We start from the raw sequence: 56,746 nt of genomic DNA on the forward strand, positions 1-56,746 counted from the left end.
CTCAAGAAACACTTATCTATTATTCGACCGAATCGAAAATATCCAAGAAAGATAAAGGCCCAATCGGTAGTTGATTTCATCTATAGAGTAACATAAATCTCAAAAAATAGGGTGAAAAAACCTTTATTTGTCATGCAAAAAAATAGAAGATAGGATAGAGAATCACTTTGATAACCTCAATCACGCCTCCTATTCAAGTAGTTAGATCACTAACTTAATGACATTGGGGATGAAAGTTCCTCTTTTCTTTTGCTTAAAATAAAAACGCTTCCTCTCAACTATTGCTCATAAAAATCACTAATTTATGATAAAATGGAAATAGAAAGTTGAGATTATGAGTTATTTTAAAAAATATAAATTCGATAAATCCCAGTTCAAACTTGGTATGCGAACCTTTAAAACAGGTATTGCTGTTTTTCTAGTTCTCTTTATTTTTGGCTTTTTTGGCTGGAAAGGTCTTCAAATCGGTGCTTTGACAGCCGTTTTTAGCCTGAGGGAGAGTTTTGATAAGAGTGTTCATTTTGGGACGTCGCGTATTCTAGGAAATAGTATCGGTGGCCTTTATGCTCTGGTCTTCTTCCTATTAAATACCGTTTTCCACGAAGCCTTTTGGGTGATCTTGGTTGTGGTTCCAATTTGCACCATGTTAACCATTATGACAAATGTAGCCATGAATAATAAAGCAGGTGTTATCGGTGGTGTAGCAGCTATGTTAATTATTACTCTATCAATTCCGACTGGAGAGACGATTTTGTACGTGTTTGCGCGTGTGTTTGAAACTTTTATGGGGGTTTTTGTCGCAATTCTGGTGAATTACGATATTGACCGCATTCGTCTCTTTTTAGAGAAAAAAGAAAAATAATGTTACATTTTATAACATTATCAATTGACGTTTGTCTTTTTTTAGACTATAATAGACAGAAAGAAGGGAATTGTAAATGAAGGAAAAAGAATTTCGCCGAAATATGGCTGTTTTTCCTATCGGCAGTGTTATGAAGTTGACCGACCTATCAGCACGTCAGATTCGTTATTATGAAGATCAAGAGTTGATTAAACCTGATCGAAACGAAGGAAACCGTCGCATGTATTCCTTGAATGACATGGATCGTCTGCTTGAAATCAAAGATTATATCTCTGAAGGTTATAATATCGCTGCCATTAAGAAAAAATATGCTGAACGTGAAGCGAAATCCAAGAAAGCGGTGAGTCAGACTGAGGTGCGTCGTGCACTTCACAATGAACTCCTCCAGCAGGGGCGCTTTGCTTCAGTACGGTCACCTTTTGGTCGCGGTTAGGCAACCGCAAGTAGTCATACATTAAGGAGAAAACTCATGCCAATCACAGCTGCAGATATTCGTCGTGAAGTCAAGGAAAAAAATGTTACCTTTATTCGTCTCATGTTCTCAGATATTTTGGGGACGATGAAAAACGTCGAAATTCCTGCTACAGATGAACAGTTAGATAAAGTCTTGTCAAATAAGGTTATGTTTGATGGATCTTCTATTGAAGGTTTTGTACGTATCAATGAGTCAGATATGTACTTGCATCCTGACTTGGATACATGGACAGTCTTCCCTTGGGGAGATGAGAATGGAAGTGTTGCAGGTTTGATCTGTGATGTCTATACAACAGAAGGTGAACCATTTGCAGGTGACCCCCGTGGCAATTTGAAACGTGCTCTTCGTCACATGGAAGAAGTGGGATTCAAATCCTTCAACCTTGGTCCAGAGCCAGAATTCTTCCTATTTAAACTGGATGAAAATGGAGACCCAACACTTGAAGTAAATGACAAGGGTGGCTACTTTGATTTGGCGCCTACTGACCTTGCGGACAATACACGTCGTGAGATTGTCAATATCTTGACTAAAATGGGATTTGAAGTAGAAGCCAGTCACCACGAGGTTGCGGTTGGACAACACGAGATTGACTTTAAGTATGATGAAGTTCTCCGTGCTTGTGATAAGATTCAAATCTTTAAACTTGTTGTTAAAACCATTGCTCGCAAACATGGTCTTTACGCAACCTTTATGGCCAAACCAAAATTTGGTATTGCTGGATCAGGTATGCACTGTAATATGTCCTTGTTTGATGCAGAAGGAAATAATGCCTTCTTTGATCCCAATGATCCAAAAGGAATGCAGTTGTCTGAAACTGCCTACTATTTCCTTGGTGGTTTGATCAAGCATGCCTACAACTATACTGCTATCATGAACCCAACGGTTAACTCATACAAACGTTTGGTTCCAGGTTATGAAGCGCCTGTTTACATTGCTTGGGCTGGTCGTAACCGTTCGCCACTTGTGCGCGTGCCTGCTTCACGTGGTATGGGAACCCGTCTTGAGTTACGTTCAGTGGATCCAATGGCGAATCCTTATATCGCTATGGCGGTTCTTTTGGAAGTTGGTTTGCATGGTATTGAAAACAAAATCGAAGCACCAGCTCCTATCGAAGAAAATATCTACATCATGACAGCAGAAGAGCGTAAGGAAGCTGGCATTACAGACCTTCCATCAACTCTTCACAACGCTTTGAAAGCTTTGACTGAAGATGAAGTGGTCAAGGCTGCCCTGGGAGATCACATCTACACTAGCTTCCTTGAAGCGAAACGTATCGAGTGGGCTAGCTATGCGACCTTTGTGTCACAATGGGAAGTTGATAACTATTTAGACCTTTACTAATATAGAGGAAAGATTGCCTGAGGGCGGTCTTTTTTCTTGCTTTTTATATCGAGGTGTGATATATTTTATATAACGAAGTACGATATATCGAACTAGATAGGAGGTGGCTGTAAATGGAATTAACGGATAAGATCCGTCGAGTTTATCTTCCGATGACGGAAACAGGTTTTTATATCTTGTTCTGTCTGCAGAAGGAGAATCATGGATATGGTATTACACAAAAGGTCAAGGAGATGACAGATTCGCAAGTCTTGATTAGTCCTGGAACTATGTATGGAACCTTGTCAAAAATGGAAAAGGATGGTTTGATTTCTTTTGTCCGAGAAGAGGAGAAACGGAAAATCTATTATATCACAGACTTGGGACGAAAAGTCTTAGATATTGAATTGAAGCGTATTGAACGGCTCTATAGAAACAGTCGGGAGGAAGTATGATGGAAAAGAAAATTGTTTATCGAATTTTTACAATTGCGGATTATGAGAGGGAGGCTCTATACTTTAGAGAAATGCATGCTAAGGGCTGGAAACTTAGGAAAGTAAGCTACTCTATCTTATTGTTTGCAGTTAAGTATACCTTTGAAAAGTGTCACCCTGAGCAAGTGTCTTATCGGTTGGATTTTTACCCAATGGAAAAATCAGAAAGAACCTCCTATTTACAACTATTTAAAGATTGTGGCTGGGAGCATATTACAGACTTTAATAGTTTTTCCTATTTTAGAAAAGCGCATTCTGAAATTGAATCGAATGTAGAGTTTGAAATTTATAATGACGCTGCTGGGAAGTTAGCTATGGTTAATCGCATTTTAAGACTGCGACTAGTACCTGTTTTACTTTTGCTAGCCATACATATACCATTCTTACTTAAATTGCTCAATAGAAGTAATGCGTATGGTCTATGGAGTTTACTTGCGGTCGGGCTAGATATTTTCTTGTCTTTAATCCTTTTGTTAATGGTTGTCTATATTAGCTGGAAGTTATGGCATAAAAAGAAGGAATTATCAGATTTATGATAGGGTAGGTATGTTTAAAATTGGAGGGAAAGTCATGATAAATAAAAAGCAATTTAAGATTTTCACAATTCTTGATTTGGATAAGGTAGAAGATTATTTACATGAGATGCACTTGAAAGGTTGGAGGTATAGAACGAGTCGTTTTGGTTTTTTCTATTTTGACCAATGTCAACCAGACGATGTCATATACTGTATCTATGATTCTAGATTTCTTAAAAAATATAAGCATGAACTACAAGACTTTAGAAATAGAGGTTGGGAATTGATAGGAGCAGGTTCTTGTTCGATTCTTCGTAAACCAGCTTCTGATATACTTTCAGAGGATCAAGTCTATATGAGTAATAATCTTATGTGGGAAGTTGTACGATATAGACTTCGTTCCTGTACAGCTACTTTTTTAGGTGGGTTTGTTGTTTGTATGAGTTTATTTAAAGAAGAGCTTTCTATGTCTTTCTTCGTTATTTTTATTTTATATGCCTTTATGATTTCTTATCTAATTTATGGTTATTTCAGACTAAAAAGGAAATACCAAGTAGATGAATAGTAAGGTTCTAGGTCTTCAGACCGATTTTTAGCACTCTTGGCAAAAGAGTGCTAATTTTTTGAGTTTTTGTCTTGACATTCTCTTTTAAGGGTGTATAATAGAATCATAAGTTAGCACTTGAGCGTATCGAGTGCTAATCGATCAGACAGAGAGGAGTGATGAGATGGTTACAGAGCGTCAGCAGGATATTCTAAATCTGATTATTGACATCTTTACCAAAACGCACGAACCTGTCGGATCCAAAGCCTTGCAAGAGTCTATTAACTCTAGCAGTGCAACCATTCGTAATGACATGGCGGCTCTAGAAAAGCAAGGTTTGCTTGAGAAGGCTCATACTTCAAGTGGTCGGATGCCAAGTGTTGCTGGTTTTCAGTACTATGTAAAACACTCACTGGATTTTGACCGACTAGCTGAAAATGAGGTATATGAGATTGTCAAAGCCTTTGACCAGGAATTCTTCAAATTGGAGGATATTCTGCAAGAGGCTGCTAATCTACTGACAGACTTGAGTGGCTGTACGGTAGTAGCACTGGATGTTGAGCCGAGCAGGCAACGTTTGACAGCCTTTGATATCGTTGTTTTGGGGCAACATACAGCCTTGGCAGTATTTACCCTAGACGAGTCTCGAACGGTTACCAGTCAGTTTCTGATTCCAAGGAATTTCTTGCAGGAGGATTTGCTGAAACTGAAGAGCATCATTCAGGAACGTTTCCTCGGCCACACCGTTCTAGATATTCACTACAAGATTCGGACGGAGATTCCGCAGATTATCCAGCGTTACTTCACAACAACGGACAATGTTATCGATCTCTTTGAACATATCTTTAAGGAAATGTTCAACGAAAACATTGTGGTGGCGGGCAAGGTTAATCTCTTGAATTTTGCCAATCTGGCAGCTTATCAGTTCTTTGACCAACCGCAAAAGGTGGCTCTGGAGATTCGTGAGGGGTTGCGTGAAGATCAGATGCAAAACGTTCGTGTTGCAGACAGTCAAGAGTCCTGTCTAGCTGACCTAGCGGTGATTAGTAGCAAGTTCCTCATTCCTTATCGGGGAGTTGGAATTCTAGCCATTATCGGTCCTGTTAATCTGGATTATCAGCAACTAATCAACCAAGTCAACGTAGTCAACCGTGTTTTGACTATGAAGTTGACAGATTTTTACCGCTACCTCAGCAGTAATCATTACGAAGTACATTAAGATTGAAATCATTAAAGGAGGCGAAAATGGCCCAAGATATAAAAAATGAAGAAGTAGAAGAAGTCCAAGAAGAGGAAGTTGTGGAAACGGCAGAAGAAACAACTCCTGAGAAGTCTGAGTTGGACTTGGCAAATGAACGTGCAGATGAGTTCGAAAATAAATACCTTCGCGCTCATGCAGAAATGCAAAATATCCAACGCCGTGCCAATGAAGAGCGTCAAAACTTGCAACGTTATCGTAGCCAGGACTTGGCAAAAGCGATTCTTCCTTCTTTGGATAACCTTGAGCGTGCACTTGCAGTTGAAGGTTTGACAGATGATGTCAAAAAAGGATTAGAGATGGTACAAGAAAGCTTGATTCACGCTTTGAAAGAAGAAGGAATCGAAGAAATCGCAGCTGACGGCGAATTTGACCATAACTACCACATGGCCATCCAAACTCTCCCAGCAGACGATGAACACCCAGCAGATACCATCGCCCAAGTCTTCCAAAAAGGCTACAAACTCCATGACCGTATCCTACGCCCAGCCATGGTAGTGGTGTACAACTAGGCAATTCTGACGGTTGCAGCATACATAATAGAAAACTTGTCCGAAACGACACTAAACTATGAAAGAAAGATAAAAAGCAAGCCGAAGGCTTGCAAGGAAGATATTTCCCGCCGTGGTGAAAGTTTCAGTAGCTTCTGCTACTGAAACAGGGGATTTTTGAGACAATAGGCTCAAAAATAAGTGATGAAATCCCGTAGGGAGTTGCTCACGTCCCCACCACTTAAGGGAAATATCAAAAAATCAAAATTCGAATTAAAATTTAAGGAGAAAAACACATGTCTAAAATTATCGGTATTGACTTAGGTACAACAAACTCAGCAGTTGCAGTTCTTGAAGGAACTGAAAGCAAAATCATCGCAAACCCAGAAGGGAACCGTACAACTCCATCTGTAGTCTCATTCAAAAACGGTGAAATCATCGTTGGTGACGCTGCAAAACGTCAAGCAGTTACAAACCCAGATACGGTTATCTCTATCAAATCTAAGATGGGAACTTCTGAAAAAGTTTCTGCTAACGGAAAAGAATACACTCCACAAGAAATCTCAGCTATGATTCTTCAATACTTGAAAGGTTATGCTGAAGACTACCTTGGTGAAAAAGTAACCAAAGCAGTTATCACAGTTCCAGCTTACTTCAACGATGCTCAACGTCAAGCAACAAAAGACGCTGGTAAAATCGCTGGTCTTGAAGTAGAACGTATCGTTAACGAACCAACAGCAGCAGCTCTTGCTTATGGTTTGGACAAGACTGACAAAGAAGAAAAAATCTTGGTATTTGACCTTGGTGGTGGTACATTCGACGTATCTATCCTTGAATTGGGTGACGGTGTCTTCGATGTATTGTCAACTGCAGGGGACAACAAACTTGGTGGTGACGACTTTGACCAAAAAATCATCGACCACTTGGTAGCAGAATTCAAAAAAGAAAACGGTATTGACTTGTCTACTGACAAGATGGCAATGCAACGTTTGAAAGATGCAGCTGAAAAAGCGAAGAAAGACCTTTCTGGTGTGACTTCAACTCAAATCAGCTTGCCATTTATCACTGCAGGTGAAGCTGGACCTCTTCACTTGGAAATGACTTTGACTCGTGCGAAATTTGACGATTTGACTCGTGACCTTGTAGAACGTACAAAAGTTCCAGTTCGTCAAGCCCTTTCAGATGCAGGTTTGAGCTTGTCAGAAATCGACGAAGTGATCCTTGTTGGTGGTTCAACTCGTATCCCAGCCGTTGTAGAAGCTGTTAAGGCTGAAACTGGTAAAGAACCAAACAAATCAGTAAACCCTGACGAAGTAGTTGCTATGGGTGCTGCGATTCAAGGTGGTGTCATCACTGGTGATGTCAAAGACGTTGTCCTTCTTGACGTAACACCATTGTCACTTGGTATCGAAACAATGGGTGGAGTATTTACAAAACTTATCGATCGCAACACAACAATTCCAACATCTAAATCACAAGTCTTCTCAACTGCGGCAGACAACCAACCAGCCGTTGATATCCATGTTCTTCAAGGGGAACGCCCAATGGCAGCAGATAACAAGACTCTTGGACGCTTCCAATTAACAGATATCCCAGCTGCACCTCGTGGAATTCCTCAAATCGAAGTAACATTTGACATCGACAAGAACGGTATCGTGTCTGTTAAGGCCAAAGACCTTGGAACTCAAAAAGAACAAACAATTGTCATCCAATCAAACTCAGGTTTGACAGATGAAGAAATCGACCGCATGATGAAAGATGCAGAAGCAAACGCTGAAGCAGATAAGAAACGTAAAGAAGAAGTTGACCTTCGTAACGAAGTAGACCAAGCTATCTTTGCGACTGAAAAGACTATCAAGGAAACTGAAGGCAAAGGCTTCGACACAGAACGTGACGCTGCCCAAGCTGCCCTTGATGACCTTAAGAAAGCTCAAGAAGACAACAACTTGGACGAAATGAAAGCAAAACTTGAAGCATTGAACGAAAAAGCTCAAGGACTTGCTGTTAAACTCTACGAACAAGCCGCTGCAGCACAACAAGCTCAAGCAGGAGCAGAAGGTGCACAAGCAACAGGAAACGCAGGCGATGACGTCGTAGACGGAGAGTTTACTGAGAAATAAAATAGTCCAGTGGACTATTTTATCCCGAGCTTGAAAATCAGGAGAGCGAGGTAGGTAAGAATGACTAATCGCTAAAGTGATTGTCATTCTACGGCAATCGCTATGGCGATTTGCCTAAACGCCTTACTAGTTCAAAAACAAAGTATAATCGACTTTATTTTTGAACGTCGTAATGATAGGAAGAAATCCAGAGGTTGCAACCCAGCCTCTGTTTTTCGATAAAATAGAGGGTGTAGCTTATGAAAAAAGTACTTTGTGTCATTTATCCTAATTTTTCTCTTTATGAGATAGCCTCTTTAACAAGTACTTTAGCTCTGTCTTTTGACATCACGATTGATTATGTAGCTTCAGATCATTCGATGGTGGGCTCTGAGGATGGCTTGCCTTGTTTACCTACAAAAACATTGGATCAAGTACGTATAGAAGAGTATTCTTGTGTGATTTTGCCAGGAATGGTAAATATAGGGCCTGCTCTACAGGATGAGAAATTGATTTTGTTTTTGAAAGGTCTCGATGAGCAAGATGTCTTAATTGCAGCTATTTCCTCAGCGCCCCTTTTATTGGCGAAAGCAGGCTTGCTGAACGACACGAAATTTACAGGTGGGATTTGGCAAAACTTCTTTGACTATTTTGAATTTCTCCCACGTGAGAATTTCCAACCCAAAGTGGTTGTGCATGATAAAAATATCATTACGGCTATTGGCTTTGCACATCTAGAGTTTGCAAGAAAAGTGATTCTTGATCTAGGTTTGGCAGAAAATACGGACAACTATTTTAAAGAACAGAGCGAATATTCAGAAGAGGATTTGATTTTTACTCTATCGGACAAAGAGTTTGATGAAGTGAAGCAGAGCATAGAAAATACCCTCTAATGATTTACTTATAAATTATAGAAAGGAATAAGGGTGTTCGTAACTGAACACGGGCTACGGACTGTGCCAAAAAGATAGTTTTTTCTAGGACGCAAGCGTCCGTCGTCAAAACTCCTATTTTGGCTGTGTCCGTTTGACGCCCTTTGTATCTTGAATTATGAACAATACTGAATTTTATGATCGTCTGGGGGTGTCAAAAAACGCTTCGGCAGACGAGATCAAAAAGGCTTATCGTAAGCTTTCGAAAAAATACCACCCAGATATCAACAAGGAGCCTGGTGCTGAGGAAAAGTACAAGGAAGTTCAAGAAGCCTATGAGACTTTGAGTGACGACCAAAAACGTGCGGCCTATGACCAATATGGTGCGGCTGGAGCCAACGGTGGCTTTGGTGGCTTTGGTGGTGCTGGTGGTTTCGGCGGTTTCAACGGAGCAGGTGGCTTCGGTGGTTTTGAGGACATCTTTTCAAGTTTCTTCGGTGGAGGCGGTGCTTCGCGTAATCCAAATGCTCCTCGCCAAGGGGATGACCTCCAGTATCGTGTGAACTTGACCTTTGAAGAAGCTATTTTTGGAGCTGAAAAAGAAGTTAAGTATCATCGAGAAGCTGGCTGTCGTACATGTAATGGCTCAGGTGCTAAGCCAGGAACAAGTCCAGTCACTTGTGGACGCTGTCATGGTGCTGGTGTCATTAATGTCGATACACAGACTCCGCTTGGTATGATGCGTCGCCAAGTAACCTGTGATGTCTGTCATGGTCGCGGAAAAGAAATCAAAGATCCATGTACAACATGTCACGGAACAGGGCATGAAAAACAAGCTCATAGCGTACATGTGAAGATTCCTGCTGGTGTGGAAACCGGTCAACAAATTCGACTAGCAGGCCAAGGTGAAGCAGGCTTTAACGGTGGCCCTTACGGTGATTTGTATGTAGTAGTTTCTGTGGAAGCCAGCGACAAGTTTGAACGTGAAGGAACCACTATCTTCTACAATCTCAATCTCAACTTTGTCCAAGTGGCTCTTGGTGATACAGTTGATATCCCAACTGTTCATGGTGATGTTGAATTGGTTATCCCAGAGGGAACTCAGACTGGTAAGAAATTCCGTCTACGTGGTAAGGGGGCACCAAGCCTTCGTGGTGGTGCAGTTGGGGATCAATATGTTACCGTTAATGTCGTAACACCGACAGGCTTGAACGACCGCCAAAAAGCAGCATTGAAAGAATTTGCAGCCGCAGGTGATTTGAAAGTCAATCCAAAGAAAAAAGGCTTCTTTGACCATATAAAAGATGCCTTTGAAGGAGAATAAAGTAAAAAGAGCCGAGTGGCTCTTTTACTTATCTTCGATTTCCTGTGTTTCTTTTATCACAGCTAGTCTAGTCTGGATATCCTTTTCCAAGACCTTAAACTTGTAAGTCAGGTCTTCTTGGTATTCCTTGATCAGTTCTTTTTGCTGGTCGATGATTTGCAGGCTGTTTTGGATAATATCCACATCGTCCTTGATAGCTTGAACGCGGTCAGTTGTATTTAAGACTTCATCTGTGATGGTTTGGCGATTTTTTGTGAGCAGATAACTTCCAGCTGCAGCTCCTGCAAATAGCAGTAGGTTGGATAATTTCATGGCAACTCCTTAGGCATTTTTGATGGTTTCAGCGACTTGAGCGAGTTTGTCAAAGTCTGGTTCGTGGGCGATAAAATCAATCTTGAGGTCATCGTCAGCACTGTAGCGAGGCACGAGGTGAACGTGTGTATGAAAGACTGTTTGTCCTGCGATTTCTTCACAATTTGCAATGATATTCATGCCAGCAGCCTTGGTAGCTTTCATGACTTTTTGAGCAATTGTTGGCACTTGGGCAAAGAGTTGGCTGGCGCTAGTGGCGTCCATTTCCAAAAGATTGCGATAGTGCTCTTTTGGCACGACCAAGGTGTGTCCAGGTGTTACTTGAGAGATATCAAGAAAGGCAAGGACTTGCTCATCTTCATATACTTTTGAAGCAGGAATTTCCCCTGCAATGATTTTACAAAAAATGCAATCTGACATAAAATCTACCTCTACTGTATTGAATTTTGATATAATATAGCTACATTATACCAGATTTGGAGAAAATATGTTAGAAATTAAAAACCTGACAGGTGGTTATGTTCATGTCCCTGTCTTGAAAGATGTGTCCTTTACTGTTGAAAGTGGGCAGTTGGTCGGTTTGATTGGTCTCAATGGTGCTGGGAAGTCTACGACGATCAATGAAATTATCGGTCTGTTGACACCTTATAGCGGTTCTATCAATATCAATGGCCTGACACTGCAAGAAGATGCGACAAGTTACCGCAAGCAAATTGGCTACATTCCAGAAACGCCTAGCTTGTATGAGGAATTGACCCTCAGAGAGCATATCGAAACGGTTGCTATGGCTTATGGTATTGAGCAGAAAGTGGCTTTTGATCGAGTAGAACCTTTGTTAAAAATGTTCCGTCTGGACCAGAAATTAGACTGGTTCCCTGTTCATTTTTCAAAAGGGATGAAGCAGAAGGTCATGATTATCTGTGCTTTTGTGGTAGATCCGAGTCTTTTCATCGTGGATGAGCCTTTCCTTGGTCTCGATCCGCTGGCTATTGCAGACTTGATTCAGCTTTTGGAAGTGGAAAAGCAAAAGGGCAAGTCTATTCTCATGAGTACCCACGTGCTGGATTCGGCGGAGAAGATGTGTGATGCCTTTGTCATTCTTCACAAAGGGGAAGTGCGTGCTAAGGGAAATCTCCTGCAACTGCGCGAAGCCTTTGATATGCCTGAGGCTAGTTTGAATGATATTTACTTGGCTCTGACCAAAGAGGAGGAGCTATGAAAGACTTGTTTTTAAAGAGAAAGCAGGCTTTTCGTAAGGAGTGTCTTGGTTATTTGCGCTATGTTCTCAATGACCACTTTGTCTTGTTCCTGCTTGTCTTGCTGGGCTTTCTAGCCTACCAGTACAGTCAACTCTTACAAGATTTTCCTGAAAATCATTGGCCTATCCTTTTGTTTGTAGGAATTACGTCTGTTTTACTTTTGCTTTGGGGAGGAATTGCCACCTATATGGAGTCTCCAGACAAGCTCTTTCTCTTAGTTGGAGAAGAGGAAGTCAAGTTCCATCTCAAGCGTCAAACTGGCATTTCCCTAGTCTTTTGGCTCTTTGTCCAGACCCTTTTCTTGCTGTTATTTGCTCCCTTATTTTTAGCAATGGGCTATGGTTTGCCTGTCTTCCTAATCTATGTGCTTTTGTTTGGGTTAGGTAAATATTTCCTCTTTCGTCAAAAGGCTAGTAAATTTTTCACTGAAACTGGACTGGACTGGGACTATGTCATTTCTCAAGAAAGCAAGCGTAAGCAAGTCTTGCTTCGTTTCTTTGCCCTCTTTACGCAGGTCAAGGGAATTTCAAACAGCGTCAAGCGTCGTGCCTATCTGGACTTTATCCTAAAGGCTGTTCAGAAGGTGCCTGGAAAGATTTGGCAAAATCTCTATCTGCGTTCTTATCTGCGAAATGGAGACCTCTTTGCCCTCAGTCTCCGTCTGCTCTTACTTTCCTTACTGGCGCAGGTCTTTATTGAGCAAGCTTGGATTGCGACAGCAGTGGTGGTTCTCTTTAACTACCTCTTGCTCTTCCAGTTACTGGCCCTCTATCACGCCTTTGACTACCAGTATTTGACCCAACTCTTTCCACTGGACAAGGGGCAAAAGGAAAAAGGCATACAGGCTGTAGTCCGAGGATTGACCAGTTTTGTTTTACTTGTGGAATTAGTCGTCGGACTTGTGACCTTCCAAGAAAAACTAGCCCTTCTAGCCTTGCTGGGAGCTGGTTTGGTTTTACTAGTCTTGTACTTACCTTATCAGGTAAAACGTCAGATGCAGGACTAACATTGCCTATATGACACTAAAAAAGAAGTTGAGTTCAGTTTGTATCAACTTCTTTTATTTTCTACAAGATAATGGTTGGCCCGTAGAGACTCAACTTGGTCTTGACTTGGTCAAAGTGGAAGCGGTCATAGGCCCGCCAAGCGGCGCGAGTTGTAGCATCTGGATCAAGAGCGCTGAGTCCCATGAGAAGACTGGAAGTCTGGTAAAATTTTTCCAGTTCAATCAAGACTCGATTATCCACTGTCTCAGCCTTTGCTAGAAAGCCAAGAATAGAGTTTAGCTGCTCCTGAAAGCGGACGTCGTCAGAGGTTGCCTGTTTGCATGCTTGGTAGGCTTTGTTTAAGTCAGTAATCAAAGTCTGAGCTCTTTTGATAGGGTCTGTATCTGTCATGAGAATTCCTCCTTTAATCTGGGTGCTAGTCTTGTTTCTAGCAACTGTGTTTCGATACTGTCAGTCTATCACTTTTATCTCCTTTTTCACCATCAAATCTTTAATTGTCCTTGAAATTTCCTGAATGGTACTGTTAAGATTTTATGATAAAATAGTGGTAAGATTATCATGCTTATTTGAGGAACAAGCTACCCTTCAGGAGCGTTAAAAGCCTGTTTAGGATTTGGTGGGCTTGTATCAAAGTATTTTTGCTATTCTCTTTTTAGGAAGAAATTGAAATATGGAGAGTAAAAAGATGAGAATATTTGTTTTAGAAGATGATTTTTCCCAACAGACTAGGATTGAAACGACGATTGAGAAACTCTTGAAAGAACATCATATCACTCCTAGCTCTTTTGAAGTCTTTGGGAAAGCAGACCAACTGCTGGCAGAGGTGCATGAGAAGGGTGCACATCAGCTATTCTTTTTGGACATTGAGATTCGAAATGAAGAGATGAAGGGGCTGGAAGTGGCTAGAAAAATTCGGTATCGGGATCCTTATGCTCTCATCGTCTTTGTGACGACTCACTCGGAGTTTATGCCCCTGTCCTTTCGTTACCAAGTGTCTGCTTTGGACTACATTGATAAGGCCCTTTCGACAGAGGAGTTTGAATCTCGGATCGAGACAGCCCTTCTCTATGCCAATAGTCAAGACAGTAAAAGTCTGGCGGAAGATTGCTTTTACTTTAAATCAAAATTTGCCCAATTTCAGTATCCTTTTAAAGAGGTTTACTATCTCGAAACTTCGCCCAGAGCTCATCGTGTCATTCTCTATACCAAGACGGACAGGCTGGAATTTACAGCGAGTTTGGAGGAGGTTCTCAAGCAGGAGCCCCGTCTCTTGCAGTGCCATCGCTCTTTTCTCATCAATCCTGCCAATGTAGTTCGTTTGGATAAGAAAGAAAAACTGCTTTACTTTCCCAATGGTGGAAGCTGTCTGATCGCGCGTTATAAGGTCAGGGAAGTGTCTGAAGCCATCAATAAATTACACTGAGCTAGGAGAGTTTATGAACATTGCTTGGATATTGTTGTATTTTCTTGTTATTAATGGACTAGAAATTGTCATTTTCTTTAAGGTAGATGGAATTGGTCTCACTTTTGAGAGGATTTTTAAAGCTTTTCTTTTGAAATTTCTTCTAGGGGCCATTTTTGCGACTTTTCAATTTTTGGATGTAAGTGAATATTTGTCCTATTTTATAGAACCTTTGTTCGGTATATGTCTATCTTTCTTACTGTTAAGAGGGCTTCCTAAAAAACTCCTTTTCTTTTATGGTCTCTTTCCAATTGTATTGATGGATCTCTTTTACAGAAGTGTTTCCTATTTTGTGTTTCCGTTTTTGGGGCAAGGGATTGTAGATGGAGATGGAAATCCTCTCTTTTTGTTGATTATGCTATTCGTTTGCTTCATAGTATTAGTCTTTTTGAAGTGGTTGGACTATGATTTTACTAGATTGAGAAAGGAGTTTCTCGATAAAGGTTTTCAACAGTCCCTGACTAAGATTAACTGGATAATGGGGGCTTACTTTCTAATCATGGAAAATCTGTCTTACTTTGAATATGCATACGATATCCAATCAAAGACTGTTCGTCATCTCATCCTAGTGTTTTACCTACTCTTTTTTATGGGGATTATCAAGAAATTGGATTCCTATTTGAAGGAAAAACTCCATGAGAGATTGGACCAAGAGCAGGCCTTGCGCTACAGAGATATGGAACGCTATAGTCGGCATATAGAGGAACTTTACAAGGAAGTACGGAGTTTTCGCCATGACTACACCAACCTCTTGACCAGCTTACGTCTGGGCATTGAAGAGGAGGATATGGAGCAGATAAAAGAGGTCTACGACTCAGTCTTAAAGGATTCTAGTGAGAAATTACAGGACAACAAATATGACCTGGGCAGATTGGTGAATATTCGGGACCGTGCCCTCAAAAGTCTTCTAGCAGGGAAATTTCTAAAAGCCAGAGATAAGAAGATTATCTTTAATGTCGAAGTTCCTGAGGAGATTCAGGTAGAGGGGATGAGCCTGCTTGATTTTCTGACTATTGTGTCTATCCTTTGTGACAATGCTATTGAAGCCAGTGCAGAGGCCAGTCAACCTCATGTTTCAATCGCCTTTTTAAAAAATGGAGAACAAGAGACCTTTATCATTGAAAACTCTATCAAAGAAGAGAGCCTCGATATTTCTGAAATCTTCTCCTTTGGAGCAAGTTCTAAAGGGGAGGAGAGAGGAGTTGGTCTCTATACCGTTATGAAGATTGTCGAAAGTCATCCCAATACCAGTCTCAATACCACCTGTCAAAATCAAGTCTTTCGTCAGGTTTTAACGGTTCACTTGTTGCCGGTTGCTCATTAGAAAATTTGTGAAAAAATTGGCAGAAGTTAACAGATAAAGTTTGTCTTTATCGAGCCAGACTTTTGCTATAGTATGTGAGGTATATTAAATGAATAAGAAATCCTTTTTTATCATCTGCTCTACGTTGATCATAGCATCAAATCTTCTCATGATTTCCGTGGTGAACAAGGGAGAAGAAACAGGGAGCAATCTGTTTGTGATTGCTATAGCCTGTGTTTTACTACCAGCATTTTTATATGCGGTTGAAAATCAACTGACTTCATTGGTAAGAGTAGAATCAATACTCCTGATTCAGTTGACAGTTATATCCCTACTCCGTCTTATCAACAGAATAGGGAGTACGCCTGAAATCCTAAACATTATCATTACCCTTATCGCTTTGGCAAGTGGGACAGCTGCTATTCTTGTTGCGATCATGAGAATATATGAGAACATACGGAAGTGAGGGTGAGTAGTTCTCTATTTTGTATTTTCACATTGTCAAGTTCCCCCAGTGCAAGCATGTTTTTCATGCTTGCTTTTTTAAATTTTTTACAATTCAAGATGTTTTGATGACCATTTATGATTTGAGTGATCCAAGGTCAAAACGAGTGCTATACTGGCAGTGTAAAGGTTTTTGCTCAACAAAGATTCAGGAGGAAATCTTATGAATAAAAAAATACTTGTCATTTTCATCTTGTATCTAATCATGTCTCCGCTTGGGGAGAGTAATTGGTATCATTTATTTTATACCATAGCCTATATGATTGCGGTTATAATCTATTTTGCTTTAACTAAAAAGAAAGGAGAAAAGAAATGAAAACTTTTCTTGCTAAAAAACGGAACATCTTTCTTGCAAGATTGTTCCTAGGTCAGTTGCCCTTACTTGTCTCTACTTATCTATTTCTATCTCGTCAGTTTTTAAATTTTTCCTTGGTTTTCCAATTTCTTTTAGTGGTTATTAACTTGGCTTCGATTTTGGTTACGGTTTACCTCACTAGGGAGATGAGGATAAGAGAATTTGAAGATGATGATTTGGTTAGTCCTAGAACCAATCAACTCATGTATATAGGCTTGACAGGTTTTATGTCCATTATCTGTTTGTATAGAGGTATCACAGCAGGAGAATTCTACCAACAACTTATTGCTTATATAGGCGCGGTTCTCTGCTTGCTTATTATGCTTCTGCTCATTTGGGGTTTGAAGTATTATAAAAAGTAAGGGCTAATGAAGTTTTTGCAATTTAAGATTAGGATGAAAAAAATTAATAAACAGTAATACTAAACTTGTCAAAGTTGCAACAAAACAAAAATAAAAAACAAAAAAGTAGTATTTGTCATGAATATAAAAATGATGGAACAATTTGAGATTATGGATACTGATATGCTTGCTTGCGCTGAAGGTGGTTTTGGAGGTTGGGGATATATGCTTTCTGCTTTATTGGGAGGGCTAGCACTTTCTCCAACTTTGAATCAATTAAATGGTAAGTGGCCTATTATACATCTTTCAAAACCATGTAGTCCTTATGGTATAGGAGGAACTCCAAGCTCATGTAATGGTATTTAAAAAGGATTGAAGCTATGAAGGCAAAATATGGGAATCAAATTGTTGATGTTTGGGAAATTGGTCAAGCAACTCCTAAACCAAGTTGGGTAGAGGAAGCTTTTCAAAAAAATTATATGGTTTGGTTGGATAATCATGTGCGCATTCTAATGGCAGGTCTTAACACTTCTCTTGCAGCTAATATCAAGTTTGGTCTAGTTGGAACAGTTGGAGGAGGATTCGCTGGTTATGGGATGTATGTTCTTGGTTATCCAGGTGATTATATAGATATCACCAATCATAGAGTTGTTTCTGCTAAAACATTTCATAAAAGTTATCAAATTTTAGAAAATGATTAGATGTCATTTAATTGTAATGGAGAAAGCAATGAAAAAAATATTTTTTAAAAAACAGACCATCTTCCTTGCGAGATTGTTCCTAGGTCAGTTGCCCTTACTTGTCTCTACTTATCTATTTCTATCTCGTCAGTTTTTAAATTTTTCCTTAGTCCTCCAATTTCTTTTAGTGGTTATTAACTTGGCTTCTATTTTGGTTACGGTTTACCTCACTAGGGAAATGAGGATAAGAGAGTTTGAAGATGATGATTTGGTTAGTCCTAGAACCAATCAACTGATGTATATTGGCTTGACAGGTTTTATGTCTATTATCTGTTTGTATAGAGGTATCACAGCAGGAGAATTCTACCAACAATTAATTGCTTATATTGGCTCTATTCTCTGCTTGCTTATCATGCTTCTACTCATTTGGGGCTTGAAGTATTATAAAAAGTAGGAGAAGAGCTTTCTTTTTAATATTGGACTAGTCTATAGTCTGACAAGAGGAGGTCATCATGTATAAACACTTATTTTTCCTAGATTCAAAAACCTTAGACTGGTTGACACCCTATATTCTAGATTTGGCTTCTGACACCATTGCCTTTAACGTTTTTGTGTTAACCTTTGTATCTGTGGTGGTCTTTTATTTCCTAAATCCCATGCTATCTTTAATGGCTATCTTCTTAGGGGCTGGTTATGTGGTCGGATTTTGGTTACTCAAATGGTTTGTTTTGGAAAGACTAGAGTTAAAGGATGACTTGTAGGGAAGTTTGTTGAGGAGGATAATTTGATGGAGTTTTTTGATAAATTTCATGCCTTTTGTTTTGGATTTTTAGTACTAATAATCGTCATTACAGTTCCTTATACGATTAACCATGGGGATTTTTTTCAAAATGAATCTGCATTGATTATTGTAAGTCTTCTAGTAACCTCGCTGAGTGTTGCTTATGCTAGAAAGTTTGAAATGATTTCTTTTGGGATGTTAAGCAAGAAAGACCTTTTGCTTTTCATTGCAATCTTTCTTCTAAGTGTACTTGAGACGCTGGTTTATATTCATTTCTTCGCTATTTCTTCTGGCGCAGGAGTTCAACACTTGACGGAAGTCAGCAGAGGAATTTCCCTGTCTTTGATTTTGACTTCCTCAGTTTTTGGCCCCATCCAGGAGGAACTCATTTTCAGAGGACTTCTTCAAGGTGCAGTTTTTGACAATTCTTGGTTAGGGCTTGTGCTAACTTCCTCTCTCTTTTCTTTTATGCATGGACCTTCTAATGTCCCTTCGTTTATTTTTTATCTACTTGGGGGCTTGTTGCTGGGCTTTGCCTATAAAAAGAGCCAAAACCTATGGGTTTCTACTCTAGTTCACATGTTTTACAATGCTTGGCCACTCCTATATTATTTATAAAAATCATGAAAAGGTAGGCAGAAGACGGTGCTTGCCTTTTTCTTTCTATAATGATATCCAAGCCAATTTAGAGGCTTTTCTTTGAGAATCGGGTATGGAGCGGTTGACGAATAGGCCAAAAACTAGTAGAATAGTAAGGAAACTTTATACGGAGGAAAGAAATGGATTTGGGTGATAATGAGCTAACACTGACTCCCATACCTGGGAAAAGTGGCAAGGCTTATATGGGTAGCTATCCTGATGGGAAGCGTATCTTTGTAAAAATGAACACCTCTCCAATCCTACCTGGTCTAGCTAGAGAACAAATTGCTCCACAATTATTATGGAGTCGCCGTTTGGCAGATGGGCGTGATATGTGTGCTCAAGAATGGTTGACAGGCAAGATATTGACCCCCTATGATATGAATCGTAAACAAATCGTCAATATTTTGACTCGTCTGCATCGCTCACGTCCGTTGATGACACAGTTGAGTCGTTTGGGCTATGCCATGGAAACACCTGTAGATTTACTACAGTCTTGGCAAGAAACGGCTCCAGATGCTTTGCGTAAAAATCATTTTATCAGTGAAGTGATGGCTGATTTACGTCAGACTATTCCAGGATTTAGAGAGGACTATGCGACCATTGTCCATGGAGATGTACGACATAGTAATTGGATTGAGACAGATAGTGGCTTGATTTATTTGGTAGATTGGGATTCGGTTCGCTTGACCGATCGCATGTTTGATGTGGCCCATATGCTCTGCCATTATATTCCAGAACATCAGTGGAAGGAATGGTTGACCTACTACGGTTACAAGTACAATCAGACGGTATTAACTAAATTGTATTGGTATGGTCAATTGTCTTACTTGAGCCAGATTTCCAAGTATTATATGAACCAAGATTTAGAAAATGTCAATCGGGAGATTCATGGCTTGCGTCACTTCCGAGACAAGTATGGAAAGAGAAGATGAGAGTTAGAAATCGTAAAGGGGCGACAGAATTACTAGAGGCAAATCCCCAGTATGTGGTCCTCAATCCCTTAGAAGCCAAGGGGAAATGGCGGGATTTGTTCGGCAACGACAATCCCATTCATGTGGAAGTTGGAAGTGGAAAGGGTGCCTTTGTTTCAGGTATGGCCAAGCAAAATCCTGATATCAATTATATAGGGATTGACATTCAAAAGTCTGTTTTGAGTTACGCTTTAGACAAGGTTCTTGAAGTTGGAGTGCCTAACATCAAGCTCTTGTGGGTGGATGGTTCTGATTTGACAGACTACTTTGAAGATGGTGAGATCGATCGTTTGTATCTGAACTTTTCAGATCCATGGCCTAAAAAGCGCCATGAAAAGCGTCGTTTGACCTACAAGACCTTCTTGGATACCTTCAAGCGCATCTTGCCTGAAAATGGGGAAATTCATTTCAAGACGGATAACCGTGGCTTGTTTGAGTACAGTCTAGTGAGTTTTTCTCAGTATGGCATGAAACTCAATGGTGTCTGGCTTGATTTACATGCCAGTGATTTTGAAGGCAATGTCATGACAGAATATGAACAAAAATTCTCAAACAAGGGTCAAGTTATCTACCGAGTTGAGGCAGAATTTTAAGAAATAGCCTTAAATCAGGCTATATAAGTGCTTTTGCTTTACATAAGTTGGCAAACGTGCTATACTAAGAGTAAGAATATGAGAAAGTGAGGCGGGGAAATATCTTCGCCTCTTGCTTATGAGGAGGTGGACGCAATCGCAACAATCGTAGAATTAGTCAGAGAAGTTGTAGAACCTGTCATCCAAGCACCTTTCGAACTCGTGGATATCGAGTATGGAAAGATTGGCAGTGACATGATTCTCAGTATTTTTGTAGATAAACCTGAAGGAATTACCTTGAACGACACGGCAGACTTGACAGAAATTATCAGTCCTGTCCTAGACACCATCAAGCCAGATCCCTTCCCAGAACAATATTTCCTAGAAATAACCAGTCCAGGCTTGGAACGTCCTTTGAAAACTAAGGATGCCGTTGCTGGAGCGGTTGGGAAATACATCCATGTCGGGCTCTACCAAGCCATCGATAAGCAAAAGGTCTTTGAAGGAACCTTGTTGGCCTTTGAAGAGGATGAGTTGACTATGGAATATATGGACAAGACGCGTAAGAAAACTGTTCAAATTCCATACAGTTTAGTATCAAAAGCACGTTTAGCAGTTAAATTATAGAAAAAGAAAGGATAGCTTTTGAGGATTCAAAAGTGAAGAAAACATGAGTAAAGAAATGCTAGAGGCCTTCCGCATTTTGGAAGAAGACAAGGGAATCAAAAAAGAAGACATCATCGACGCAGTAGTAGAGTCGCTTCGTTCCGCTTATCGCAGACGCTATGGTCAATCAGACAGCGTAGCTATTGACTTTAACGAAAAAACAGGTGATTTTACAGTTTATACTGTCCGTGAAGTTGTTGATGAAGTATTTGATAGCCGTTTGGAAATCAGCTTGAAAGATGCTCTTGCCATTAATTCAGCCTATGAACTTGGAGACAAAATCAAGTTTGAAGAAGCACCTGCTGAGTTTGGTCGTGTAGCAGCTCAATCTGCCAAACAAACCATCATGGAAAAAATGCGTAAGCAAACACGTGCCATCACTTACAACACTTACAAAGAGCATGAACAAGAAATCATGTCAGGTACGGTAGAACGATTTGATAATCGCTTCATCTATGTCAATCTTGGCAGCATCGAAGCCCAATTGTCAAAACAAGACCAAATCCCTGGAGAAGTCTTTTCTTCTCATGATCGTATCGAAGTATATGTCTACAAGGTTGAAGACAACCCTCGTGGTGTGAATGTCTTTGTTAGCCGTAGCCATCCAGAAATGATCAAACGCTTGATGGAGCAAGAAATTCCAGAAGTTTATGACGGAACGGTTGAAATCATGAGCGTGGCTCGTGAAGCTGGTGACCGTACGAAGGTTGCCGTTCGTAGCCACAATCCAAACGTGGATGCTATCGGTACAATCGTTGGACGCGGTGGTGCTAATATCAAGAAGATTACTAGTAAATTCCACCCAGCTCGCTACGATGCTAAGAATGACCGCATGGTACCAATCGAGGAAAATATCGACGTTATCGAGTGGGTAGCAGATCCAGCTGAATTTATCTACAATGCCATCGCTCCTGCTGAAGTTGACCAAGTTATCTTTGATGAAAACGACAGCAAACGTGCCTTGGTGGTTGTTCCTGATAACAAGCTTTCTCTTGCAATCGGTCGTCGTGGGCAAAACGTTCGTTTGGCAGCTCATTTGACTGGTTACCGTATCGATATCAAGTCTGCTAGTGAATTTGAAGCCATGGAAGAAGCTGCTTCAGTAGAGTTGGAAGCAGAAAACGATACTGTAGAAGAATAAAAGCTGCTAGAGGAGGGAAAGATGAAAACAAGAAAAATCCCTTTGCGCAAGTCTGTCGTGTCTAACGAAGTGATTGATAAGCGTGATTTGCTCCGTATTGTCAAGAACAAGGAAGGACAAGTCTTTATCGATCCGACAGGCAAGGCCAATGGCCGTGGCGCTTATATCAAGCTAGATAATGCAGAAGCCCTAGAGGCGAAAAAGAAGAAGGTCTTTAACCGCAGCTTTAATATGGAAGTTGAAGAAAGCTTTTATGACGAGTTGATCGCTTATGTGGATCACAAAGTGAAAAGAAGAGAGTTAGGACTTGAATAAGCAAAAGATAAGTAATCTCTTGGGACTGGCTCAGCGAGCAGGGCGCATCATATCGGGTGAAGAATTGGTGGTCAAGGCCATTCAAGATGGCAAGACCAAGATGGTCTTTCTAGCCCATGATGCTGGACCCAATCTAACCAAGAAGATTCAAGATAAAAGTCATTATTATCAAGTAGAAATTGTAACCGTGTTTTCAACACTGGAATTAAGCATAGCAGTCGGGAAATCGAGAAAGGTTTTGGCTGTAACAGATGCTGGATTTACAAAGAAAATGAGGTCTCTTATGGAATAGAAGAGGAGGACATGATTTGTCTAAGAAAAGATTGTACGAAATCGCAAAAGAACTTGGAAAAGAAAGTAAAGAAGTTGTAGCGCGTGCAAAAGAGTTGGGCTTGGATGTGAAAAGCCACTCATCAAGTGTGGAAGAAGCTGTCGCTGCAAAAATCGCTGCCAGCTTTAAGCCTGCAGCTGCTCCGAAAGCAGAAGCAAAACCTGCTGCACCAAAAGCAAGTGCAGAAAAGAAAGCCGAAAAATCTGAGCCAGCTAAACCAGCTGTAGCCAAGGAAGAGGCAAAACCAGCTGAGCCAGTCGCTCCTAAAACAGAAAAAGTAGCGGCTAAACCGCAAAGCCGTAATTTCAAGGCTGAGCGTGAAGCTCGTGCCAAAGAGCAGGCAGAACGACGCAAGCAAAATAAGGGCAATAACCGTGACCAACAACAAAACGGCAACCGTCAGAAAAACGACGGCCGTACTGGTGGAAAACAAGGTCAAGGCAACCGCGACAATCGTCGCTTTAATGACCAAGCTAAGAAACAGCAAGGTCAGCAAAATCGTGGAAATGAACGCCGTCAACAAGAGGACAAACGTCCACATCAAGCGGCTCCACGTATTGACTTTAAAGCCCGTGCAGCAGCCCTAAAAGCAGAGCAAAATGCAGAATATGCCCGTTCAAGTGAGGAACGCTTCAAGCAGTATCAGGCTGCTAAAGAAGCCTTAGCTCAAGCAAACAAACGCAAGGAGCCTGAGGAAATCTTTGAAGAAGTTGCTAAACTAGCTGAACAAGCCCAACAAGAGCAGCAAGTTCAAGCAGTGGTTGAAGTTATCCCTGACAAAAAAGAAGCTGCAGTGGATACACGTCGTAAAAAACAAGCTCGACCAGACAAAAATCGTGACGATTATGATCATGAAGAAGATGGTCCTAGAAAACAACAAAAGAATCGAAGTAGTCAAAATCAAGTGAGAAATCAAAAGAATAGTAACTGGAATAGCAATAAAAAGAACAAAAAAGGCAATAACAAGAACAATCGTAATCAGACTCCAAAACCTGTTACAGAGCGTAAATTCCATGAATTGCCAACAGAATTTGAATATACAGATGGTATGACCGTTGCGGAAATCGCAAAACGTATCAAACGTGAACCAGCTGAAATCGTTAAGAAACTCTTTATGATGGGTGTCATGGCCACACAAAACCAATCTTTGGATGGGGAAACGATTGAACTCCTCATGGTAGATTATGGTATCGAAGCCAAACAAAAAGTTGAAGTGGATAATGCCGACATCGAACGTTTCTTTGTCGAAGATGGTTATCTCAATGAAGATAAATTGGTTGAGCGTCCACCAGTTGTAACTATCATGGGACACGTTGACCACGGAAAAACAACCCTCTTGGATACCCTTCGTAACTCTCGTGTTGCGACAGGTGAAGCAGGTGGGATTACTCAGCATATCGGTGCCTACCAAATCGTGGAAAATGGCAAGAAGATTACCTTCCTTGACACACCAGGACACGCGGCCTTTACATCTATGCGTGCACGTGGTGCTTCTGTTACCGATATTACGATCTTGGTCGTAGCGGCAGATGATGGTGTTATGCCTCAGACAATTGAAGCCATCAACCACTCAAAAGCGGCTAACGTTCCAATCATCGTAGCCATCAACAAGATTGATAAACCAGGTGCCAACCCAGAACGTGTTATCGGTGAATTGGCAGAGCATGGTGTCATGTCAACAGCTTGGGGTGGAGATTCTGAATTTGTTGAAATTTCAGCTAAGTTCAATCAAAATATCGAAGAATTGTTGGAAACAGTCCTTCTTGTGGCTGAAATCCAAGAACTCAAGGCAGACCCAACAGTGCGTGCGATCGGTACAGTTATCGAAGCGCGCTTGGATAAAGGAAAAGGTGCGGTCGCAACCCTTCTTGTTCAACAAGGTACCTTGAATGTCCAAGACCCAATCGTTGTCGGAAATACCTTCGGTCGTGTCCGTGCTATGACCAACGACCTTGGTCGTCGTGTTAAGGTTGCTGGACCATCAACACCAGTTTCAATCACAGGTTTGAACGAAGCGCCAATGGCGGGTGACCACTTTGCTGTTTACGAGGATGAAAAATCTGCGCGTGCAGCTGGTGAAGAACGTGCCAAACGTGCCCTTATGAAACAACGTCAAGCTACCCAACGTGTCAGCCTTGAAAACCTCTTTGATACCCTTAAAGCTGGTGAACTCAAATCAGTTAACGTTATTATCAAAGCCGATGTACAAGGTTCTGTTGAAGCCCTTTCTGCCTCACTTCAAAAGATTGATGTGGAAGGTGTCAAAGTGACCATCGTCCACTCAGCGGTCGGTGCGATCAACGAATCAGACGTGACCCTTGCTGAAGCTTCAAATGCCTTTATCGTTGGTTTCAACGTACGCCCTACACCACAAGCTCGTCAACAAGCTGAAGCTGACGATGTGGAAATCCGTCTCCACAGCATTATCTACAAGGTTATCGAAGAGATGGAAGAAGCCATGAAAGGGATGCTTGATCCAGAATTTGAAGAAAAAGTTATCGGTGAAGCAGTTATTCGTGAAACCTTCAAGGTGTCTAAAGTGGGAACTATCGGTGGATTCATGGTTATCAACGGTAAGGTTACCCGTGACTCTAAAGTCCGTGTTATCCGTGATGGTGTCGTTATCTATGATGGCGAACTCGCAAGCTTGAAACACTACAAAGACGACGTGAAAGAAGTTACAAACGGCCGTGAAGGTGGATTGATGATCGATGGCTACAATGATATCAAGATGGATGATGTGATTGAGGCGTATGTCATGGAAGAAATCAAGAGATAATAGAGAAACGATAGCTCATTTGACTCGTCGTCAACATCGCCTTGATGAACTTCAGTTCTATCTAAGGCTTGTTTCCTAGATTCAAATGGCTCTAGTTCCTCTATCTAATAGAAATAGCTAGGTCTGCTGGCCTAGCTTTTGGTTCAAAGTAGAGAAAGGAATATCATGGCAAATCATTTCCGTACGGATCGTGTGGGCATGGAAATCAAGCGTGAAGTCAATGAGATTTTGCAAAAGAAGGTCCGTGATCCCCGTGTCCAAGGTGTGACCATCACAGATGTTCAGATGCTAGGTGACTTGTCTGTTGCCAAGGTTTACTACACCATTTTGAGTAACCTTGCTTCGGATAATCAAAAAGCCCAAATCGGGCTTGAAAAAGCAACTGGTACCATCAAACGTGAACTTGGTCGCAATTTGAAATTGTACAAAATCCCAGATTTAACCTTCGTCAAAGACGAATCCATCGAATATGGAAACAAGATTGACGAAATGCTACGCAATCTGGATAAAAACTAATACTCTTCGAAAATCAAATTCAAACCATGTCAGCGTCGCCTTGCCGTACTCAAGTACTGCCTGCGGCTAGCTTCCTAGTTTGTTCTTTGATTTTCATTGAGTATAAGAAAGAGGGGGTGACCCTCTTTTTTGGTGTGTGGCAGTCATCCTTATGGTATAATAAAATAAATAATATCATTTATAAACGATAATGGAGGTCGTCATGGACAATATCATCGATGTGTCAATTCCTGTTGCAGAAGTGGTGGACAAGCATCCAGAAGTTTTGGAAATCTTAGTGGAGCTGGGTTTTAAACCTCTAGCCAATCCCTTGATGCGCAATACCGTCGGGCGCAAAGTATCGCTTAAGCAGGGTTCTAAGCTTGAAGGAACTCCTATGGATAAGATTGTTCGTACGCTGGAAGCAAATGGCTACGAAGTGATTGGATTAGACTAATGGCAGATGAACGGATTCATGTCCTACGGGACATTTTGTTAGAATTGCATAATGGCGCCTCTCCTGAGTCGGTTCAGGAGCGCTTTGATGCGACCTTTACAGGTGTTTCAGCTATCGAGATTTCCCTTATGGAGCACGAGCTGATGAACTCAGACTCAGGTGTCACCTTTGAAGATGTTATGGAGCTCTGTGATGTCCATGCCAACCTTTTTAAAAATGCTGTTAAGGATGTCGAAGTTGCAGATACCGAACACCCAGGTCACCCAGTTCGGATTTTCAAAGAAGAAAATCTAGCCCTCCGTGCGGCCTTGATTCGCATTCGTAGATTGTTAGATACCTATGAGTCTATGGAAGATGAAGAAATGATTGCGGAGATGCGTAAGGGTTTGGTGCGTCAGATGGGACTTGTAGGTCAATTTGATATTCATTACCAACGTAAAGAAGAACTTTTCTTTCCTATCATGGAGCGTTATGGGCACGATTCGCCTCCCAAAGTTATGTGGGGAGTGGATGACCAGATTAGGGAACTCTTTCAAACAGCTTTAGCGACAGCCAAGTCACTACCAGAAGTGTCGATTAGCACTGTAAAAGAAGATTTTGAAGCCTTTGCGACAGAGTTTGAAAGTATGATTTTCAAGGAAGAGTCTATTCTTCTCATGATTCTCCTTGAGTCCTTTACTCAGGATGACTGGCTTCAGATTGCGGAGGAGAGCGATGCCTATGGTTATGCCATCATCCGTCCGTCAGAAAAATGGGTGCCAGAACGTCAGAGTTTTGTTGAGGAAAAGAGTGCAGAGGAGCCAGTACAACTAGACACGGCAGAGGGTCAAGTTCAGCAAGTTATCGATACACCAGAAGGCCAGTTCACCATTACCTTTACCCCTAAGGAAAAGGAAGCAGTGCTGGATCGCCATAGTCAGCAGACTTTTGGCAATGGCTATCTCTCAGTCGAGCAGGCCAACCTCATCCTCAATCACCTCCCTATGGAGATTACCTTTGTCAATAAAGACGATATTTTCCAGTATTACAATGACAATACGCCGGCTGATGAGATGATTTTCAAACGGACCCCGTCCCAAGTTGGGCGCAATGTCGAACTCTGCCATCCACCTAAGTACTTGGACAAGGTAAAGACCATCATGAAGGGACTTCGTGAGGGTACTAAAGACAAGTATGAAATGTGGTTTAAGTCCGAGTCGCGAGGCAAGTTTGTCCACATCACCTATGCCGCAGTACACGATGAAGATGGAGAATTCCAAGGAGTGCTGGAGTATGTTCAGGATATCCAGCCCTACCGAGAGATTGACACGGACTATTTCCGTGGATTAGAATAAGGAGAAAAAATGAGTTACGAACAAGAATTTATGAAGGAATTTGAAGCCTGGGTCAATACCCAGATTATGATTAACGACATGGCGCACAAGGAAAGCCAAAAAGTCTACGAAGAAGACCAAGACGAGCGTGCCAAAGATGCCATGATTCGCTACGAAAGCCGCTTGGATGCTTATCAGTTCTTGCTTGGAAAATTTGAAAACTTCAAGGCAGGTAAGGGATTCCATGATTTACCAGAAGGCTTGTTTGGTGAGCGGAATTATTAAACGAGATAGATTCTTGATTTTTTACTAAAATCTTGATAGAATATTTATATTAAATCCTTGTCAGAACAGGGATTTTTTATTGAAAGGATTTTATCATGTCAAAGAAACTCAATCGTAAAAAACAATTACGAAATAGCCTCCGTCGTGCAGGTGCTTTTTCAAGTACTGTGACTAAGGTTGTAGAAGAGACAAAAAAAGTCGTAAAACGTGCAGAACAGTCAGCAAGCCAAGCTAGTAAGGCTGTTTCTAAAAAAGTTGAACAAGCAGTAGAAGCTACCAAAGAGCAAGCTCAAAAAGTAGCCAATTCTGTAGAAGATTTTGCAGCAAACTTGGGTGGACTTCCACTTGACCGTGCTAAAACTTTCTACGATGAAGGAATCAAGTCTGCTTCAGATTTCAAAAACTGGACTGAAAAAGAACTTCTTGCCTTGAAAGGAATCGGCCCAGCTACCATCAAGAAATTGAAGGAAAATGGCATCAAGTTCAAGTAATCTTTCTTGTGCCTTGCATTTCCGAAAAAATCTTGCTACAATAGAGCCATTAGAGGTGTTTTGAATCCCACGTTTTACAGAAAGTGGCGGTGCTGAGAAGTCCACAAATGTGTCAAAACTAGTTGCTAATGGATGAAAAATTGAAATAAAAGTGTCTTTTTGTTTTAAAGACGAGAGTTGCGGGCAACTGCCCGAAATTGGGTGGTACCGCGGATAAATACATTCGTCCCTGTCATGTAGATGGCAGGGCTTTTCTTTTGTGTCTTAGGCAAAGGAGGTTGTTATGAAACAATCATTTAAAACAAGTAAACTCTACTATGGCTTTCCTATCTTTATTTTGGGGTATCAGGATCAAAATTTTGGACACAATATTACGACCTGTAGCTCCTCCTATAGTTTGGGAAATTGGCTAGTCATCGGTGTTGGTGCTGAGGAAAATGCGGCTGAGCAAATCAAGCATTACCAGAAGTTTACTGTGAATATTCCTGATGAAAATCTCATGCTCGAGATGGAGCAGGCTGGTTTTATCAGTCATCGAGAGAAATTGAAACATCTGGGGCTAGACTACGAGATTTCTGAACAGACTCAGGCACCGATTTTAAAGGACTGTCCAGTCGTTTTGGATTGTCAGGTAGATAGGATTGTTGAGGAAGAGGGAATTTGTCATATTTTCGCTAAGATTGTTGAGCGACTTGTTGACCCAGAACTTTTGGATGAAAAGGGACATTTTAGAAATGAACTGTTTGCCCCAACATATTTCATTGGAGATGGATATCAGCGCGTCTATCGTTATCTGGACAAGCGTGTAGATATTAAGGGGAGCTTCATCAAAAAAGCGAGGAAGAAGGATGACAAGAGCTGAGTTACCAGAACGGTTGGAAACAGAGCGACTTATCCTACGAGTCCGCACAGTGGCTGACGCCGAGGATATCCATGCCTACGCTAGTCTCCCAGAGGTCTCCTATCCAGCAGGCTTTCCTCCAGTCAAGACCTTGGAAGATGAGATTTATTATCTGGATCATATCCTTCCTAAACGTAATCAAAAGGAGAATCTCCCAGCTGGCTATGGAATTGTCGTTAAAGGGACTGATAAAATCATTGGCTCTGTTGACTTCAACCACCGCCATGCGGATGATGTGCTAGAGCTTGGCTATACCTTGCACCCAGACTACTGGGGCCGTGGCTATGTTCCAGAAGCAGCGCGGGCCTTGATCGACTTAGGCTTTAAAGATTTGGGTCTTCACAAGATTGAACTAACTTGTTTTGGCTCCAATGTCCAAAGTCAACGAGTCGCGGAAAAACTTGGATTTACCCTCGAAGCTCGAATCCGAGACAGCAAAGATGCCCAAGGCAACCGCTATGACAGTCTGATATATGGCTTGCTGAGGAGTGAGTGGGAGGTGATTTGATGCATCTTTTCATCATTGGTGCTCCAGCATCAGGAAAAATGACGATTGGTCAAGAACTGTCTCGACTGACAGATGCTACCCTCTTTTATAACCATCAAGCCATCGATTTTGCACTAGAAATCTATCAGGATTACACAGAGGAAATGTGGGAATTTGTTCGTGGAATCACCTTTTCTTTCCTTGGAGCAAGTGCAAGAAATCAGCGATCAGTAATTTTAACTGACGTAATTGATTTTTCAAATCAGTACCAGCTGATGTATTTGAAGCAAATTCAGGATTTGTTGAATGACTATCATCAAGAGATTCTTTTTGTTGAATTGGAAACAAGCCTTGAAGAGCGTTTACGTCGAAATCGAACAGAGAATCGGTTGAAGCACAAGCCCTTGAAACGACATATTGAGGTGTCTGAAAGAGAAATTTTAGAGACCATTGAAACCCTTCAATTAAATTCTAAAATCCAACCGAATGAGCTACACCACTACTTTAAAATAAATAATACGAATTTGTCTGCAGAAGAAGCTGCTAAACAAATTCAAAATAAAATGAACAAAATAGAGAAAGGACAAACACATGTCTAAACAACTTCATGAAGACGTTCTCAAGACTCAAGAAGTTCAAAAGTCTCAATCTTTTTCGTTTGTGATTCCCACCACCAAATGTAACTGGAAAACTCTACCTTAATCGCTCTTGGAGTACAACATTCAAAGTAAACGAATCACAAAGAAACTGGGATTTCCCATTCAAGCCTGTATCCGAGGCTATAAGAATATCCAATACAGCAGAGGTAGAGTTTGAACTATTGAAGAATGAGTTAGAGGAGAGAATAGATGGCTAAAAAACCAACTTTTGTAGAACGTCGGACCATTCAAAATTTCGATGAATTACATACAGCAGTGATGCAATATGCTGATAAACACGGAGAGTATCCAGATGTTCAGCTAATCAATTACCAACTGAAAAATAGGATTTTTGATTAGAATCAGGACCATGCTTTATTTAGAGAAGCTATGCATACTCCAAATACACAGAAGCGAAATGAACTGTTAAAACAAGTTTTAAAGATCAATCCAGATTATTTTGCTACTGATTTTCACCCATTCTTATCAGAGGTTGAAGATTTTGATTTACCAACCTTTAGATTAGATTTAGGAGGCAAAGATTGAAATTAATGTATTATTTTAATACTGACAATAGATTGAGGAATCTTTTTGCTCAAACTTGGAAAATACTTATGTATGCGCTAACGTATTTTCCAATAATATCTCTAATTATATTCTGTCTTACCGATTTTAAATTAGTTATAATTTTACAATTTGCCTTGATACTAATATATGTGTTTAACTATAAAAATCGATTTAATAAGTTTAGAGTTTTTCTTACTAAAAGTACTAAATCTTTAGCTTTTATGAACGCATGGGATGGAATATTTTGCGGAATCTTGACTTACATTCTTTATAACCTAAATCTAGTTGAATCAACTTTAATCAACGTATCTCAATATTTTTTTACTAATTATGGCATAAGTAAAAATCACATAAATAACTGGCTTATCATTGTAATACTTTTAATATTACCATTGGTATTATCTGTTATAAAAACTATAATATCAATCAAGATATTTAAAAAAGTTAATAAAATAGATATCTCCAAGGGAAAGACACTATGGAATGTATATGCCACGATGCTTATTAATTCGTTTTTATGGTATTATATCTATATTTATTACTTTATTTCTAAAGCTATTGATTTTCATTCCGATTTAATAACTGACATTTTTATATTTAATTCATTTATTGCGCTTTATTTAATATTCTGGTGGATAATTCATAATCTAATTAGACATGGTGCAAAAGATACCAAAGAAGTAATAGCATCATGGCTAACTGGAACAATCTGTATATTGTTGTTAGCAATATTTAATCAGGTTGAAAATGAATTAATAAATGCTTTAACCTGGTTTTTGCCAATATTAATTCCTAGTCTAATTGGAGAAATAAATTCTCAATTTGATACAAAAAAATATAAGAAAAAACCAATAAGAACTGAGAAAATGGATAGACACCTCTATCGAACTCAACTATATAGTTTTCTTACTCTATTAATGTTGAGTATTATTCCAAAGTTAACCGAAATTATTTGGGGTTTAAAGATTAAGATGAAATTGGTCGAATTTATAACTCCCGCAGCTGATTGGATGTCTGAATTATTTGCCTCAACTATAATTATTTTCGTTTGTTTCATATTATCATTAGTTATTGGGAAGGCTATAATTTGGTTATTACAGTATTTCTATTTAAACACCCATAATGGATATTACGTGTATCGTGACAACATGCACAGTGTATTAATAAATCGTAGATATAAAAGAAATATTCATAAAAGGAGAAAAAATAATGTCTAATCAACTTTAACCTAAACACACTCCATCCTATGTTTAGGCTGGTCGTTATCAAAAATAGCTTGATGAAGATATTTTCAAGCCTTCAGGAGATCAAAAGGCTAAGTCTTATTCAATAGTGATTCCCACCACCAAATGTAACTGGAAAAAACTCTACCTTGGTCACGCTTGGGGGATAACCTTCAAAGTAAACGAATCACAAAGAAACTGGGATTTCCTATTCAAGCTTGTATTCGAGTCCGTAAGAATATCCAATACAGTTGAGATAGGACTTATTAAAGAATGAGTTAGAGGAGAAAATAGATGGCTAAAAAGAAAAATAGAAAAAAAGAATTAAAACGCCAGCAAAAGTTGGATATTAAAGTTATTTCTGAAGAGGAGGCTACTTGGACAGAAATCATGGCCCAAAATCCAACTTTTGTAGAACGTCGGACCATTCAAAATTTCGATGAACTACATACAGCAGTGATGCAATATGCTGATGAATACGGAGAGTATCCAGATGTTCAGCTAATCAATTACCAACTAAAAAATGGAAGTTTTGACTGGCATGAGGATCATGCTTTATTTAGAGAAGCTATGCATACTCCGAATACACAGAAGCGAAATAAACTGTTAAAGCAAGTTTTAAAAATTAATCCAGATTATTTTGCTGCTGATTTTCATTTATTCTTATCAGAAGTTGAAGATTTTGATTTGTCAACTTTTAAAAAAGTATTGGATTTTGAAATTCTAGTTTTAGAAAAATGGAAAATGAATGGATACAATAGTTGGAATTATTTTGAAGCACGCCCTATCCTGTCTGCTCTGATGTTTCTGATTGAGTATTATATGATGGAGAACTTCAATTCTAAGGCTATAGAATTGATTGACCTATATTTGAGTAAGCGACCAGAACGGTTTCCTCCTAATTTTGTCTTCTGTATGCTTTCCTTGTATCATATTACTGGTCAGGAACTAAAGGTTGAACGTTTCTATCGTGAAGAATTAAATAAAGGGAAACGGGACGATACCATTCTTATTCATGCCATCATCTCTGCTTTTTCTCAAGGAAAAATTGAGGAAGCCAGTCAGCTATTTGCAAAATTAGTGGAAATCAATGATGAAGCTGTTGAATTCTTTATAGAGGAAGATTGGCAATTCAAAGTTATAGATATCGAAGACCAAGAATGCTATTGTCCAAATTCAGTTGAATCGCTACAAGCTAGTTTGTATCCTCTATTTGATTATTTATTAGAAAATATTATTTTAACGAAATTTTTAACAAACGAAGCCAAAAAGTTCCGCCGTAAACCAGTATTTTCGAATCATTCTAGTATAATAAGAAATTTATCCGAGGTCACTGACTGGCATTCCTTTATGAACGAGGAAACAATGAAGGGAATTCGGATGGATCTTGTTCACATCTTTGTTGAAAATGGGATTCGTAGGTCTTCAGATTTCAAAAAATGGACTGAAAAAGAAGTTCTCGCTTTGAAGGGAATTGGTCCCGTAACCGTTAAAAAGCTGAAAGAAAACGGCATAAAGTTTAAGAACGAGAAGTAATTGTTTATGGAAGGGGGGAGGTGAATTGTCTTGAATGAAATTTCTAATTTCATCCTGTATACTACACCAAATGGCGACGTTCAGCTAGATATCCTTTTACAAGATGAAAATCTTTGGTTGACTCAAAAAGGTCTTGCAGAGCTCTTTGGAGTTGAACGAAGTGTCATTACAAAGCACTTAAAAAACATTTATGATAGTGGTGAGTTGGATAAGGTGTCAACTTGTGCAAAATTTGCACAGGTTCAACAAGAGGGGAATAGAACTGTCAGGCGTGAACTTGAATATTACAATCTGGATGCTATCATTTCAGTTGGTTATCGTGTAAATTCCAGCAAGGCTACTCAATTTAGAATTTGGGCAACCAAGACCTTGAAAGAGTTTATCATCAAAGGTTTTGTTTTAGATGATGAACGCTTGAAACAAGGACAGACAGTTTTTGGACAAGATTATTTCCGTGAACTTTTAGAACGGATTCGTTCTATTCGCTCTAGCGAACGCCGAATCTATCAACAAATTACGGATATCTTTGCCGAATGTGCCATAGATTATGATCGAAACTCAGATATTACTAAAAATTTCTATGCTATGGTGCAAAATAAATTTCATTATGCAATTACTGGAAATACTGCTGCAGAAATTATCTATCAGCAAGCCGATGCTAGTAAAGAAAAAATGGGATTAACTACTTGGAAACATGCACCTGATGGACGAGTGCTCAAATCAGATGTAACGGTAGCCAAAAATTATTTGCAAGAAAAAGAAATTCGACAACTAGAGCGAACGGTTACAGCCTATTTTGATTATATCGAGGGTTTGGTTGAGCGCCGTAATACTTTTACAATGCGAGGATTGGCAGATAGTATTGATCGCTTTCTATCTTTTAATGAATATGAAATCTTAGAAGGAAAAGGAAGTATTTCCAAGAAACAAGCAGACTTAAAAGCCATCCAGGAGTATGAAAAATTTAACCGAACTCAAAAAATTATATCAGACTTTGATAAACATATTATGAAGATAATGAGAGAAAATTAATGTAAAATTTTCACCGTTTCTTTGCTAATAGAAGATAATGAGAAAAACAAGATGAGTTGAATCAAAGCCTATCTTCTACCTACTAATTTTATTTAAAGGTATTAACTAGAAAGGACAAACACATGTCTAAAGAACTTTCACCTAAATACAATCCAGCCGAGGTTGAGGCTGGACGTTACCAAAAATGGCTTGATGCGGATGTTTTCAAGCCTTCAGGCGATAAAAAGGCTAAGCCTTATTCAATCGTAATTCCACCACCAAATGTAACTGGTAAGCTTCACCTTGGTCACGCTTGGGATACAACGTTGCAGGATATCATCATCCGTCAAAAACGCATGCAAGGTTTTGATACGCTTTGGCTTCCAGGGATGGACCATGCGGGGATTGCGACTCAAGCTAAGGTTGAGGAGCGCTTGCGTGGTGAGGGCATCAGCCGTTATGACTTGGGGCGTGAAAAATTCCTAGAGAAAGTCTGGGAATGGAAGGACGAGTATGCCACTACTATCAAGGAACAATGGGGCAAGATGGGGCTCTCTGTAGACTATTCTCGTGAGCGTTTCACTCTTGACGAAGGTTTGTCAAAAGCCGTTCGCAAGGTCTTTGTGGACCTTTACAAGAAAGGCTGGATCTACCGTGGTGAGTTTATCATCAACTGGGACCCAGCAGCTCGCACAGCTCTTTCTGATATCGAGGTCATCCACAAGGATGTCGAAGGTGCCTTCTACCACATGAACTACATGTTAGAAGACGGCTCATGCGCCCTTGAAGTTGCGACAACTCGTCCTGAGACCATGTTTGGGGACGTTGCGGTTGCGGTCAATCCAGAAGACCCACGCTACAAGGACTTGATTGGTAAAAACGTCATCCTTCCAATCGCTAATAAATTGATTCCAATCGTTGGAGACGAACACGCGGATCCTGAGTTTGGTACTGGTGTCGTGAAAATCACGCCTGCCCACGATCCAAACGACTTCTTGGTTGGTCAACGCCATAACTTGCCACAAGTCAACGTCATGAACGACGACGGAACTATGAATGATTTGGCCTTCGAATTTGCAGGTATGGATCGTTTTGAAGCTCGTAAGGCAGTTGTTGCCAAGTTGGAAGAAATCGGTGCCCTCGTCAAAATCGAAAAACGTATCCACAGTGTTGGTCACTCAGAGCGTACAGGTGTTGTAGTTGAGCCACGCTTGTCTACTCAATGGTTCGTCAAGATGGACCAATTGGCCAAAAATGCTATTGCCAACCAAGACACAGAGGACAAGGTTGAATTCTACCCACCTCGTTTCAATGATACTTTCCTTCAATGGATGGAAAATGTTCACGATTGGGTTATCTCTCGTCAGCTCTGGTGGGGTCACCAAATCCCTGCTTGGTACAATGCTGAGGGTGAAATGTACGTCGGTGAAGAAGCTCCAGAAGGTGACGGATGGACCCAGGACGAAGACGTATTGGATACATGGTTCAGTTCTGCCCTTTGGCCATTCTCAACCATGGGCTGGCCTGATGTCGACTCAGAAGACTTCAAACGTTACTTCCCAACTTCAACCTTAGTAACAGGTTACGACATCATCTTCTTCTGGGTGTCTCGTATGATCTTCCAATCTTTGGAATTCACAGGTCGTCAGCCATTCCAAAACGTCCTTATCCACGGTCTTATCCGTGACGAGCAAGGACGCAAGATGTCTAAGTCACTCGGTAACGGGATTGACCCGATGGATGTCATCGAGAAATACGGTGCCGATGCTCTTCGTTGGTTCCTTTCAAACGGTTCTGCACCAGGGCAAGACGTGCGCTTCTCTTACGAGAAAATGGATGCTTCATGGAACTTCATTAACAAGATCTGGAACATCTCTCGCTACATCCTCATGAACAATGAAGGTTTGACCCTTGAGCAAGCAACTGCCAATGTGGAAAAAGTGGTTAACAAGGAAGCTGGAAATGTCACAGATCGCTGGATTCTCCACAACCTCAATGAAACTATCGGAAAAGCGACGGCTAACTTTGATAAGTTTGAGTTTGGTGTGGCTGGGCACATCCTCTACAACTTCATCTGGGATGAGTTTGCGGACTGGTACGTTGAGTTGACCAAGGAAGTCCTTTATAGCGATAACGAAGAAGAGAAGGTCATCACACGTTCTGTTCTCCTTTATACTTTGGACAAGATCCTTCGTCTTCTCCACCCAATCATGCCATTCGTGACAGAGGAAATCTTTGGACAAATCTCAGAAGGCTCTATCGTTACAGCAGAATACCCAACTGTCAACCCAGCCTTTGAAGACCTTGTTGCCCACACTGGTGTCGAAAGTCTCAAAGACTTGATCCGTGCCGTTCGTAATGCGCGTGCGGAAGTAAACGTAGCACCAAGCAAGCCAATCACCATCCTTGTTAAGACAAGCGATAGCGACTTGGAAGCCTTCTTTAACAGCAATGTCAACTACATCAAACGCTTCACAAATCCAGAACACTTGGAAATCGCATCAACTATTCCTGCACCTGAACTGGCTATGTCAAGCGTCATCACAGGAGCAGAAATCTATCTGCCACTGGCTGACCTCCTCAATGTCGAAGAAGAACTGGCTCGTCTCGACAAGGAACTTGCTAAATGGCAAAAAGAACTGGATATGGTCGGTAAGAAGCTCTCTAACGAACGCTTCGTAGCCAACGCCAAACCAGAAGTCGTCCAAAAAGAACGCGACAAACAAGCTGATTACCAAGCTAAATACGACGCGACCGTCGCACGTATTGATGAGATGAAGAAGTTGGTTAAATAAGGCTGATAATATGTGTTTTTTGGTATTTTTTAGAAAGAGAAGAAAAATTTAAATGAATTTTAAAAATATAGTAGAAATATTGACCGGTTTTATTACATACGGGATACCTGTTTTATCTTTTTTATGGCAAATAAAAAGTGATTCTTCTGCTAAAAAACAAATAGAGTCTATTGTGACTAATTATAATAACCAAAACCATTCAAATTTTGACTTTAAGGATATAAATATTCAAAATGGTTACATTCAAGTTAATAATCCACAGAACATAAATATAGAACTAAAGAATGAACTCAATAAACTTGAGAAGGATAGATTAGAAGACAAAAAATTTTTATCGAACAATTTATACCTAGTATCTTTTTTGATTATTTTCTTAGTTTTTATTTTCAATTTAATTATTAAGGATTGGAGTGTTCTCAAAAAAATATCTTCGATTTGGGAAACAAATATAATCAAAGATAATCTAGTTTTATCGTTTGATTCAACTTTGAAGCAAGTGTTATTAATGGTCTTAATCTATATTATTTTAGTCGTTATTAAGTACTTGCTAGATAAGCAAAGTCTCATCAAAACGTTAGGTTTTATATTAGCTTTCGTTTTATACTTATTTACTTATTTAGAGATTAAGGACGGCTTTATACTGCTTTTAAAATATCCTGTTATTTCATCTGATTTCTCAATGTTTATTTCATTGCTTGTAGCATTAATTGTTCTGTCCTTCTTATTCTTTAGTCTGAAAACTCTAATTGAAAGATTGTGCAGTTTGATTTTAGTATACAAGTCCAAAATAAAAACAACACTTATTAACACTATTTCTTCTATAAGTGTAGTTATTGCTCCAATATTTATTCTTGTTATAAAATTTATATTTAAATAATAGCTACCAATTATTTTGGTGTAATATATATTGATGTATACAATAGTGATAAACAAAAGATTGAGAAATGTAATATCAACCTTAATTGATAAAAAGAATAGTTTTTCTATTATACTACCTTTCGTATTTTTATAGAAAAATCAATGTTTTAGAAAGCAACTCACTACACAACAAACCCTCTAAGTTCGAACCGCTCTTAGAAGTACAAGTTTGCAGCATTCTCCTCAGGTGTTGGGGAAATCGAGTTGGGATTTGAACAGACCAACGAGTTCAGAGTGGTGTATGCCAATGAATTTGATAAGTATGCGCGTCAGACTTATTAGTTCATTTATCCAGATATATCTCGATAATCATATTATTCAATCAAAGAACATTCCAGATGAGGGCACTTTATAGTTTATCCAGTTTCCAACCAATTTCGTGATTTAATGGTAATGAAGAAAATTGAAAGGACCTTTCTATGCAAGCAACTTACAACATTGACGATCCAAACTTGTCTTATGAAGATAAACGTGACTTATGGCAGATCGGTTTTGGCCTACAGAAGGTTGATAATCTAGTACCATCAGCTTATATGGAATCTTTGGCTGAGAAACAATCTCGAGGTGAACTGACTTACGAGCAGGTTTATGAAGATGCAACGGCTTATCATCATACCATTGATGCAAGTACGGAGGAGGCAGACTTAGTTTCTCTACGTATTGTAGAACTACTGTCTCGAAGAGGCTTTAGCTTCAGCCCTGCGACCCTACTTGCTATTCATAAGGAGTTGTTTCAAGATATATTTGAAGCTTCTATTCCGGTGGGGCAATTTCGTCAAACCAATATCACAAAGAATGAACCTGTTTTGAATAGTGAAAGTGTTGTGTACTCTGATTTCTCTATGATTCAAATGACCTTGGATTATGATTTTAATCAGGAAAGACAAGTTGAATATGCGACACTAACCCAGGCGGATATGGTTAAACAAATCCAGCGTTTTATTTCAGGAATCTGGCAGATTCATCCATTTCGTGAAGGGAACACTCGGACAGTAACGGTCTTTTTGATTCAGTATCTTCGTGAGTTTGGTTTTGATATTGATAATACACCATTTCAGCAACATTCCAAGTATTTTCGTGATGCCTTAGTATTAGATAATGCAAAGATTTTACAGCGACGTCCTGAGTTTTTAACAGCTTTTTTTGAAAATCTCTTGCTCGGTGGTCAAAATGATTTGTCTTCAGAAAAAATGTATCTAGATTTAGACCTCGATTTTTCATAATCCTAATACTGAGTAAACATTGAATTTTATGCAAAAATGAAGTAAATATTCTAATAAGAAAACGTATATCATCAAAGTGTTAGTGTCGCTTGATAATATGCGTTTTTTTAATTTTATAGATTGCTCGTTTAAACTCTATTTATCTCGTACTTTCAGTGCTATTCGGATTTTATTTTCGTGTACAATTTCAGACATTCTTGTTATAATCAGCCTATAGGAATCAAGGAGGTGATTGTTATGGCTGTTTTTGTGTCTTTGGATGGAATTGTGGTAGAAGTACTTGATGTCTTTTCTTCTTTTAATGGGGATAGTGAGTTTTTCTTGTGTAAACGTCTTAAAGACAAGAGTCAGTTTGTTATGGAACGCTCTCGGTTCGAGGAGATGTTCCAACTTCAAAGTAGTCACTTGACGACGCAAGAAAAATTACAATTGTTTACCTCCGTGTTTGCTGGCCGTTTTGATGTTTATGCTAAGAGTTTTATCAATGATCAAGGGAAAATTCAGTATTTTCCTTCCTATGATTATGGTTGGAAGCAGTTGCCGCCTGAAAAACGGAGTTTCCAGACATTGACGAACTCTGTTTTAAAATCTCATTTTCGTGGGGAGATAGCCATCGGTATCTTTCCTATGCACTTAGATGATAGCTGTTATTTTTTGGTACTGGATTTGGATGAAAGAGATTGGAAAGAAGCCGGTTTAGTCATTCGAAGAATAGCCAGGGAACGCCAGATGGAAGCCCATCTAGAGATTTCTCGTTCGGGTCACGGACTCCATATTTGGTTCTTCTTTGAGGAAGCGATTCCGAGTCGAGAGGCTCGCTTGTTTGGAAAGAAACTGTTAGAACTGGCAATGCAGGAAAGTATGCAACTGTCCTTTGATTCTTTTGATCGCATGTTTCCAAATCAGGATGTTCTTCCTAAAGGTGGATTTGGTAATTTGATTGCCCTTCCTTTTCAAGGAGAAGCTTATCATCAAGGGCGAACGGTCTTTGTGGATGAACATTTTCAGCCTTATGAAGACCAATGGAGGTATCTACAAGAAATTCAGAGGGTTTCAACTGCTAAAGTGGCACTGTTAATCCAAGAGGAGTTAGGCAAGCAAGAATTGGATAAGGAGTTGAAGGTCGTCTTATCCAATATGATCCAACTTGAAAAATCGTCTGTGACACCCAAGACACTGTTTTTCTTGAAAAATATGGCTTCATTTTCTAATCCCGAATTTTATTTAAAGCAGGCTATGCGACAGCCAACCTATCAAATCCCTGAGCGAATGTATTTATTTGGAGAATCCGATCATTATTTATGGCTGCCAAGAGGCTTGCTGTATCCATTGCAAGATAAATTTAAGCAGGTATCTGTGGAAGATAGGAGAAAGGTACAAAGGTCTATTAGAGTGGAATTTAAGGGAGAGCTCACTTTTGAGCAAGAGTTAGCCCTGTCAGATATGATTTCCAAAGAAAATGGTTTACTCTATGCAGAGACTGGTTTTGGGAAGACCGTTTTAGGTACTGCTCTCATCTCTGAACGGAAGACCAAAACAATTATCCTAGTTCATAATAGGCAACTCTTAGACCAATGGCTGGATCGTTTAAACCATTTTTTAACTTTCGAAGAGGAAAAAGCTACCCGTTATACGGCATCAGGTCGTGAAAAGGTAATAGGCTATGTTGGGCAGTACGGTGGGACTAAGAAATGGCTGAGTAAACTGGTTGATGTTGTTATGATTCAATCTCTATTTAAGTTGGAAAATAGTCAAAGTCTTTTGGATGAGTATGAGATGATGATTGTGGATGAGTGTCATCATGTCTCTGCCTTGATGTTTGAAAAAGTTGTTTCTCAGTTTAGAGGGAAGTATCTTTACGGTTTGACGGCTACGCCTGAGCGTAAGAATGGTCATGAGCCTATTGTTTTTCAGAGAATTGGTGAGATACTCCATACTGCTGATAAGAGGGAAACGGATTTTAAACGGCAATTGCAATTAAGATTCACTTCTTTTGGTCATTTGGAGATTGAAAAGACCAAAGCAAGTAATTTTATACAGCTTAGTGATTGGATTGCTACTGACTCAGTGAGGAATCAGATGATTCTCAAGGATATTCTAGACCAAGTGGCAGAAGGGCGGAATATCTTGGTTCTAGTCAATCGAATTCAACAGATAGATTTCTTTGAAAAATTATTGAAAGAGAAAGAGGTTGATGATTTTTATATTATTAGTGGCAAAACCAAAGCCCGAGAGAGAACAAGTTTACTGGAGGTATTAGAACAGCTAGATAAAGGGTTTGTATTGTTGTCAACTGGAAAATACATTGGCGAAGGTTTTGACTTGCCTCAGCTAGACACGCTTATCTTGGCAGCGCCCTTTTCTTGGAAAAATAATTTGATTCAGTATGCAGGTCGGATTCATAGAAACTACAAGGATAAGTCTTTGGTGCGGATTTTCGATTATGTGGATATTCATGTTCCTTATTTAGAAAAGATGTTTCAGAAACGACAAGTAGCTTATCGAAAGATGGATTATCGTGCCATTGAGGGTGAGGAGAAACAATTCGTTTATGTTGATAGTAGATATGAGAATGTGCTGAGAGAGGACTTGGCAGGGGAAAGACAGCAGTGTATGCTTATTTTACCTTATGTGCACCAGACAAAACTGATGAATTTTCTAAAAGAATTTAGGATTAGTCAAATTGAGATATGTATACCAGAGACGGTTGCAAATAAAGCATGGCTAGACCAGTTGAAGAGCAAGAAAATTAAAGTATCTTTTACTCAATCAAAAATAGTCACGCCTATTCTTTTGGTAAACAAGACCATTGTTTGGTATGGTGCAATGCCATTATTAGGGAAGGTAGATGAAATGACCATATTACGTTTGGAATCAGCTAATATAGTTTCTGAACTAGTGGCAGGTTTACGATAGAGAAAATTTTTAAAAATTTCTATGTATGATTTTCATTTTGAAAGAACGAGAAGTCTTGACAGGTCAACGACTCAATGAACTGGAAATCAACGGTATTCGTTTGACTAAGTTTAAAAATGGAGAAATCGGGATTGAATTCATCTGGATTGATATTGAAAATCCACCTAGCGATACCATCGGATGGGTAGCAAAGAAATAAAAAGTTCGTTTTAGACTAATTTCCACTTCGGCAAGGCAAGTGGAAGTTACTTTGAGAAGTTAGCCAATAAAAAGTCCTATCACTTTCTCCCCCTTAACCTTTGACTATTCCACAAAATTATCGTAAAATAAAGAGTAAATGATAAAATGAGGTCAGAGTCTGTTCGCTCTGGCGATAGTAGTATAAATGAGGAGAAACGCTTTGGAATTAGAAGTATTTGCTGGGCAAGAAAAAAGTGAACTATCTATGATTGAGGTAGCGCGTGCTATCTTGGAACTTCGTGGTCGCGATCATGAGATGCATTTTAGCGATCTTGTAAACGAAATTCAAAATTACCTTGGAACATCAAACAGCGATATCCGTGAAGCCTTGCCTTTGTTCTACACAGAGTTGAACTTTGACGGTAGCTTCATCTCACTTGGAGACAACAAATGGGGGCTTCGTTCATGGTATGGTGTGGACGAAATCGACGAAGAAATTATCGCTCTTGAAGAAAATGATGACGATGAAGTAGCACCAAAAGCTAAGAAAAAACGCGTCAATGCCTTCATGGATGGTGATTCAGATGCTATTGACTACAATACAGATGATCCAGAAGACGAAGACGCATACGAAGCAGATCCAGCTCTTTCATATGATGATGAAAATCCAGATGATGAGAAAAACGAAGTGGAAGCTTACGATGCAGAAATCAACGAAATCGCTCCTGATGACTTGGGTGAAGACGTGGATCTCAACGAAGAAGACGACGAGTTTTCAGATGATGATACTGAAAACATCGAGGAATAAAAGTTAGCTATTGACAATTATCCTATTTTTAGGTATCATATTGTTTGGGCACCTCTTTTAGAGGTCGGGGCTCCCTAGTTCTTAGGGAGCTATTTTTGTTTTTTCAAGAAGTTATCTTCTTGTGTTTTATACTCAATGAAAATCAAAGAGCAAACTAGGAAACTAGCCGCAGGTTGCTCAAAACACTGTTTTGAGGTTGTAGATAAGACTGACAAAGTCAGGAACACATATCTACGGCAAGGCGACGTTGACGCGGTTTGAAGAGATTTTCGAAGAGTATTGGTTGTGAATCTGGTGCAGTCGTTCCAGATTATTCTTATTAGTAGGGTCTTGTTTTCTATGTCCCCTCGTAGTTAACAAGGACTGGAGCATTTTAGAAAGAGGAATCTATGTCTACGAAATATATTTTTGTAACTGGTGGTGTGGTATCGTCTATTGGGAAAGGGATTGTGGCAGCGAGTCTGGGCCGTCTCTTGAAAAATCGTGGTCTCAAAGTAACCATTCAAAAGTTTGACCCTTATATCAATATCGATCCGGGAACTATGAGCCCTTACCAGCATGGGGAAGTTTTTGTGACAGATGACGGAGCTGAGACAGATTTGGACTTGGGTCACTATGAACGTTTCATCGATATCAATCTCAACAAATATTCCAACGTGACAACTGGTAAAATTTATAGTGAAGTGCTTCGTAAGGAACGCCGTGGAGAATACCTTGGGGCAACTGTTCAGGTTATTCCTCATATCACAGATGCTTTGAAAGAAAAAATCAAGCGTGCCGCTCTAACGACCGACTCTGATGTCATTATCACAGAAGTTGGTGGAACAGTAGGAGATATCGAGTCCTTGCCATTCCTAGAGGCCCTTCGTCAGATGAAGGCAGATGTGGGTGCGGATAATGTTATGTACATCCATACAACCTTGCTTCCATACCTCAAGGCCGCTGGTGAAATGAAGACCAAACCAACTCAGCATTCTGTCAAAGAATTGCGTGGATTGGGAATCCAGCCAAATATGTTAGTTATTCGTACAGAGCAACCAGCTGGTCAAGGAATTAAAAATAAACTAGCTCAGTTCTGTGATGTGGCACCAGAAGCCGTTATCGAATCGTTGGACGTTGAGCACCTTTACCAAATTCCGTTGAATTTGCAGGCACAAGGTATGGACCAAATTGTCTGTGACCATTTGAAATTAGACGCACCAGTAGCAGATATGACTGAATGGTCAGCCATGGTGGATAAGGTCATGAACTTGAAAAAACAAGTTAAAATTTCCCTTGTCGGTAAGTATGTTGAGTTGCAAGATGCCTACATCTCAGTGGTTGAAGCCTTGAAACACTCTGGTTATGCCAACGATGCAGAAGTGAAAATTAATTGGATCAATGCCAATGATGTGACAGCAGAGAATGTGGCAGAGCTCTTGTCTGATGCGGACGGAATCATCGTACCAGGAGGTTTTGGCCAACGTGGTACGGAAGGGAAAATCCAAGCCATCCGCTATGCGCGTGAAAATGATGTTCCAATGTTGGGAGTCTGCTTGGGAATGCAGTTGACATGTATCGAGTTTGCTCGTCACGTTTTAGGACTCGAAGGTGCCAATTCAGCTGAACTTGCACCAGAAACAAAATACCCTATCATTGATATCATGCGTGATCAGATTGATGTTGAGGATATGGGGGGAACCCTTCGTTTGGGACTTTACCCATCTAAGTTGAAACGTGGCTCTAAGGCAGCAGCTGCTTATCACAATCAAGAAGTGGTGCAACGCCGTCATCGTCACCGTTATGAGTTTAACAACGCCTTCCGTGAGCAGTTTGAGGCAGCAGGTTTTGTCTTCTCAGGAGTTTCTCCAGATAATCGTCTGGTAGAAATTGTGGAAATTCCTGAAAATAAATTCTTTGTGGCTTGTCAGTATCATCCTGAACTTTCAAGTCGTCCAAACCGCCCAGAAGAACTCTATACTGCTTTTGTCACTGCAGCAGTTGAGAACAGTAATTAGCCAAATCAGAACCTTTGAGAAGAATCTCAGAGGTTTTTTGCTAGCATATTTAGGATAAGATTTGCAAAATAAAAACATAGTGATATAATTAACATAACAAAAGTTAAGGAGGATTTACAATGAAAAAAATCACACTATTTGGTTTGTCTCTAGCAGGTTTAGCTTTACTGGTTTTTCCTCATTCAGGAAAAGCATTCGAATTGGAAGAAGAATGGGTTGTTAAATGTGGAGTTCAGTATCAAGATGGCAAGATTCTTCGATTTAATAATGGCCATGAAGTGGATATTAAAGTATTGGATTTGCCAAAAAATGAGAAAATCGAGTGGACGGTTAGTCTCAATGGTCAGGATCAGACTGTCAATTTCCTAGGTCAAGAAAGGGACAAGTCTATGATGGGCGTAGAAGGTCGTTATCTGAATTTCTATGTTCCATATGGCTATAGAGGAGATATCAAGGTCGAGGCTAAGAGTGGAAATGAAGTCAAGACCTGGTCAACGAAAGTTGTGGATGATATTCATAATGATAGTGGAAAGAGAGGTTACTATCGTATTGAAGAATCAAATAATCAATACACTTACCTCGATGCTAAATGGGATTATCAAACCAAGACTTACACTGCTAACTTACCAGATACTGTCAATGGTCAAAAAGTCTATGCTTGGGCAGACTATGACAATAGTGAGTTGAAACTTGAAAAACTAAAGTCTATCAGTCATAAATATGATGGAGGATCTTTCAAAGAACTTTCTCCGATTGTGAAAGCAGAAAGCTGGCTACAATCAAACCAAAACTGGTACTATCAAAAACAAGGTCAATTAGTGCAGAACGATTGGGTTAAGGACAAGGGAACTTGGTACTTTATGAACGATAAAGGAGTCATGTTCAATCAAACTTGGCTCTATCAAGGTAACAACTGGTATGCCTTTAAATCATCAGGAGGTATGATTGCTGGTGATTGGCTTTACGACCAAGGCAAGTGGTACTATTTATCAGCTTCAGGAGCCATGAAAGCAAGCACTTGGGTTTATGATAAGGGAGAATGGTATTATGTAAGTTCTTCTGGTGCCATGATTGCAAATGATTGGGTCAAAGATGATGGCAAGTGGTATTATCTAGCTTCATCAGGTAAGATGCTTCGCAATACCTACACACCTGATGGTTACTATGTTGGCAACTCAGGTGCCTGGCAATAAGTATAAGAAGTCCTTTTCCTTAAAGGAAGAGGCTTTTTACTTGCTTTTCTGCTGCTTCCTCATTTGTCCTGAGGCGTTTTTTGTGTTAAAATGAATGGTATGAAAGCTAAAAAAATGTGGATGGCAGGTCTGGCTCTGCTTGGTATTGGGAGCCTTGCCCTTGCTACGAAAAAAGTTGCAGATGACCGTAAGCTCATGAAGACTCAGGAAGAGTTGACAGCGATTGTACGAGACCATTTTTCAGACATGGGGGGAATTGCGACCCTCTATGTTCAAGTTTATGAAAGCAGTCTAGAGAGCTTGGTTGGCGGTGTCATTTTTGAGGATGGCCGTCATTATACCTTTGTCTATGAAAATGAAGATCTAGTCTATGAGGAGGAAGTCTTATGATACAACCAGCAAGTTTAGAAGAATTGGCATCTTTAGTAGAAAAAGATGGCAAGAAGGTTTTCCTTTTTGTAGCAGACTGGTGTGGCGATTGTCGTTATATTTATCCTGCCTTACCAGAGATTGAGGAGACCAATCCAGAGTTCACCTTTATTCGAGTGGATCGAGACCAGTACATGGATTTGGCCAAACTCTGGGATGTTTACGGGATTCCTAGCCTTGTTGTTCTAGAAAAGGACAAGGAAATCGGCCGTTTTGTTAATCGCGACCGTAAAAGTAAGCAACAAATTAATGACTTTTTAGCAGGATTGAAATAGGAGAAAAAGGAAACAATGATTTTTACATATAACAAAGAACATGTCGGTGATGTCCTTATGGTCATCGTGAAAAATAGCGGAGATGCCAAACTGGATGTGGAACGCAAAGGCAAGATAGCCCGTGTTTTTCTCAAAGAGAATGGGGAAACAGTGGCTTGGAATATTTTCGAAGTTTCAAGTTTGTTTGAAATTGCTGAGCGTGGTCAAGTCTTTTTGACAGATGAGCAAGTCGCTCGTTTGAACCAAGAGTTGCAGGCGGAAGGTTTTACAGAAGAAATCATCAATGACAAGGAATCTAAGTTTGTTGTGGGTGAAATTGTTGAGATGGTAGCCCATCCTGATAGTGATCACCTCAACATCTGCCAAGTTGCAGTCGCAAGTGACAAGACAGTGCAAATCGTTGCAGGGGCTCCCAATGCGCGTGTTGGGTTGAAAACCATTGTGGCTCTTCCGGGAGCTATGATGCCAAAAGGCAATCTCATTTTCCCAGGCGAGCTTCGTGGTGAAAAGAGTTTTGGGATGATGTGCAGTCCTCGTGAATTGCATCTGCCAAATGCTCCGCAAAAACGTGGAGTTATTGAATTATCAGAAGACCAAGTTGTTGGAACACCATTTGACCCAGCCAAACACTGGACTGTCTAAGAAGTTGTTAATATCTGATAGACCAGATAGAAGGAAATAAGATGGCAAAAAATGTAGTGATTACAGGAGCGACATCAGGAATTGGTGAAGCGATTGCGCGTGCTTATCTGGAGCAGGGTGAGAATGTCGTTCTAACTGGACGACGGATAGACAGACTAGAAGCCCTCAAGTCAGAGTTTGCAGAAGTCTTTCCAAATCAAACCGTCTGGACCTTTTCATTAGATGTGACGGATATGGACATGGTAAAGATGGTCTGCTCCGATATTCTAGAAATGATAGGGCAGATTGACATCTTGGTCAATAACGCCGGACTAGCTCTAGGCTTAGCACCTTATCAGGACTATGAAGAGTTGGATATGTTGACCATGTTGGATACCAATGTCAAAGGTTTGATGGCAGTCACTCGCTGTTTCTTGCCAACAATGGTAAAAGCCAATCAAGGTCATATTATCAATATGGGGTCGACCGCAGGAATCTATGCCTATGCGGGTGCAGCTGTTTACTCAGCCACCAAGGCAGCGGTTAAGACTTTTTCAGATGGACTGCGAATTGATACCATCGCAACGGATATCAAGGTGACTACCATTCAGCCAGGGATTGTCGAAACAGATTTCTCTACAGTTCGTTTTCATGGTGACAAAGAGCGTGCTGAGGCGGTCTATCAGGGAATCGAAGCCTTGCAAGCTCAGGATATTGCAGACACAGTGGTCTATGTGACCAGTCAACCTCGCCGTGTGCAGATTACAGATATGACCATTATGGCCAATCAACAGGCGACAGGTTTCATGGTTCATAAAAAATAAAAAATTTTCTCGAAAAGTTACAAATTTCTGTAACTTTTTTTGATTTCCTGCGAATAGATAAGTAGGAGGAAGAAAATATGTATAATAAAGTTATCATGATTGGGCGTTTAACGTCTACACCAGAATTGCACAAAACCAACAATGACAAGTCGGTAGCGCGAGCAACTATTGCTGTGAACCGTCGTTACAAAGATCAAAACGGTGAACGTGAAGCCGATTTTGTAAATATGGTCCTATGGGGTAGACTAGCAGAAACCTTGGCAAGCTACGCAACCAAAGGTAGTCTCATTTCCGTTGATGGGGAATTGCGTACTCGTCGTTTTGAGAAAAATGGTCAAATGAATTATGTGACCGAAGTACTTGTCACAGGATTCCAACTCTTGGAAAGCCGCGCCCAACGTGCTATGCGAGAAAATAACGCAGGGCAAGACTTGGCAGATCTAGTCTTGGAAGAGGAAGAATTGCCATTTTAAGCATTGAAAAGTCTGAGTTGGTCTCAGGCTTTTTATCTTGCCAAAGTCAGACTTTTTTCTTGACTATTTCTGACCAAGTGATACAATAGAACTATGAATTAGCACTCAAGTGTAAAGAGTGCTAATGATATCTATCTCATTATGGAGGAAATCAGATGTTGAAACCATTAGGAGACCGTGTGGTCTTAAAAATCGAAGAAAAAGAACAAACTGTTGGAGGTTTTGTCCTTGCAGGCTCAGCCCAAGAAAAAACCAAAACAGCCCAAGTTGTAGCTACTGGACAAGGGGTTCGTACCTTGAACGGTGACTTGGTTGCCCCAAGTGTCAAGGTTGGAGATCGTGTCTTAGTTGAAGCTCACGTAGGTCTTGATGTCAAAGATGGCGATGAAAAGTACATCATCGTAGGCGAAGCGAACATCTTGGCTATCATTGAAGAATAGAAGGAGAAAGTAAGTATGTCAAAAGAAATTAAATTTTCATCGGATGCTCGTTCAGCCATGGTTCGTGGTGTCGATATCCTTGCAGATACTGTTAAAGTAACCTTGGGGCCAAAAGGTCGTAACGTTGTGTTGGAAAAATCATTTGGCTCACCCTTGATTACCAATGATGGTGTGACCATTGCCAAAGAAATTGAATTAGAAGATCATTTTGAAAATATGGGGGCCAAATTGGTATCAGAAGTAGCTTCAAAAACCAACGATATCGCAGGTGACGGGACTACAACTGCAACTGTTTTGACCCAAGCTATCGTCCGCGAAGGAATCAAAAATGTCACAGCAGGCGCAAATCCAATCGGTATTCGTCGTGGAATTGAAGCAGCAGTTGCCGCAGCAGTAGAAGCCTTGAAAAATAATGCCATCCCTGTTGCCAACAAAGAAGCTATTGCTCAGGTTGCTGCCGTGTCTTCTCGTTCTGAAAAAGTAGGCGAATATATCTCTGAAGCCATGGAAAAAGTTGGTAAAGACGGTGTCATCACTATCGAAGAGTCACGTGGTATGGAAACAGAACTTGAAGTTGTGGAAGGAATGCAGTTTGACCGCGGTTACCTTTCACAGTACATGGTGACAGATAGCGAAAAAATGGTGGCTGACCTTGAAAATCCATATATCTTGATTACTGATAAGAAGATTTCAAATATCCAAGAAATCTTGCCACTCCTCGAAAGCATTCTCCAGAGCAATCGTCCCCTCTTGATTATTGCGGATGATGTGGATGGCGAAGCTCTTCCGACTCTTGTATTGAACAAGATTCGTGGAACCTTCAACGTAGTAGCAGTCAAGGCACCCGGCTTTGGTGACCGACGCAAAGCCATGCTCGAAGATATCGCCATCTTGACAGGCGGAACAGTTATCACAGAAGACCTTGGTCTTGAGTTGAAAGATGCTACAATTGAAGCACTTGGTCAAGCAGCGAGAGTAACTGTGGACAAAGACAGCACTGTTATCGTAGAAGGTGCTGGAAATCCTGAAGCGATTTCTCACCGTGTTGCGGTTATCAAGTCTCAAATCGAAACTACAACATCTGAATTTGACCGCGAAAAATTGCAAGAACGCTTGGCAAAATTGTCAGGTGGTGTAGCGGTTATTAAGGTCGGAGCCGCAACTGAAACTGAGTTAAAAGAAATGAAACTCCGCATCGAAGATGCCCTCAACGCTACTCGTGCAGCTGTTGAAGAAGGAATCGTTGCAGGTGGTGGAACAGCCCTTGTAAATGTTATCCCAGCCGTGGCTGATTTGGAATTGACAGGAGACGAAGCGACAGGACGCAATATTGTGCTCCGTGCCTTGGAAGAACCTGTTCGTCAAATCGCCCACAATGCAGGATTTGAAGGATCTATCGTTATCGATCGTTTGAAGAATGCTGAGCTTGGTATAGGTTTCAACGCAGCAACTGGCGAGTGGGTCAACATGATTGATCAAGGTATCATTGACCCAGTTAAAGTGAGTCGTTCAGCCCTACAAAATGCAGCATCTGTAGCCAGCTTGATTTTGACTACAGAAGCAGTCGTAGCCAATAAACCAGAACCAGCAGCCCCAGCTCCAGCAATGGATCCAAGCATGATGGGCGGCATGATGTAAGATTCCCATAGAAAACAACTTATAAAAAACACAAAAGGAGGGAATGGGTATTCCTCCTTTTTATGCTATTCACTTCTAAATTGATTTGAGCTCTCCTAACTTATATGATAAAATAAGACTAGAAAAAGGAGAAGAACATGATTGATGTAGAAGAAATTCTGAGCAAGATGAACCCCAATCAGAAGATTAATTATGACCGTGTCATGCAGAAAATGGTACAAGTATGGGAGAAAAATGAGCAGCGCCCAACTATTCTCATGCATGTTTGCTGTGCCCCTTGCAGTACCTATACTCTAGAATATTTGACTAAGTATGCAGACGTGACCATCTATTTTGCCAATTCTAATATCCATCCCAAAGCAGAATACCATAAGCGGGCTTACGTCACCAAGAAATTTGTCAGTGATTTTAATGAGCGGACAGGAAATACGGTTCAGTACCTAGAAGCTCCCTACGAACCCAATGAATACCGAAAACTAGTTAGAGGATTAGAGGAGGAGCCAGAAGGTGGCGACCGTTGCAAGGTTTGCTTTGACTACCGACTGGATAAGACAGCTCAAGTGGCTATGGACTTGGGATTTGACTACTTTGGCTCAGCCTTGACCATCAGTCCTCATAAGAATTCTCAAACCATTAATAGCATCGGAATCGATGTGCAAAAAATTTATACAACCCACTATCTTCCAAGTGATTTCAAGAAAAATCAAGGCTACAAACGTTCAGTGGAGATGTGTGAAGAGTATGATATCTATCGTCAATGTTATTGTGGATGCGTCTATGCAGCCCAAGCTCAGAATATTGATCTGGTTCAGGTTAAGAAGGATGCTACAACTTTCTTGCTGGATAAGGATGTTGAAAAAGACTATTCCCACATCAAATTTACTGTCACTAAATTAGATACATAAACGAAAACTTGTCTCACGGCAGTTTTTTTGCTAGTAGAAAAGCGGTAGATAGAAATCGTTGGACTAATTTTTGAATTTCTAGTCCAAGGCTTGTGAGTCTTCAACAAGCCTTGGACTCTTAAAAAATGAAGTTTTGCTCAAACGAGCTTTTTAAATTAAAACGAGCAATTATCAGTTCAAATTTGTTTCAAAAGAAGAACGGATAAATTAATCGCTGCTTTGTTTTTGAGTTAGGAAGTTAAGCATGCCAAACTGAGTCGTAGGAATAAATTTCTTTATAGAAATGTGTTACAACTCTGCTATAACGGAATATTCCTTTTTTGCATTTATACAACTTATTTAACGCTGTGTTTATTCTTGTGATATAATGTCAAATTATAGAGTGGAGGTCATTTAAAATGATTGATAAAGTAATTGAACAATATAAAAGTCATGATAATCTTGATATTCGAGTAGAATTGCATAAGAAGTATTCAAAAAATAAATTGGGATTTAATAATTGGATATTTTCTAACTACCAAATCACTGATGAAGTAAAGATTCTAGAATTGGGATGTGGTACAGGAGAACTATGGAAAAGTAATAGTGATTCTATAGATAAAATGAAACAGTTGATTGTTACAGATTTTTCTAAAGATATGGTAAAATCAACGAAGTCAGTTATTGGAAATAGAGACAATGTCAACTATGAGATAATGGATATTCAAAAGATTTCTTTTGAGAATGAAACTTTTGATATTGTTATTGCTAATATGCTTCTACATCATGTGAATGATATTCCTAAAGCTCTCTCTGAGGTGAATAGGGTCTTAAAAACCGAAGGCATTTTTTACTGTGCTACATTTGGTGAAAATGGAGTTGTAAATTATTTAGCAAATTTATTTAAAGATGAGGTTAATCAAGATTTAGAAAATAAAAGGTTTACTTTACAAAATGGTAAAAGGTACCTGAGTAGGTATTTTAACTCTGTCGATACATTACTCTATGATGATGAGTTACAGGTAACTAGTATAGATGACCTAGTTAAATACATCCAATCGTTTAAAGGAATTTCAGAAATAGGTTCACTAGAAGAGGAAATAATACGTAAAAGATTGGAAAGTGAGTTTAATAATGGTATGTTAATCATTCCTAAAGAATATGGTATGTTTATCGCTCGAAAAGAAAGTTAAGGGAATGAAAGTGTGAAAAATTACGGAGAAGCTTTTCGATATTTTAGAAAATTAAACGGATATTCTTTAGAGTATGCTGCAGCTTATTCTATATCAAAATCTCAACTTTCTAGATTTGAAAGGGGAGAAAATGAAATTTCTCTTTCAACATTTTTTGAATTATTATCAAATATCAATGTTTCGATAGAGAATTTTTGTAATCATCTAGAACATTATAAAAGATCGGAGCGTGATGATTTTTTGGTTAATTTATCTCCAAATTTTTATAGTTTGAATACTAAAGGATTGGAGGTAATAAAAAATGAGCAACAAAAGCTTTTTGAGAAGAGTGGGGAAAAAACTCATAAAATAAATACAATTATGGTTCAGGGATTATTAAATCAGATAGATTGTAATCATGTAGTTAGTAAAGATGATCTAAATTTAGTATATGACTATTTATTCCAGAAGGAACGATGGGAGTCCTATGAGATAACACTGATTGGTAATTTATATCATCTTTTTGAAATAGATTATATTTACAGAGTTGGAAAAGAAATACTAGAGCGTACACATTATTACGAAAAAATCGGTAAGAATAGAAATTTAGTTGTGTCAGCTTGTTTAAATTTTTGGTTCTGTTGCCTTGAAAATTCACATCTAATATATGCAGACTACTTTGAAATGAAATTAAAAAAATTATTAAAAGATGACACAAAAGTTTTTGAAAAATCTACATTCAAATTTGTAGAAGGATATAAAATATATCTGACTGAATCTAAAGAATCTGGAATTAAGCAAATGCAAAATGTTATTAAATATTTTGAGTTTATTGAGTCTAAAAATATTGCTTTATATTTTCAAAAACGATTAAATGAGCTGGTAGATTAAACACCATTTTCTCTGTCGAGATATTGTTTTTAAAATGTTGTGCTAAATGATTGATGCTATGTGGAAATACAAAAAAATTTTTTTGATACGAAGTTGACCTGTATTTTTGATACTAATCATCTTCGTATTTTTTGTATTAAACGATATAAGTTTGTTGTAAACTTACAAGGAACAGAGACATTAAAAAATAACAGTATATCTATTTGTTTTATATATTTTACAAATTCTGCATAAATCTCTTTCTAGTAAGGTGTTGTAACTCTGCTATAATGGATTTATTCCTTTTTTGTTTTTACACAATTTATTTTACACTACCAAAAAACAAGGTCAGGATTTTGCTCCTGACCTTTGACAACTTTACCGATTCTTTAGTTCTACATAGCGCTTGTACCAAATGTTTACATAGGCTTCTGAGAAAGGACCACGTCCATTGTTAATCCAATCAACAAGAATTTTGACATGTTCTTTTAAAATATAGTCCAAGTCATCAGAATAATTCATTTTGCGTTTGTGGCGCTCATACTCCTCAACGTCCAAGAGACGTTTTTCCCCATCTGTAAAAATTTTAACATCCAAATCGTAATCAATATACTTCAGTGCTTCTTCATCCAGATAGTAGGGGCTAGCCATATTGCAATAGTAGGAAGTTCCATTATCACGAATCATGGCAATGATATTAAACCAATATTTCTTGTGAAAGTAAACAATAGCCGGTTCTCGAGTGACCCAACGACGACCATCACTTTCGGTAACAAGTGTATGATCGTTGACACCAATAATGGCGTTTTCTGTTGTTTTTAGTACCATGGTGTCCCGCCAAGTTCGGTGGAGACTCCCATCATGCTTATAACTTTGAATTGTAATAAAGTCGCCTTCTTTTGGAAGCTTCATAACTAACCAACTTTCTACAATTTATAAGTTTATCGTTTACTATTGTACCATAAAATTACCTAAAATCTGTGAATTTTACATGAAAATATTAAAGATATTCTCTGAGAGCGCTTGCTATATCCGAAAAATCGTAGCCTTTTCGTGCTAAAACTTGAGTTAAACGCTGTTTAAGTTCGTATCCTTCATATTTGCGGGCATACTTAGCATATTGCTTGTCAAGTTCCTTGAAGATGAGTTCCTGAGTCGTTTCTCCATCAACTTGACTATCCAATTCGTCAAAGGCACTTTTAGCATCAGAGTAAGAGAATCCCTTGTTGGTCAGATTTTGGATTATCTTATCTTGCAAGGCGCGAGATGGAAGTTTTCCTTCATATTTTTTCAATAGTTTATTAGCTATACGTTGAGCGACTTCCAAAAAATCAAATTCTTTCAAGATCTCTTCTATAGTAGCTTTTGAAATTCCTTTTTGTGCTAATTTCTGAGTCAGTACATAAGGTCCCTTGTCTCCTGAAAGTTGATTGGCATTGATGATAGCATAAGCGTACTGACCATCATTAATCCACTTATCTTCTTTAAGATTAATAATGACTTGAGAAACAATGTTTTCATCAATATCATATTTTTTCAGATATTCTCTGACTTCTTTTTCAGTGCGAGCTTTAAAGGATAGGTGGTAGAGGGCTAGATTCTTACCGTAAGAAAATTTGGCAAAGTCCTGAATCTCTTTCAATTCTTCTTGGCTTATCACCTTATCTCTCGATAACATAAAACGAACAATAGTATCTTCAGTAATGTAGCATTTGTCGCCATTATCAAGCTCCATCAGATAGAGTCTTTTTTTCTTTTCAAGTTTTGTGATTTTCATAGTTCTATTATAACTCAAAATGTGATAAAAAGCTGAAACCCCTTGATATAGCCGTTTTTTGTCTCTTAATGATGAATTTTAAGAACTTTTTAGGAACTTTGTAGATTCTCAATGGCTTTTTCATAAAAGGAAGTCGCCTTTTTCTTATTGTCTTTGGATAGGTGACTATAGATGTCCATAGTCATTGAAATTTTAGAATGGCCTAGCCGTGTTTGGATTTCTTTATAAGGCAGG

General features: G+C 39.6%; 67 protein-coding genes and 2 pseudogenes (1 of these 69 cut by a window edge). 63 read left to right on the plus strand and 6 right to left on the minus strand.

Annotated features, from left to right (window positions below):
- Positions 1-334 precede the first annotated feature (334 nt).
- The 11 genes from SK629_RS01930 to dnaJ all read left to right on the plus strand — a co-directional run bounded on the left by SK629_RS01930 (position 335) and on the right by dnaJ (position 10,254).
- Complete coding sequence (locus SK629_RS01930; protein ID WP_042900349.1) at positions 335-862, plus strand: FUSC family protein; 528 nt, start codon at positions 335-337, stop codon at positions 860-862.
- Between the two features lie 76 nt (positions 863-938).
- A complete protein-coding gene (glnR, locus tag SK629_RS01935) occupies positions 939-1,295 on the plus strand; it encodes a transcriptional repressor GlnR (RefSeq protein WP_000659548.1) in 357 nt (118 codons plus the stop codon).
- Between the two features lie 36 nt (positions 1,296-1,331).
- Positions 1,332-2,678: a type I glutamate--ammonia ligase gene (gene glnA, locus SK629_RS01940; protein WP_042900350.1), complete on the plus strand. Its 1,347-nt coding sequence runs from the start codon at positions 1,332-1,334 to the stop codon at positions 2,676-2,678.
- A gap of 113 nt (positions 2,679-2,791) precedes the next feature.
- A complete protein-coding gene (locus SK629_RS01945) occupies positions 2,792-3,112 on the plus strand; it encodes a PadR family transcriptional regulator (RefSeq protein ID WP_042900351.1) in 321 nt (106 codons plus the stop codon).
- Positions 3,112-3,687: a DUF2812 domain-containing protein gene (locus SK629_RS01950; RefSeq protein ID WP_042900352.1), complete on the plus strand. Its 576-nt coding sequence runs from the start codon at positions 3,112-3,114 to the stop codon at positions 3,685-3,687. Before SK629_RS01945 ends, SK629_RS01950 begins: the two co-directional genes overlap by 1 nt.
- Before the next feature lie 34 nt (positions 3,688-3,721).
- Entirely contained in the window at positions 3,722-4,231 is a 510-nt protein-coding gene (locus SK629_RS01955; RefSeq protein ID WP_042900413.1) for a DUF2812 domain-containing protein, read from the plus strand.
- Positions 4,232-4,394: 163 nt separating this feature from the next.
- Positions 4,395-5,429 (plus strand): heat-inducible transcriptional repressor HrcA, encoded by a 1,035-nt coding sequence (gene hrcA / locus SK629_RS01960; protein ID WP_000255759.1) that lies wholly within the window; start codon positions 4,395-4,397, stop codon positions 5,427-5,429.
- A 26-nt stretch (positions 5,430-5,455) separates the two neighbouring features.
- Positions 5,456-5,980, plus strand: coding sequence for a nucleotide exchange factor GrpE (gene grpE, locus SK629_RS01965; protein WP_000046029.1), 525 nt, complete (start codon positions 5,456-5,458; stop codon positions 5,978-5,980).
- Positions 5,981-6,255: 275 nt separating this feature from the next.
- The gene (gene dnaK, locus SK629_RS01970) at positions 6,256-8,079 is read left to right on the plus strand and encodes a molecular chaperone DnaK (RefSeq protein ID WP_042900353.1); all 1,824 of its coding nucleotides are present in this window, start codon (positions 6,256-6,258) and stop codon (positions 8,077-8,079) included.
- Between the two features lie 239 nt (positions 8,080-8,318).
- Positions 8,319-8,951, plus strand: coding sequence for a DJ-1/PfpI family protein (locus SK629_RS01975; RefSeq protein ID WP_042900354.1), 633 nt, complete (start codon positions 8,319-8,321; stop codon positions 8,949-8,951).
- 157 nt (positions 8,952-9,108) lie between these two features.
- Positions 9,109-10,254 (plus strand): molecular chaperone DnaJ, encoded by a 1,146-nt coding sequence (gene dnaJ / locus SK629_RS01980; RefSeq protein WP_042900355.1) that lies wholly within the window; start codon positions 9,109-9,111, stop codon positions 10,252-10,254.
- Positions 10,255-10,278: 24 nt separating this feature from the next.
- Here dnaJ and SK629_RS01985 read toward each other — a convergent pair whose 3' ends face one another.
- Positions 10,279-10,566, minus strand: coding sequence for a hypothetical protein (locus SK629_RS01985; protein WP_000777749.1), 288 nt, complete (start codon positions 10,564-10,566; stop codon positions 10,279-10,281).
- Positions 10,567-10,575: 9 nt separating this feature from the next.
- Positions 10,576-10,986, minus strand: a complete 411-nt coding sequence (locus SK629_RS01990) for an HIT family protein (protein ID WP_042900356.1) — start codon at positions 10,984-10,986, stop codon at positions 10,576-10,578.
- 67 nt (positions 10,987-11,053) lie between these two features.
- On the opposite strand from SK629_RS01990, the gene SK629_RS01995 reads away from it, so the two are divergent.
- Together SK629_RS01995 and SK629_RS02000 are read left to right on the plus strand one after the other, a co-directional pair.
- Positions 11,054-11,785, plus strand: a complete 732-nt coding sequence (locus tag SK629_RS01995) for an ABC transporter ATP-binding protein (protein ID WP_000889954.1) — start codon at positions 11,054-11,056, stop codon at positions 11,783-11,785.
- Positions 11,782-12,831, plus strand: coding sequence for an ABC transporter permease (locus SK629_RS02000; protein ID WP_042900357.1), 1,050 nt, complete (start codon positions 11,782-11,784; stop codon positions 12,829-12,831). Before SK629_RS01995 ends, SK629_RS02000 begins: the two co-directional genes overlap by 4 nt.
- A gap of 61 nt (positions 12,832-12,892) precedes the next feature.
- On the opposite strand, the gene SK629_RS02005 is transcribed toward SK629_RS02000, so the two are convergent.
- Positions 12,893-13,222 carry a hypothetical protein gene (locus SK629_RS02005; RefSeq protein ID WP_042900358.1) on the minus strand — a complete coding sequence of 110 codons (330 nt, stop codon included), beginning with the start codon at positions 13,220-13,222 and terminating at the stop codon, positions 12,893-12,895.
- Positions 13,223-13,517: 295 nt separating this feature from the next.
- On the opposite strand from SK629_RS02005, the gene SK629_RS02010 reads away from it, so the two are divergent.
- The 50 genes and pseudogenes from SK629_RS02010 to SK629_RS11185 all read left to right on the plus strand — a co-directional run bounded on the left by SK629_RS02010 (position 13,518) and on the right by SK629_RS11185 (position 54,756).
- A complete protein-coding gene (locus SK629_RS02010; RefSeq protein WP_042900359.1) occupies positions 13,518-14,255 on the plus strand; it encodes a response regulator transcription factor in 738 nt (245 codons plus the stop codon).
- A gap of 13 nt (positions 14,256-14,268) precedes the next feature.
- Positions 14,269-15,618 carry a sensor histidine kinase gene (locus SK629_RS02015; protein ID WP_042900361.1) on the plus strand — a complete coding sequence of 450 codons (1,350 nt, stop codon included), beginning with the start codon at positions 14,269-14,271 and terminating at the stop codon, positions 15,616-15,618.
- Between the two features lie 88 nt (positions 15,619-15,706).
- On the plus strand, positions 15,707-16,063 hold the full coding sequence (locus SK629_RS02020) for a hypothetical protein (protein ID WP_042900362.1): 357 nt from the start codon (positions 15,707-15,709) through the stop codon (positions 16,061-16,063).
- Between the two features lie 201 nt (positions 16,064-16,264).
- Positions 16,265-16,417 carry a hypothetical protein gene (locus SK629_RS11160; protein WP_042900363.1) on the plus strand — a complete coding sequence of 51 codons (153 nt, stop codon included), beginning with the start codon at positions 16,265-16,267 and terminating at the stop codon, positions 16,415-16,417.
- A complete protein-coding gene (locus tag SK629_RS02030; RefSeq protein ID WP_042900364.1) occupies positions 16,414-16,818 on the plus strand; it encodes a hypothetical protein in 405 nt (134 codons plus the stop codon). The genes SK629_RS11160 and SK629_RS02030 overlap by 4 nt, the downstream gene beginning before the upstream one ends.
- Before the next feature lie 117 nt (positions 16,819-16,935).
- The gene (locus tag SK629_RS02035; RefSeq protein ID WP_042900365.1) at positions 16,936-17,163 is read left to right on the plus strand and encodes a bacteriocin; all 228 of its coding nucleotides are present in this window, start codon (positions 16,936-16,938) and stop codon (positions 17,161-17,163) included.
- Between the two features lie 14 nt (positions 17,164-17,177).
- A complete protein-coding gene (locus SK629_RS02040; RefSeq protein WP_042900366.1) occupies positions 17,178-17,498 on the plus strand; it encodes a hypothetical protein in 321 nt (106 codons plus the stop codon).
- Positions 17,499-17,526: 28 nt separating this feature from the next.
- Positions 17,527-17,931, plus strand: a complete 405-nt coding sequence (locus tag SK629_RS02045) for a hypothetical protein (RefSeq protein ID WP_042900367.1) — start codon at positions 17,527-17,529, stop codon at positions 17,929-17,931.
- A gap of 58 nt (positions 17,932-17,989) precedes the next feature.
- The gene (blpZ, locus tag SK629_RS02050) at positions 17,990-18,238 is read left to right on the plus strand and encodes an immunity protein BlpZ (RefSeq protein WP_042900368.1); all 249 of its coding nucleotides are present in this window, start codon (positions 17,990-17,992) and stop codon (positions 18,236-18,238) included.
- Positions 18,239-18,264: 26 nt separating this feature from the next.
- Positions 18,265-18,876: a CPBP family intramembrane glutamic endopeptidase gene (locus SK629_RS02055; RefSeq protein ID WP_042900369.1), complete on the plus strand. Its 612-nt coding sequence runs from the start codon at positions 18,265-18,267 to the stop codon at positions 18,874-18,876.
- A 161-nt stretch (positions 18,877-19,037) separates the two neighbouring features.
- Positions 19,038-19,832: a cell cycle regulator CcrZ gene (ccrZ, locus tag SK629_RS02060; RefSeq protein WP_033683107.1), complete on the plus strand. Its 795-nt coding sequence runs from the start codon at positions 19,038-19,040 to the stop codon at positions 19,830-19,832.
- On the plus strand, positions 19,829-20,464 hold the full coding sequence (gene trmB / locus SK629_RS02065; protein ID WP_001266094.1) for a tRNA (guanosine(46)-N7)-methyltransferase TrmB: 636 nt from the start codon (positions 19,829-19,831) through the stop codon (positions 20,462-20,464). Before ccrZ ends, trmB begins: the two co-directional genes overlap by 4 nt.
- A gap of 126 nt (positions 20,465-20,590) precedes the next feature.
- Positions 20,591-21,070, plus strand: coding sequence for a ribosome maturation factor RimP (gene rimP, locus SK629_RS02070; protein ID WP_000338691.1), 480 nt, complete (start codon positions 20,591-20,593; stop codon positions 21,068-21,070).
- Between the two features lie 43 nt (positions 21,071-21,113).
- Positions 21,114-22,250 carry a transcription termination factor NusA gene (gene nusA, locus SK629_RS02075; RefSeq protein WP_042900370.1) on the plus strand — a complete coding sequence of 379 codons (1,137 nt, stop codon included), beginning with the start codon at positions 21,114-21,116 and terminating at the stop codon, positions 22,248-22,250.
- A 21-nt stretch (positions 22,251-22,271) separates the two neighbouring features.
- A complete protein-coding gene (gene rnpM, locus SK629_RS02080; protein WP_000857560.1) occupies positions 22,272-22,565 on the plus strand; it encodes an RNase P modulator RnpM in 294 nt (97 codons plus the stop codon).
- Entirely contained in the window at positions 22,558-22,857 is a 300-nt protein-coding gene (locus SK629_RS02085; RefSeq protein ID WP_042900371.1) for a YlxQ-related RNA-binding protein, read from the plus strand. Before rnpM ends, SK629_RS02085 begins: the two co-directional genes overlap by 8 nt.
- Before the next feature lie 16 nt (positions 22,858-22,873).
- Positions 22,874-25,675 carry a translation initiation factor IF-2 gene (gene infB / locus SK629_RS02090; RefSeq protein WP_042900372.1) on the plus strand — a complete coding sequence of 934 codons (2,802 nt, stop codon included), beginning with the start codon at positions 22,874-22,876 and terminating at the stop codon, positions 25,673-25,675.
- A gap of 165 nt (positions 25,676-25,840) precedes the next feature.
- Entirely contained in the window at positions 25,841-26,191 is a 351-nt protein-coding gene (gene rbfA / locus SK629_RS02095; protein ID WP_001273601.1) for a 30S ribosome-binding factor RbfA, read from the plus strand.
- Positions 26,192-26,393: 202 nt separating this feature from the next.
- Positions 26,394-26,627: a DUF1858 domain-containing protein gene (locus tag SK629_RS02100; protein WP_000368739.1), complete on the plus strand. Its 234-nt coding sequence runs from the start codon at positions 26,394-26,396 to the stop codon at positions 26,625-26,627.
- Positions 26,627-27,961, plus strand: a complete 1,335-nt coding sequence (locus SK629_RS02105; RefSeq protein ID WP_042900373.1) for a DUF438 domain-containing protein — start codon at positions 26,627-26,629, stop codon at positions 27,959-27,961. Before SK629_RS02100 ends, SK629_RS02105 begins: the two co-directional genes overlap by 1 nt.
- A 9-nt stretch (positions 27,962-27,970) precedes the next feature.
- Positions 27,971-28,225: a DUF1912 family protein gene (locus SK629_RS02110; protein ID WP_000119707.1), complete on the plus strand. Its 255-nt coding sequence runs from the start codon at positions 27,971-27,973 to the stop codon at positions 28,223-28,225.
- A gap of 95 nt (positions 28,226-28,320) precedes the next feature.
- Positions 28,321-28,716 carry a helicase gene (locus SK629_RS02115; protein ID WP_042900374.1) on the plus strand — a complete coding sequence of 132 codons (396 nt, stop codon included), beginning with the start codon at positions 28,321-28,323 and terminating at the stop codon, positions 28,714-28,716.
- 283 nt (positions 28,717-28,999) lie between these two features.
- Positions 29,000-29,578 carry a flavin reductase family protein gene (locus SK629_RS02120; RefSeq protein ID WP_042900375.1) on the plus strand — a complete coding sequence of 193 codons (579 nt, stop codon included), beginning with the start codon at positions 29,000-29,002 and terminating at the stop codon, positions 29,576-29,578.
- Positions 29,565-30,125 (plus strand): GNAT family N-acetyltransferase, encoded by a 561-nt coding sequence (locus SK629_RS02125; RefSeq protein WP_042900376.1) that lies wholly within the window; start codon positions 29,565-29,567, stop codon positions 30,123-30,125. The genes SK629_RS02120 and SK629_RS02125 overlap by 14 nt, the downstream gene beginning before the upstream one ends.
- A complete protein-coding gene (locus SK629_RS02130; protein ID WP_042900377.1) occupies positions 30,125-30,703 on the plus strand; it encodes an AAA family ATPase in 579 nt (192 codons plus the stop codon). Before SK629_RS02125 ends, SK629_RS02130 begins: the two co-directional genes overlap by 1 nt.
- A 249-nt stretch (positions 30,704-30,952) precedes the next feature.
- Complete coding sequence (locus SK629_RS12330) at positions 30,953-31,102, plus strand: hypothetical protein (protein WP_160165280.1); 150 nt, start codon at positions 30,953-30,955, stop codon at positions 31,100-31,102.
- Between the two features lie 30 nt (positions 31,103-31,132).
- Positions 31,133-31,288, plus strand: a complete 156-nt coding sequence (locus SK629_RS12405) for a hypothetical protein (RefSeq protein ID WP_180958199.1) — start codon at positions 31,133-31,135, stop codon at positions 31,286-31,288.
- A 5-nt stretch (positions 31,289-31,293) separates the two neighbouring features.
- Positions 31,294-32,526 (plus strand): hypothetical protein, encoded by a 1,233-nt coding sequence (locus tag SK629_RS02135; RefSeq protein WP_042900415.1) that lies wholly within the window; start codon positions 31,294-31,296, stop codon positions 32,524-32,526.
- Between the two features lie 37 nt (positions 32,527-32,563).
- Positions 32,564-32,710: pseudogene (locus SK629_RS12985) on the plus strand (class I tRNA ligase family protein); the annotation flags it as partial.
- A gap of 116 nt (positions 32,711-32,826) precedes the next feature.
- Positions 32,827-34,068 (plus strand): hypothetical protein, encoded by a 1,242-nt coding sequence (locus SK629_RS02140; RefSeq protein WP_042900378.1) that lies wholly within the window; start codon positions 32,827-32,829, stop codon positions 34,066-34,068.
- 30 nt (positions 34,069-34,098) lie between these two features.
- Positions 34,099-35,100: a virulence RhuM family protein gene (locus tag SK629_RS02145; protein WP_042900379.1), complete on the plus strand. Its 1,002-nt coding sequence runs from the start codon at positions 34,099-34,101 to the stop codon at positions 35,098-35,100.
- 122 nt (positions 35,101-35,222) lie between these two features.
- Positions 35,223-37,874, plus strand: coding sequence for a valine--tRNA ligase (locus SK629_RS02150; RefSeq protein ID WP_042900380.1), 2,652 nt, complete (start codon positions 35,223-35,225; stop codon positions 37,872-37,874).
- Positions 37,875-37,926: 52 nt separating this feature from the next.
- Complete coding sequence (locus tag SK629_RS02155) at positions 37,927-38,751, plus strand: hypothetical protein (RefSeq protein ID WP_042900381.1); 825 nt, start codon at positions 37,927-37,929, stop codon at positions 38,749-38,751.
- 167 nt (positions 38,752-38,918) lie between these two features.
- Positions 38,919-39,135 (plus strand): annotated as a pseudogene (locus SK629_RS11165) (DNA cytosine methyltransferase); the annotation flags it as partial.
- 76 nt (positions 39,136-39,211) lie between these two features.
- Complete coding sequence (locus tag SK629_RS02160) at positions 39,212-40,015, plus strand: Fic/DOC family protein (RefSeq protein ID WP_042900382.1); 804 nt, start codon at positions 39,212-39,214, stop codon at positions 40,013-40,015.
- A gap of 237 nt (positions 40,016-40,252) precedes the next feature.
- Complete coding sequence (locus tag SK629_RS02165) at positions 40,253-42,931, plus strand: TOTE conflict system archaeo-eukaryotic primase domain-containing protein (protein WP_042900383.1); 2,679 nt, start codon at positions 40,253-40,255, stop codon at positions 42,929-42,931.
- A 25-nt stretch (positions 42,932-42,956) separates the two neighbouring features.
- On the plus strand, positions 42,957-43,130 hold the full coding sequence (locus SK629_RS11170) for a hypothetical protein (protein WP_080710171.1): 174 nt from the start codon (positions 42,957-42,959) through the stop codon (positions 43,128-43,130).
- Between the two features lie 201 nt (positions 43,131-43,331).
- Positions 43,332-43,919: a DNA-directed RNA polymerase subunit delta gene (rpoE, locus tag SK629_RS02170; protein WP_042900384.1), complete on the plus strand. Its 588-nt coding sequence runs from the start codon at positions 43,332-43,334 to the stop codon at positions 43,917-43,919.
- 389 nt (positions 43,920-44,308) lie between these two features.
- Positions 44,309-45,916, plus strand: coding sequence for a CTP synthase (locus SK629_RS02175; protein WP_042900385.1), 1,608 nt, complete (start codon positions 44,309-44,311; stop codon positions 45,914-45,916).
- A 119-nt stretch (positions 45,917-46,035) separates the two neighbouring features.
- Entirely contained in the window at positions 46,036-47,109 is a 1,074-nt protein-coding gene (locus tag SK629_RS02180; RefSeq protein ID WP_042900386.1) for an N-acetylmuramoyl-L-alanine amidase family protein, read from the plus strand.
- 90 nt (positions 47,110-47,199) lie between these two features.
- Positions 47,200-47,499: a DUF4651 domain-containing protein gene (locus SK629_RS02185; protein WP_042900387.1), complete on the plus strand. Its 300-nt coding sequence runs from the start codon at positions 47,200-47,202 to the stop codon at positions 47,497-47,499.
- A complete protein-coding gene (locus SK629_RS02190) occupies positions 47,496-47,813 on the plus strand; it encodes a thioredoxin family protein (RefSeq protein WP_000615777.1) in 318 nt (105 codons plus the stop codon). Before SK629_RS02185 ends, SK629_RS02190 begins: the two co-directional genes overlap by 4 nt.
- A 15-nt stretch (positions 47,814-47,828) precedes the next feature.
- The gene (ytpR, locus tag SK629_RS02195; RefSeq protein ID WP_042900388.1) at positions 47,829-48,455 is read left to right on the plus strand and encodes a YtpR family tRNA-binding protein; all 627 of its coding nucleotides are present in this window, start codon (positions 47,829-47,831) and stop codon (positions 48,453-48,455) included.
- A gap of 41 nt (positions 48,456-48,496) precedes the next feature.
- Complete coding sequence (locus SK629_RS02200; protein ID WP_042900389.1) at positions 48,497-49,258, plus strand: SDR family NAD(P)-dependent oxidoreductase; 762 nt, start codon at positions 48,497-48,499, stop codon at positions 49,256-49,258.
- A 77-nt stretch (positions 49,259-49,335) separates the two neighbouring features.
- Positions 49,336-49,731, plus strand: coding sequence for a single-stranded DNA-binding protein (locus tag SK629_RS02205; protein ID WP_000282467.1), 396 nt, complete (start codon positions 49,336-49,338; stop codon positions 49,729-49,731).
- A 155-nt stretch (positions 49,732-49,886) separates the two neighbouring features.
- Positions 49,887-50,171 carry a co-chaperone GroES gene (gene groES / locus SK629_RS02210; RefSeq protein WP_042900390.1) on the plus strand — a complete coding sequence of 95 codons (285 nt, stop codon included), beginning with the start codon at positions 49,887-49,889 and terminating at the stop codon, positions 50,169-50,171.
- Positions 50,172-50,186: 15 nt separating this feature from the next.
- Positions 50,187-51,809 (plus strand): chaperonin GroEL, encoded by a 1,623-nt coding sequence (groL, locus tag SK629_RS02215; protein ID WP_042900391.1) that lies wholly within the window; start codon positions 50,187-50,189, stop codon positions 51,807-51,809.
- Positions 51,810-51,946: 137 nt separating this feature from the next.
- Complete coding sequence (locus tag SK629_RS02220) at positions 51,947-52,714, plus strand: epoxyqueuosine reductase QueH (RefSeq protein WP_042900392.1); 768 nt, start codon at positions 51,947-51,949, stop codon at positions 52,712-52,714.
- 398 nt (positions 52,715-53,112) lie between these two features.
- The gene (locus tag SK629_RS02225) at positions 53,113-53,886 is read left to right on the plus strand and encodes a class I SAM-dependent methyltransferase (protein ID WP_042900393.1); all 774 of its coding nucleotides are present in this window, start codon (positions 53,113-53,115) and stop codon (positions 53,884-53,886) included.
- 12 nt (positions 53,887-53,898) lie between these two features.
- The gene (locus SK629_RS11185) at positions 53,899-54,756 is read left to right on the plus strand and encodes an Rgg/GadR/MutR family transcriptional regulator (RefSeq protein ID WP_080710173.1); all 858 of its coding nucleotides are present in this window, start codon (positions 53,899-53,901) and stop codon (positions 54,754-54,756) included.
- A gap of 357 nt (positions 54,757-55,113) precedes the next feature.
- Here SK629_RS11185 and SK629_RS02240 read toward each other — a convergent pair whose 3' ends face one another.
- From SK629_RS02240 to SK629_RS02250, 3 genes are all read right to left on the minus strand, one after another.
- Positions 55,114-55,647 (minus strand): DUF402 domain-containing protein, encoded by a 534-nt coding sequence (locus SK629_RS02240; protein ID WP_000775321.1) that lies wholly within the window; start codon positions 55,645-55,647, stop codon positions 55,114-55,116.
- Positions 55,648-55,735: 88 nt separating this feature from the next.
- Complete coding sequence (recX, locus tag SK629_RS02245; protein WP_042900394.1) at positions 55,736-56,512, minus strand: recombination regulator RecX; 777 nt, start codon at positions 56,510-56,512, stop codon at positions 55,736-55,738.
- An 89-nt stretch (positions 56,513-56,601) separates the two neighbouring features.
- Positions 56,602-56,746, minus strand: partial view of a tyrosine-type recombinase/integrase gene (locus tag SK629_RS02250; protein WP_042900396.1) — the final stretch only. Its footprint extends 1,022 nt past the window's final position; the window shows 145 of its 1,167 coding nt (coding positions 1,023-1,167); its start codon lies off the right edge, out of view; it ends in the stop codon at positions 56,602-56,604.

Origin of the sequence: Streptococcus mitis (assembly GCF_000722695.1) — a bacterium.
GTDB classification, from domain to species: Bacteria; Bacillota; Bacilli; order Lactobacillales; family Streptococcaceae; genus Streptococcus; species Streptococcus mitis_O.

Bases quoted from the DNA above. Each gene is read 5' to 3' on its own strand.
- SK629_RS02240 (WP_000775321.1), bottom strand. From the start codon at position 55,647: ATGAAGCTTCCAAAAGAAGGCGACTTTATTACAATTCAAAGTTATAAG.
- glnR (WP_000659548.1), top strand. From the start codon at position 939: ATGAAGGAAAAAGAATTTCGCCGAAATATGGCTGTTTTTCCTATCGGC.
- SK629_RS02045 (WP_042900367.1), top strand. From the start codon at position 17,527: ATGAAAAAAATATTTTTTAAAAAACAGACCATCTTCCTTGCGAGATTG.
- SK629_RS02010 (WP_042900359.1), top strand. From the start codon at position 13,518: ATGAGAATATTTGTTTTAGAAGATGATTTTTCCCAACAGACTAGGATT.
- rnpM (WP_000857560.1), top strand. From the start codon at position 22,272: ATGAAAACAAGAAAAATCCCTTTGCGCAAGTCTGTCGTGTCTAACGAA.
- nusA (WP_042900370.1), top strand. From the start codon at position 21,114: ATGAGTAAAGAAATGCTAGAGGCCTTCCGCATTTTGGAAGAAGACAAG.
- SK629_RS02225 (WP_042900393.1), top strand. From the start codon at position 53,113: ATGATTGATAAAGTAATTGAACAATATAAAAGTCATGATAATCTTGAT.
- SK629_RS02105 (WP_042900373.1), top strand. From the start codon at position 26,627: ATGGCAGATGAACGGATTCATGTCCTACGGGACATTTTGTTAGAATTG.
- dnaJ (WP_042900355.1), top strand. From the start codon at position 9,109: ATGAACAATACTGAATTTTATGATCGTCTGGGGGTGTCAAAAAACGCT.
- SK629_RS02110 (WP_000119707.1), top strand. From the start codon at position 27,971: ATGAGTTACGAACAAGAATTTATGAAGGAATTTGAAGCCTGGGTCAAT.
- SK629_RS01990 (WP_042900356.1), bottom strand. From the start codon at position 10,986: ATGTCAGATTGCATTTTTTGTAAAATCATTGCAGGGGAAATTCCTGCT.
- SK629_RS01955 (WP_042900413.1), top strand. From the start codon at position 3,722: ATGATAAATAAAAAGCAATTTAAGATTTTCACAATTCTTGATTTGGAT.
- SK629_RS02055 (WP_042900369.1), top strand. From the start codon at position 18,265: ATGGAGTTTTTTGATAAATTTCATGCCTTTTGTTTTGGATTTTTAGTA.
- SK629_RS02020 (WP_042900362.1), top strand. From the start codon at position 15,707: ATGAATAAGAAATCCTTTTTTATCATCTGCTCTACGTTGATCATAGCA.
- blpZ (WP_042900368.1), top strand. From the start codon at position 17,990: ATGTATAAACACTTATTTTTCCTAGATTCAAAAACCTTAGACTGGTTG.
- SK629_RS02120 (WP_042900375.1), top strand. From the start codon at position 29,000: ATGAAACAATCATTTAAAACAAGTAAACTCTACTATGGCTTTCCTATC.
- SK629_RS02200 (WP_042900389.1), top strand. From the start codon at position 48,497: ATGGCAAAAAATGTAGTGATTACAGGAGCGACATCAGGAATTGGTGAA.
- groES (WP_042900390.1), top strand. From the start codon at position 49,887: ATGTTGAAACCATTAGGAGACCGTGTGGTCTTAAAAATCGAAGAAAAA.
- SK629_RS02005 (WP_042900358.1), bottom strand. From the start codon at position 13,222: ATGACAGATACAGACCCTATCAAAAGAGCTCAGACTTTGATTACTGAC.
- trmB (WP_001266094.1), top strand. From the start codon at position 19,829: ATGAGAGTTAGAAATCGTAAAGGGGCGACAGAATTACTAGAGGCAAAT.
- SK629_RS02165 (WP_042900383.1), top strand. From the start codon at position 40,253: ATGGCTGTTTTTGTGTCTTTGGATGGAATTGTGGTAGAAGTACTTGAT.
- SK629_RS12405 (WP_180958199.1), top strand. From the start codon at position 31,133: ATGCATACTCCAAATACACAGAAGCGAAATGAACTGTTAAAACAAGTT.
- SK629_RS02160 (WP_042900382.1), top strand. From the start codon at position 39,212: ATGCAAGCAACTTACAACATTGACGATCCAAACTTGTCTTATGAAGAT.
- SK629_RS02125 (WP_042900376.1), top strand. From the start codon at position 29,565: ATGACAAGAGCTGAGTTACCAGAACGGTTGGAAACAGAGCGACTTATC.
- SK629_RS02205 (WP_000282467.1), top strand. From the start codon at position 49,336: ATGTATAATAAAGTTATCATGATTGGGCGTTTAACGTCTACACCAGAA.
- SK629_RS01950 (WP_042900352.1), top strand. From the start codon at position 3,112: ATGGAAAAGAAAATTGTTTATCGAATTTTTACAATTGCGGATTATGAG.
- groL (WP_042900391.1), top strand. From the start codon at position 50,187: ATGTCAAAAGAAATTAAATTTTCATCGGATGCTCGTTCAGCCATGGTT.
- SK629_RS02175 (WP_042900385.1), top strand. From the start codon at position 44,309: ATGTCTACGAAATATATTTTTGTAACTGGTGGTGTGGTATCGTCTATT.
- SK629_RS11160 (WP_042900363.1), top strand. From the start codon at position 16,265: ATGAATAAAAAAATACTTGTCATTTTCATCTTGTATCTAATCATGTCT.
- SK629_RS02035 (WP_042900365.1), top strand. From the start codon at position 16,936: ATGAATATAAAAATGATGGAACAATTTGAGATTATGGATACTGATATG.
- SK629_RS01975 (WP_042900354.1), top strand. From the start codon at position 8,319: ATGAAAAAAGTACTTTGTGTCATTTATCCTAATTTTTCTCTTTATGAG.
- SK629_RS01985 (WP_000777749.1), bottom strand. From the start codon at position 10,566: ATGAAATTATCCAACCTACTGCTATTTGCAGGAGCTGCAGCTGGAAGT.
- SK629_RS02190 (WP_000615777.1), top strand. From the start codon at position 47,496: ATGATACAACCAGCAAGTTTAGAAGAATTGGCATCTTTAGTAGAAAAA.
- SK629_RS01930 (WP_042900349.1), top strand. From the start codon at position 335: ATGAGTTATTTTAAAAAATATAAATTCGATAAATCCCAGTTCAAACTT.
- hrcA (WP_000255759.1), top strand. From the start codon at position 4,395: ATGGTTACAGAGCGTCAGCAGGATATTCTAAATCTGATTATTGACATC.
- SK629_RS02000 (WP_042900357.1), top strand. From the start codon at position 11,782: ATGAAAGACTTGTTTTTAAAGAGAAAGCAGGCTTTTCGTAAGGAGTGT.
- SK629_RS02115 (WP_042900374.1), top strand. From the start codon at position 28,321: ATGTCAAAGAAACTCAATCGTAAAAAACAATTACGAAATAGCCTCCGT.
- rbfA (WP_001273601.1), top strand. From the start codon at position 25,841: ATGGCAAATCATTTCCGTACGGATCGTGTGGGCATGGAAATCAAGCGT.
- SK629_RS02130 (WP_042900377.1), top strand. From the start codon at position 30,125: ATGCATCTTTTCATCATTGGTGCTCCAGCATCAGGAAAAATGACGATT.
- SK629_RS02135 (WP_042900415.1), top strand. From the start codon at position 31,294: ATGTATTATTTTAATACTGACAATAGATTGAGGAATCTTTTTGCTCAA.
- SK629_RS02030 (WP_042900364.1), top strand. From the start codon at position 16,414: ATGAAAACTTTTCTTGCTAAAAAACGGAACATCTTTCTTGCAAGATTG.
- glnA (WP_042900350.1), top strand. From the start codon at position 1,332: ATGCCAATCACAGCTGCAGATATTCGTCGTGAAGTCAAGGAAAAAAAT.
- dnaK (WP_042900353.1), top strand. From the start codon at position 6,256: ATGTCTAAAATTATCGGTATTGACTTAGGTACAACAAACTCAGCAGTT.
- SK629_RS01995 (WP_000889954.1), top strand. From the start codon at position 11,054: ATGTTAGAAATTAAAAACCTGACAGGTGGTTATGTTCATGTCCCTGTC.
- SK629_RS02155 (WP_042900381.1), top strand. From the start codon at position 37,927: ATGAATTTTAAAAATATAGTAGAAATATTGACCGGTTTTATTACATAC.
- SK629_RS02185 (WP_042900387.1), top strand. From the start codon at position 47,200: ATGAATGGTATGAAAGCTAAAAAAATGTGGATGGCAGGTCTGGCTCTG.
- SK629_RS01945 (WP_042900351.1), top strand. From the start codon at position 2,792: ATGGAATTAACGGATAAGATCCGTCGAGTTTATCTTCCGATGACGGAA.
- SK629_RS02015 (WP_042900361.1), top strand. From the start codon at position 14,269: ATGAACATTGCTTGGATATTGTTGTATTTTCTTGTTATTAATGGACTA.
- SK629_RS11170 (WP_080710171.1), top strand. From the start codon at position 42,957: ATGATTTTCATTTTGAAAGAACGAGAAGTCTTGACAGGTCAACGACTC.
- SK629_RS02100 (WP_000368739.1), top strand. From the start codon at position 26,394: ATGGACAATATCATCGATGTGTCAATTCCTGTTGCAGAAGTGGTGGAC.
- recX (WP_042900394.1), bottom strand. From the start codon at position 56,512: ATGAAAATCACAAAACTTGAAAAGAAAAAAAGACTCTATCTGATGGAG.
- SK629_RS02220 (WP_042900392.1), top strand. From the start codon at position 51,947: ATGATTGATGTAGAAGAAATTCTGAGCAAGATGAACCCCAATCAGAAG.
- SK629_RS02040 (WP_042900366.1), top strand. From the start codon at position 17,178: ATGAAGGCAAAATATGGGAATCAAATTGTTGATGTTTGGGAAATTGGT.
- grpE (WP_000046029.1), top strand. From the start codon at position 5,456: ATGGCCCAAGATATAAAAAATGAAGAAGTAGAAGAAGTCCAAGAAGAG.
- SK629_RS02150 (WP_042900380.1), top strand. From the start codon at position 35,223: ATGTCTAAAGAACTTTCACCTAAATACAATCCAGCCGAGGTTGAGGCT.
- ccrZ (WP_033683107.1), top strand. From the start codon at position 19,038: ATGGATTTGGGTGATAATGAGCTAACACTGACTCCCATACCTGGGAAA.
- SK629_RS02180 (WP_042900386.1), top strand. From the start codon at position 46,036: ATGAAAAAAATCACACTATTTGGTTTGTCTCTAGCAGGTTTAGCTTTA.
- ytpR (WP_042900388.1), top strand. From the start codon at position 47,829: ATGATTTTTACATATAACAAAGAACATGTCGGTGATGTCCTTATGGTC.
- SK629_RS02140 (WP_042900378.1), top strand. From the start codon at position 32,827: ATGGCTAAAAAGAAAAATAGAAAAAAAGAATTAAAACGCCAGCAAAAG.
- SK629_RS12330 (WP_160165280.1), top strand. From the start codon at position 30,953: ATGGCTAAAAAACCAACTTTTGTAGAACGTCGGACCATTCAAAATTTC.